This is a genomic window from Streptomyces sp. NPDC057623 (genome assembly GCF_042800355.1).
Lineage (GTDB): Bacteria > Actinomycetota > Actinomycetes > Streptomycetales > Streptomycetaceae > Streptomyces.
The window spans coordinates 26,211-81,608 of sequence record NZ_JBHVGZ010000002.1 but is presented as its reverse complement, the minus strand read 5'-3'; the positions used below and the strand labels follow the sequence as shown (position 1 = coordinate 81,608).

Annotated in this window: 50 protein-coding genes; 12 read left to right on the top strand and 38 right to left on the bottom strand. The window is 69.4% G+C overall.

The features are described 5' to 3' along the window. Positions 1-92: 92 nt before the first annotated feature. Complete coding sequence (locus tag ACFU95_RS02565; RefSeq protein WP_383820647.1) at positions 93-308, bottom strand: hypothetical protein; 216 nt, start codon at positions 306-308, stop codon at positions 93-95. Positions 309-587: 279 nt separating this feature from the next. Here ACFU95_RS02565 and ACFU95_RS02560 point away from each other — a divergent pair, with 279 nt between their 5' ends. Both ACFU95_RS02560 and ACFU95_RS02555 read left to right on the top strand, forming a co-directional pair. Next, positions 588-1,628, top strand: a complete 1,041-nt coding sequence (locus ACFU95_RS02560) for an amidohydrolase family protein (RefSeq protein WP_383820644.1) — start codon at positions 588-590, stop codon at positions 1,626-1,628. 62 nt (positions 1,629-1,690) lie between these two features. Next, positions 1,691-2,452, top strand: coding sequence for a class I SAM-dependent methyltransferase (locus ACFU95_RS02555; protein WP_383820641.1), 762 nt, complete (start codon positions 1,691-1,693; stop codon positions 2,450-2,452). Here the strand turns inward: ACFU95_RS02555 and ACFU95_RS02550 are convergent. The 7 genes from ACFU95_RS02550 to ACFU95_RS02520 all read right to left on the bottom strand — a co-directional run bounded on the left by ACFU95_RS02550 (position 2,449) and on the right by ACFU95_RS02520 (position 13,670). Beyond that, positions 2,449-3,579 (bottom strand): ABC transporter ATP-binding protein, encoded by a 1,131-nt coding sequence (locus ACFU95_RS02550; protein WP_383820638.1) that lies wholly within the window; start codon positions 3,577-3,579, stop codon positions 2,449-2,451. The genes ACFU95_RS02555 and ACFU95_RS02550 overlap by 4 nt on opposite strands. Positions 3,580-3,615: 36 nt before the next feature. Further along, positions 3,616-4,677, bottom strand: coding sequence for an ABC transporter ATP-binding protein (locus ACFU95_RS02545; RefSeq protein ID WP_383820636.1), 1,062 nt, complete (start codon positions 4,675-4,677; stop codon positions 3,616-3,618). A gap of 49 nt (positions 4,678-4,726) precedes the next feature. Then, entirely contained in the window at positions 4,727-5,707 is a 981-nt protein-coding gene (locus ACFU95_RS02540) for an ABC transporter permease (protein ID WP_383820633.1), read from the bottom strand. A gap of 110 nt (positions 5,708-5,817) precedes the next feature. Beyond that, positions 5,818-7,626: an ABC transporter substrate-binding protein gene (locus ACFU95_RS02535; protein ID WP_383820630.1), complete on the bottom strand. Its 1,809-nt coding sequence runs from the start codon at positions 7,624-7,626 to the stop codon at positions 5,818-5,820. Positions 7,627-7,707: 81 nt separating this feature from the next. After that, complete coding sequence (locus ACFU95_RS02530) at positions 7,708-8,742, bottom strand: ABC transporter permease (RefSeq protein WP_383820628.1); 1,035 nt, start codon at positions 8,740-8,742, stop codon at positions 7,708-7,710. A 439-nt stretch (positions 8,743-9,181) separates the two neighbouring features. Next, positions 9,182-11,089, bottom strand: coding sequence for a translational GTPase TypA (typA, locus tag ACFU95_RS02525; RefSeq protein ID WP_383820625.1), 1,908 nt, complete (start codon positions 11,087-11,089; stop codon positions 9,182-9,184). 331 nt (positions 11,090-11,420) lie between these two features. After that, on the bottom strand, positions 11,421-13,670 hold the full coding sequence (locus tag ACFU95_RS02520) for an ABC transporter family substrate-binding protein (protein ID WP_383820622.1): 2,250 nt from the start codon (positions 13,668-13,670) through the stop codon (positions 11,421-11,423). A gap of 366 nt (positions 13,671-14,036) precedes the next feature. Between ACFU95_RS02520 and ACFU95_RS02515 the strand changes: the two genes are divergently transcribed. Genes ACFU95_RS02515 through ACFU95_RS02500 form a run of 4 tightly spaced genes read left to right on the top strand, consistent with a single transcriptional unit; the run spans position 14,037 to position 17,918 of the window. After that, positions 14,037-14,327, top strand: coding sequence for a hypothetical protein (locus ACFU95_RS02515; RefSeq protein ID WP_062718301.1), 291 nt, complete (start codon positions 14,037-14,039; stop codon positions 14,325-14,327). A 31-nt stretch (positions 14,328-14,358) separates the two neighbouring features. Next, on the top strand, positions 14,359-15,180 hold the full coding sequence (locus ACFU95_RS02510) for a hypothetical protein (RefSeq protein WP_383820620.1): 822 nt from the start codon (positions 14,359-14,361) through the stop codon (positions 15,178-15,180). Between the two features lie 21 nt (positions 15,181-15,201). Beyond that, on the top strand, positions 15,202-17,145 hold the full coding sequence (locus ACFU95_RS02505; RefSeq protein ID WP_383820617.1) for a fumarate reductase/succinate dehydrogenase flavoprotein subunit: 1,944 nt from the start codon (positions 15,202-15,204) through the stop codon (positions 17,143-17,145). Continuing rightward, the gene (locus ACFU95_RS02500) at positions 17,142-17,918 is read left to right on the top strand and encodes a succinate dehydrogenase/fumarate reductase iron-sulfur subunit (RefSeq protein WP_383820614.1); all 777 of its coding nucleotides are present in this window, start codon (positions 17,142-17,144) and stop codon (positions 17,916-17,918) included. Before ACFU95_RS02505 ends, ACFU95_RS02500 begins: the two co-directional genes overlap by 4 nt. A gap of 42 nt (positions 17,919-17,960) precedes the next feature. On the opposite strand, the gene ACFU95_RS02495 is transcribed toward ACFU95_RS02500, so the two are convergent. Next, positions 17,961-18,980 (bottom strand): phosphotransferase family protein, encoded by a 1,020-nt coding sequence (locus ACFU95_RS02495; RefSeq protein ID WP_383820612.1) that lies wholly within the window; start codon positions 18,978-18,980, stop codon positions 17,961-17,963. A gap of 186 nt (positions 18,981-19,166) precedes the next feature. Between ACFU95_RS02495 and ACFU95_RS02490 the strand changes: the two genes are divergently transcribed. Beyond that, on the top strand, positions 19,167-20,840 hold the full coding sequence (locus ACFU95_RS02490) for a hypothetical protein (protein WP_383820609.1): 1,674 nt from the start codon (positions 19,167-19,169) through the stop codon (positions 20,838-20,840). Positions 20,841-20,864: 24 nt separating this feature from the next. Here ACFU95_RS02490 and ACFU95_RS02485 read toward each other — a convergent pair whose 3' ends face one another. The 6 genes from ACFU95_RS02485 to ACFU95_RS02460 form a co-directional block, all read right to left on the bottom strand. Then, complete coding sequence (locus ACFU95_RS02485; protein WP_383820607.1) at positions 20,865-23,606, bottom strand: SpoIIE family protein phosphatase; 2,742 nt, start codon at positions 23,604-23,606, stop codon at positions 20,865-20,867. 253 nt (positions 23,607-23,859) lie between these two features. After that, complete coding sequence (locus ACFU95_RS02480; protein WP_383820604.1) at positions 23,860-24,291, bottom strand: ATP-binding protein; 432 nt, start codon at positions 24,289-24,291, stop codon at positions 23,860-23,862. 140 nt (positions 24,292-24,431) lie between these two features. After that, positions 24,432-24,851, bottom strand: a complete 420-nt coding sequence (locus ACFU95_RS02475) for a (deoxy)nucleoside triphosphate pyrophosphohydrolase (RefSeq protein ID WP_383820602.1) — start codon at positions 24,849-24,851, stop codon at positions 24,432-24,434. Between the two features lie 30 nt (positions 24,852-24,881). Further along, positions 24,882-25,073: an SPOR domain-containing protein gene (locus ACFU95_RS02470; protein WP_383820599.1), complete on the bottom strand. Its 192-nt coding sequence runs from the start codon at positions 25,071-25,073 to the stop codon at positions 24,882-24,884. Positions 25,074-25,463: 390 nt separating this feature from the next. Beyond that, positions 25,464-26,216, bottom strand: a complete 753-nt coding sequence (locus ACFU95_RS02465) for a GntR family transcriptional regulator (protein ID WP_383820596.1) — start codon at positions 26,214-26,216, stop codon at positions 25,464-25,466. A 159-nt stretch (positions 26,217-26,375) separates the two neighbouring features. Beyond that, positions 26,376-27,548, bottom strand: coding sequence for a DUF4190 domain-containing protein (locus ACFU95_RS02460; protein ID WP_383820593.1), 1,173 nt, complete (start codon positions 27,546-27,548; stop codon positions 26,376-26,378). Positions 27,549-27,641: 93 nt separating this feature from the next. Between ACFU95_RS02460 and ACFU95_RS02455 the strand changes: the two genes are divergently transcribed. Then, a complete protein-coding gene (locus tag ACFU95_RS02455) occupies positions 27,642-28,859 on the top strand; it encodes a serpin family protein (protein WP_383820591.1) in 1,218 nt (405 codons plus the stop codon). 7 nt (positions 28,860-28,866) lie between these two features. On the opposite strand, the gene ACFU95_RS02450 is transcribed toward ACFU95_RS02455, so the two are convergent. Beyond that, the gene (locus tag ACFU95_RS02450; RefSeq protein WP_383820588.1) at positions 28,867-30,444 is read right to left on the bottom strand and encodes a S8 family serine peptidase; all 1,578 of its coding nucleotides are present in this window, start codon (positions 30,442-30,444) and stop codon (positions 28,867-28,869) included. A 245-nt stretch (positions 30,445-30,689) separates the two neighbouring features. Next, a complete protein-coding gene (locus ACFU95_RS02445; RefSeq protein ID WP_383820585.1) occupies positions 30,690-31,520 on the bottom strand; it encodes an oxidoreductase in 831 nt (276 codons plus the stop codon). 88 nt (positions 31,521-31,608) lie between these two features. Between ACFU95_RS02445 and ACFU95_RS02440 the strand changes: the two genes are divergently transcribed. Beyond that, positions 31,609-32,514 carry a LysR family transcriptional regulator gene (locus tag ACFU95_RS02440; protein WP_383820583.1) on the top strand — a complete coding sequence of 302 codons (906 nt, stop codon included), beginning with the start codon at positions 31,609-31,611 and terminating at the stop codon, positions 32,512-32,514. Positions 32,515-32,520: 6 nt separating this feature from the next. Here ACFU95_RS02440 and ACFU95_RS02435 read toward each other — a convergent pair whose 3' ends face one another. The 5 genes from ACFU95_RS02435 to ACFU95_RS02415 all read right to left on the bottom strand — a co-directional run bounded on the left by ACFU95_RS02435 (position 32,521) and on the right by ACFU95_RS02415 (position 37,905). After that, a complete protein-coding gene (locus tag ACFU95_RS02435; RefSeq protein ID WP_383820580.1) occupies positions 32,521-34,743 on the bottom strand; it encodes a DEAD/DEAH box helicase in 2,223 nt (740 codons plus the stop codon). 141 nt (positions 34,744-34,884) lie between these two features. Further along, positions 34,885-35,256, bottom strand: coding sequence for a hypothetical protein (locus tag ACFU95_RS02430; RefSeq protein ID WP_383820577.1), 372 nt, complete (start codon positions 35,254-35,256; stop codon positions 34,885-34,887). Between the two features lie 540 nt (positions 35,257-35,796). Then, positions 35,797-37,011, bottom strand: a complete 1,215-nt coding sequence (locus tag ACFU95_RS02425; protein WP_383820575.1) for a tyrosine-type recombinase/integrase — start codon at positions 37,009-37,011, stop codon at positions 35,797-35,799. A 38-nt stretch (positions 37,012-37,049) separates the two neighbouring features. Beyond that, positions 37,050-37,232 carry a helix-turn-helix domain-containing protein gene (locus ACFU95_RS02420; protein WP_383820572.1) on the bottom strand — a complete coding sequence of 61 codons (183 nt, stop codon included), beginning with the start codon at positions 37,230-37,232 and terminating at the stop codon, positions 37,050-37,052. A gap of 367 nt (positions 37,233-37,599) precedes the next feature. Continuing rightward, positions 37,600-37,905, bottom strand: coding sequence for a winged helix-turn-helix domain-containing protein (locus ACFU95_RS02415; RefSeq protein WP_383820570.1), 306 nt, complete (start codon positions 37,903-37,905; stop codon positions 37,600-37,602). A gap of 601 nt (positions 37,906-38,506) precedes the next feature. Here ACFU95_RS02415 and ACFU95_RS02410 point away from each other — a divergent pair. Continuing rightward, positions 38,507-39,013 (top strand): ATP-binding protein, encoded by a 507-nt coding sequence (locus ACFU95_RS02410; RefSeq protein WP_383820567.1) that lies wholly within the window; start codon positions 38,507-38,509, stop codon positions 39,011-39,013. A gap of 110 nt (positions 39,014-39,123) precedes the next feature. Here the strand turns inward: ACFU95_RS02410 and ACFU95_RS02405 are convergent, their stop codons facing one another. The 7 genes from ACFU95_RS02405 to ACFU95_RS02375 all read right to left on the bottom strand — a co-directional run bounded on the left by ACFU95_RS02405 (position 39,124) and on the right by ACFU95_RS02375 (position 43,755). Then, the gene (locus tag ACFU95_RS02405) at positions 39,124-39,678 is read right to left on the bottom strand and encodes a flavoprotein (protein WP_383820565.1); all 555 of its coding nucleotides are present in this window, start codon (positions 39,676-39,678) and stop codon (positions 39,124-39,126) included. A gap of 5 nt (positions 39,679-39,683) precedes the next feature. Then, positions 39,684-39,977, bottom strand: a complete 294-nt coding sequence (locus ACFU95_RS02400; RefSeq protein WP_383820562.1) for a hypothetical protein — start codon at positions 39,975-39,977, stop codon at positions 39,684-39,686. Between the two features lie 57 nt (positions 39,978-40,034). Further along, complete coding sequence (locus ACFU95_RS02395) at positions 40,035-40,304, bottom strand: hypothetical protein (protein WP_383820560.1); 270 nt, start codon at positions 40,302-40,304, stop codon at positions 40,035-40,037. Between the two features lie 457 nt (positions 40,305-40,761). Beyond that, positions 40,762-41,595, bottom strand: a complete 834-nt coding sequence (locus ACFU95_RS02390; protein ID WP_383820557.1) for an aminoglycoside phosphotransferase — start codon at positions 41,593-41,595, stop codon at positions 40,762-40,764. Next, positions 41,595-42,428, bottom strand: coding sequence for an aldo/keto reductase (locus tag ACFU95_RS02385; protein ID WP_383820554.1), 834 nt, complete (start codon positions 42,426-42,428; stop codon positions 41,595-41,597). The genes ACFU95_RS02390 and ACFU95_RS02385 overlap by 1 nt, the downstream gene beginning before the upstream one ends. Next, positions 42,362-43,552 carry a JmjC domain-containing protein gene (locus ACFU95_RS02380; protein WP_383820551.1) on the bottom strand — a complete coding sequence of 397 codons (1,191 nt, stop codon included), beginning with the start codon at positions 43,550-43,552 and terminating at the stop codon, positions 42,362-42,364. The genes ACFU95_RS02385 and ACFU95_RS02380 overlap by 67 nt, the downstream gene beginning before the upstream one ends. Positions 43,553-43,560: 8 nt before the next feature. After that, positions 43,561-43,755 (bottom strand): hypothetical protein, encoded by a 195-nt coding sequence (locus tag ACFU95_RS02375; protein WP_383820548.1) that lies wholly within the window; start codon positions 43,753-43,755, stop codon positions 43,561-43,563. Between the two features lie 1,221 nt (positions 43,756-44,976). On the opposite strand from ACFU95_RS02375, the gene ACFU95_RS02370 reads away from it, so the two are divergent. After that, a complete protein-coding gene (locus ACFU95_RS02370) occupies positions 44,977-46,332 on the top strand; it encodes a tetratricopeptide repeat protein (protein ID WP_383820546.1) in 1,356 nt (451 codons plus the stop codon). Positions 46,333-46,368: 36 nt separating this feature from the next. Then, positions 46,369-46,866, top strand: coding sequence for an NUDIX domain-containing protein (locus ACFU95_RS02365; RefSeq protein WP_383820544.1), 498 nt, complete (start codon positions 46,369-46,371; stop codon positions 46,864-46,866). Between the two features lie 9 nt (positions 46,867-46,875). Here ACFU95_RS02365 and ACFU95_RS02360 read toward each other — a convergent pair whose 3' ends face one another. The 9 genes from ACFU95_RS02360 to ACFU95_RS02320 form a co-directional block, all read right to left on the bottom strand. Next, positions 46,876-48,120, bottom strand: a complete 1,245-nt coding sequence (locus ACFU95_RS02360; protein ID WP_383820542.1) for a serine hydrolase domain-containing protein — start codon at positions 48,118-48,120, stop codon at positions 46,876-46,878. A 101-nt stretch (positions 48,121-48,221) separates the two neighbouring features. Further along, positions 48,222-49,145: an aKG-HExxH-type peptide beta-hydroxylase gene (locus tag ACFU95_RS02355; RefSeq protein ID WP_383820539.1), complete on the bottom strand. Its 924-nt coding sequence runs from the start codon at positions 49,143-49,145 to the stop codon at positions 48,222-48,224. 101 nt (positions 49,146-49,246) lie between these two features. Then, positions 49,247-49,393 carry a hypothetical protein gene (locus ACFU95_RS02350; protein WP_383820536.1) on the bottom strand — a complete coding sequence of 49 codons (147 nt, stop codon included), beginning with the start codon at positions 49,391-49,393 and terminating at the stop codon, positions 49,247-49,249. 113 nt (positions 49,394-49,506) lie between these two features. Then, the gene (locus ACFU95_RS02345) at positions 49,507-50,403 is read right to left on the bottom strand and encodes a protein kinase (protein WP_383820533.1); all 897 of its coding nucleotides are present in this window, start codon (positions 50,401-50,403) and stop codon (positions 49,507-49,509) included. A gap of 11 nt (positions 50,404-50,414) precedes the next feature. Then, positions 50,415-51,050, bottom strand: a complete 636-nt coding sequence (locus ACFU95_RS02340) for a hypothetical protein (protein ID WP_383820531.1) — start codon at positions 51,048-51,050, stop codon at positions 50,415-50,417. A gap of 6 nt (positions 51,051-51,056) precedes the next feature. Further along, positions 51,057-51,788, bottom strand: a complete 732-nt coding sequence (locus ACFU95_RS02335; RefSeq protein WP_383820529.1) for a hypothetical protein — start codon at positions 51,786-51,788, stop codon at positions 51,057-51,059. Then, positions 51,785-52,408: a hypothetical protein gene (locus ACFU95_RS02330; protein WP_383820526.1), complete on the bottom strand. Its 624-nt coding sequence runs from the start codon at positions 52,406-52,408 to the stop codon at positions 51,785-51,787. The genes ACFU95_RS02335 and ACFU95_RS02330 overlap by 4 nt, the downstream gene beginning before the upstream one ends. Beyond that, on the bottom strand, positions 52,405-54,294 hold the full coding sequence (locus tag ACFU95_RS02325) for a radical SAM protein (protein ID WP_383820525.1): 1,890 nt from the start codon (positions 54,292-54,294) through the stop codon (positions 52,405-52,407). Before ACFU95_RS02325 ends, ACFU95_RS02330 begins: the two co-directional genes overlap by 4 nt. Before the next feature lie 35 nt (positions 54,295-54,329). Then, positions 54,330-54,764, bottom strand: a complete 435-nt coding sequence (locus ACFU95_RS02320) for an NUDIX domain-containing protein (RefSeq protein ID WP_383820522.1) — start codon at positions 54,762-54,764, stop codon at positions 54,330-54,332. Positions 54,765-55,398: the final 634 nt, after the last annotated feature.

The following is a 55,398-nucleotide window of genomic DNA, read 5'->3' as shown; positions in this document are numbered from 1 at the left end:
TTCTGGTTCCTCCCCCCTGTTGAGTCTTTTTTTTGTAGAGCGCCGCCTCTCTGCGGGGGCAGGGGCCGACACTCCCCCCCCCACTGCCTTCATCAGACGTTGGCGACGTTCGCCACGTTGGCGACGTTCGCCACGTTCGCAACGTTGGCGACATTGGCAACGTTCGCGACGTTGGCCACGTTCGCGATATTGGCAACGTTGGCTACGTTGGCAACATTCGCCACGTTGGCGACGTTGGCGGCGTTCTCCTCGTTCGAGTCGAACTCGACGATGTCCTCGTCGACCTCGATCACGGCCAGGTTCTCCATGAGACACCTCCTCACAGGGGATCAACTCTCCTATGTGCGGCACGCCACGACCTGCGCCAGCAAGGTCGGGCAGCCACCGCCCCGCTGGTACCAGCGGGCCGGCGAATGGATTGGAGCACGGCGCGTGGGGGCCTGCCCACGGATTCGCATCTCACCGAACACGGGGTCACGCAGCGGGACTTGACTCGCCTTCAGCAGACGACGAACCGCCGCCGTCCGGCGTCGCCCCGTGACGCGCGACTTGCCGCCGCCGGGTCCGGGTGGTGAGACTTCCTGGTCATGGCCCTTCACCTACGCGGCACCGCCCTCCCCCACGGCGTCACCCGCGACCTCTGGATCCTCGGCGACCGCATCACCTTCGACCGCCCGTCGATCGAGGCGGAGACGGTGGCAGACGGCGGCTACCTGCTCCCGGGGCTGGTCGACGTGCACACGCACCCGGGATCCCCGTCCGGGAGCGAACCCGTCTTCGACCCCGACGCGTTCGCCGAGCAGATCGCCGCCCACCGGGACGCCGGGACGACCGCCTTGCGGTTCCCGGGGCTGCTGGGCGAGATCCCGGAGGCGATGCGCGAGGCGCCGGACGCGCCCCGCATGATCACGGCCGGGCGCTGGCTGGCGTGGGCGGGTCTGTCGAAGAGCGCGGACTTCCACGCCGTCACCGACGACCTCGTGACCGCGGCCGTCGCTGAGGCCAAGGCCCACGACGGCTGGTGCAAGCTCATGGGGGACTGGGACTTCGAGGCCGATCCGGTGCCGTACGACATCCTGCGCGCCGTCACCGACGCGGTGCACGCGGCCGGGGGGCGGGTCGCCGCGCACTGCCAGTCGGCGCGGGGAGTGCTCAACGCGGCGCGTGCCGGGATCGACTCGATCGAGCACGGGATGGGGATGCCCGAGGAGTGCGTGGAGCTGATGGCCGCGCACTCCACCGCCTACGTCCCCACGCTCACCGCCTTCGCCCGCAGCGCGCCCCGCATCGAGGACAACCCTCGCGGCCGCCTCTGGCACGAAGGCCACGGCATCATGATCCGCCGGGTCCGCGAGGCGCATGACGCCGGCGTGACCGTCCTCGCCGGCACCGACTCCGCCCCCTTCGGCAACGTCGCCGCCGAGGTCGAGCACCTCATCGCCGCCGGCCTGCCCACCGGCGTCGCGGTGGGCGCGGCGAGCTGGACGGCACGGGACTTCCTGGACCTGCCGGGCCTGGTCGAGGGCGGGCTCGCCGACGTCACCGTGTACGACGTGGACCCCCGCCGGGAGCCGGGGGTGCTACGGCATCCTCGCCGCATTGTCCTGCGGGGCCGCGTCCTGCGCTGAAGGACACCGAAGCGCGCCCGAAACCGGTCTGGGGCAGGGGCTGTTGTGGCACACTGCCGCGAATGGTCGATCGTTCGTTCGCGGATCTGTCGCTCGCCGCGTGGTACGACGCCCTCAACCCGTGGGGGCCGGGTGACGACTTCTGTCTCGGGTACGTGATGTCCGCGAGCGCCGTGCTCGACGTCGGCTGCGGGACCGGGCGGCTGCTCGGGCGGGCGCGGGCCGCGGGGCAGCCCGGGCGGCTCGTGGGGCTTGATCCGGCCGCCGCGATGCTCGTGCAGGCACGGCGGCACGAGCCCGGTGTCGAGTGGGTGCTCGGGGATCTGCTCGCGACGGACTGGCGGCACGCCTTCGATCTGGTCGTGATGACCGGGCACGCCTTCCAGGTGCTCCTCCGCGACGAGGACGTACGCCGTTCGCTGCGTGCCGTGCGTGCCGCGCTCGCCGAGGGCGGGCGGTTCGTGTTCGAGACGCGGAACCCGGGAGCGCGGGCCTGGGAGGCGTGGACGCCTGAGCGGGTGCGGGAGGCCGGCGACGGGACCGGCCGTGTCGTGCGGGTGTGGCACCACGTCGAGGGACCCGTCGTCGGGGATCGCGTGACCTTCGCCGAGACGTTCGCCTGCGACGACTGGCAGGCCCCCGTCGTCAGCCGCACCACCCTCCGCTTCCTCGCCCCCGACGTCCTGGACGCCTTCCTCCACGAGGCCGGCCTCACCGTCGTCGAGCGGTACGGCGACTGGGCCCGGGGACCGCTCACTCCCACCAGCCCCGAAATCATCACCGTGGCCACCCCGGCCGACCTGAGTGGAAACGACCGGCCCTAACCCTCCGCGTCCTCCTCCAGCGCCGCCAGCGCCGGGTCCAGGACGATGTCCTCGTCGCGCGCCTCGGTCGTCGGCTCCTCCGGGAAGTGGCAGGCCGTGAGATGGCCCGTGTGGTTGCCGGAAAGCTGGATCAGGGGCGGTTCCTCGGCCGCGCACTTGTCCGTCGCCTTCCAGCAGCGGGTGCGGAAACGGCAGCCGGAGGGCGGGGAGATCGGGGACGGCACATCACCGGCCAGGCGGATCCGCTCCCGCCGCGGAACGTCCTCGTCGTCCTCGGCGCCCACGTTCACCTCGGGCACGGCGGACAGCAGGGCGTGGGTATAGGGGTGCCGGGGACGGTTGTAGATGGAGTCGCGGTCGCCGACCTCGATCACCTTGCCGAGGTACATCACCGCCACGCGCTGCGAGAAGTGCCGTACGACGGCCAGGTCGTGGGCGATGAACAGGAACGCGATGCCGAGTTCCTGCTGGACCTTCTGGAGCAGGTTCACCACCTGCGCCTGGATCGAGACGTCCAGCGCCGAGACCGGCTCGTCCGCCACGATCAGCTTGGGTTCGAGCGCCAACGCCCGTGCCACGCCGATCCGTTGACGCTGGCCGCCGGAGAACTCGTGCGGGAAGCGGTTGTAGTGCTCGGGGTTGAGGCCGACGATCTCCAGCAGCTCACGGACACGCTTCTCCCGGCCGCCCTCCGGCTCGATCCCGTTGATCTCCATCGGACCCGAGATGATCTTGCCGACCGTCTGGCGCGGGTTCAGCGAGGAGTACGGATCCTGGAAGATCATCTGGATCTCGGAGCGGATCGGCGCCAGCTGGCGGCGCGTGGCGTGGGTGATGTCCTTGCCCCGGTACGCGATCCTGCCGCGCGTCGGCTCCAGCAGCTTGGTGATCAGGCGTCCGGTCGTCGACTTGCCGCAGCCCGACTCCCCCACCAGCCCGAAGCTCTCGCCGACATGGACCGTCAGGTCGATGCCGTCGACCGCCTGCACCTGGCCGATCGTGCGGCGGATCGGGAAGCCGCCCTTGACCGGGAAGTGCTTCACCAGCCCCTCCACCTCCAGCAGCGGTTCGCCGGACGCGTCGGCGGTGGCCTCGCGGGGTGCGGGGAGGACGAGGTCCTCTGTCATAGCCGTAGTCCTCCTCGGACGGGACCGGTCGGGGTGTCAGCGCAGTCGGGGCTTGATCTCTTCGATGAAGACGGTCCGCTTCTGGTCCGCCGTCAGATGGCAGGCCGAGGAGCGGTCCGGGCCGAGCAACGGGACCTCGGTGACACAGCGGGTGCCGCCGACCCGGTCCTGGAAGGTGCAGCGCGGGTGGAAGCGGCAGCCGGAGGGCGGGTGGAGCAGGGACGGCGGCGAGCCGGGGATGGGCGCCAGCGGGGCATGCGGGTCCGAGTCCAGACGCGGCATGGAGTTCAACAGGCCCCAGGTGTACGGGTGTTGGGGCGCCCTCAGTACCTCGTGCACGGTGCCGCGCTCCACCGCGCCGCCCGCGTACATCACCATGATGTCGTCGGCCATGTCGGCGATGACCCCGAGGTCGTGCGTGATGAAGATGATCGCCGAGCCGAACTCCTGCTGGAGATCCTTCAGCAGGTCCAGGATCTGCGCCTGGACCGTGACGTCCAGGGCGGTGGTCGGCTCGTCGGCGATGAGCAGGTCCGGGTCGCAGACCAGCGCCATGGCGATCATCGCGCGCTGGCGCATACCGCCGGAGAACTGGTGCGGGTAGTCCTTCGCCCGCTGCCCGGGGTTGGGGATGCCGACCTTGCCCAGCATCTCCACCGCCCGCTCCCAGGCCGCCTTCTTGGAGGCGCGCATGTGCTTCATGTAGGGCTCGGCGATCTGCCGGCCCACCGTGTAGTACGGCGACAGCGCGGTGAGCGGGTCCTGGAAGATCATGGCGACCTTGTTGCCGCGCAGCCTCTCCAGCTCGGACTCGCGGGCGGTGGTCAGTTCCTGGCCCTCCAGGAGGATCTCGCCCTCGACGGTGGTGAACATCGGGTTGTGCAGCCCGAGGATCGTCAGGTTCGTCACCGACTTCCCCGAGCCCGACTCGCCCACGATCCCCAGCGTGCTGCCGCGCTCCAGGTCGAAGGAGAGCCCGTCCACGGCCCGTACGACGCCGTCCTCGGTCCTGAAACTGACGTGCAGGTCCCGCACCGAGAGGAACGCGTCCGCGTCGGCCGGGACCGGGGCGCCGGCTTCCTTGGTCAGAGTGGTCACGTCAGTGCTCCTCAAACAGGTCCTGGAGGAAAGGGTTCCCCGCTGCGGCCTAGGCCAGCCGCACCCGCGGGTCGATGAAGGCGTACGCGGCGTCGACGACGATGTTGCAGAGCAGGATCATGGTGGCGGAGAACAGCATCACGCCCAGCAGAAGCGGCAGATCGCTGAAGAACACCGACTCCACCGCCAGCCGGCCGAGCCCCGGAAGGCCGAAGGTGTACTCCGTGATGATGGCGCCGCCGAGCAGCGAGCCGAGGTCGATGCCGAAGATGGTGACGATGGGGATCAGCGAGCCGCGCCAGGCGTAGCGGAAGAAGACGTACCGCCGGGACATGCCCTTGGCGCGGGCGGTGCGGACGTGTTCCTCCTGGAGTTGCTCGATCATCGACGAGCGGGACATACGGGTGTACTGCGAGGCGAAGATGGTGGACAGCACCACCCACGGGATGACCAGTCCCCCGAACCAGGCGGCCGGGTTCGCGGTGAAGTCGTTGTAGGCGGGCTTGTCGAAGATCTGGGTCTGGTAGACGAGGATCGCCAGGGCCAGCGGGCCGAGGAAGTAGATCTGCATCGAGCTGATCACCATGGCGCCGGCCGTGAAGGTCTTGTCGACGAGCGTGCCGCGCTTCCACGCGGCGATCAGTCCGGTGCCGAGGCCGATGACCAGGAAGCAGACGGCCCCGCCGAGGGTGAGCGAGACGGTGGTGGGCAGGCGGTCCATCAGGGTGGCCCAGACCTGCTCGTTGGAGTGGTACGAGTAGCCGAAGCAGGGGGCCGGGCAGGGGCCCTGGGCGAAGTCGTCGCTGCCCGAGACGAGGTTGGTCAGGAAGATCCAGTACTGCTCGGGGATGGGCTTGTCGAGCCCGAGCACCCGGTGCAGGTTCTCCAGGTTGGCCGGGGTGCACGTCTTGCCGCACATCAGGAGGGCCGGGTCGCGCGGCATTCCGAAGAACAGCAGGAACGTGACGATGCTCAGCAGGAAGAGGATGACGACGGCGCCGAGGGACCGGCGGACCAAAAAGCGCAGCATGGCAGGCAGCTCTCAGACGTCGGCGGGCCCAGGGCATGTCCGGCGGAAGGCCCTGGCGGCATCCGGCGCCCCTCGCACGGGCGTGGGCACCGGATGCCGGGCTGGCGGGGTTACTTGACGAACAGGCGGCGCGGGTCGACACCGTGGATCTGGTCGTCGTAGACGAGGCCGCCGATCTTGGAACCGGCGATCTGGACCTGCTTGTAGTAGCCGGTCGGCACGACGTTCACCACCTCGGTGAGCAGGTACTTGTCGAGCTTCTCCCACTCCGTCGCGGCCTTGACCGGGTCGGTGATCTTGCTGATCCGGTCGATCTCGCTGTTGACCTTGGCGTCGTTGACCTGCGAGTAGTTCTGCGCGCCCTCGGCGATCACGCGGCCGTCGTACAGCGGCGGGATCACGGTCGAGGCGGACGACCAGTCGGCACCCCACGCGGTGTGGAAGATGTCGTAGTTGTTGTTCAGCTTGCTGACCTGGTCGTAGTAGGTCTCGGCCGGGATCTCCTGGCGCTGGACGTCGAAGCCGGCCTTCTCCAGGCCCGCCGCCATGGCGGTGGAGTACTGCTGGCCCTCGGGCGTGTTGATGTAGCCGAAGGTCAGTTTCAGGCCGACCTTGCCGGCCTCTTCCAGGAGCTTCTTGGCCTTGGCCGCGTCACCTGCGGGCTTCTTCTTCTTGCCGAACGGGTCGAACGAGGCGTCGTAGCCGCTCACGGTCGGGCTGAGGATGCCGCCCGCGACCTCCATCGCCTCGGTGCCGCCGTAGGCCCGGACGAACGGCGTGGACGGCAGGGCGAAGGCGATGGCCTGACGGACCTTGAGGTCCTTCATCTCCGGGTGGCTCATGTTGATGTTCATCTGCCCGACGTAGGGCTGGTAGCCGCTGACCGTACGGGACTTCAGCTTCGGGTCGCCCAGGACCTTGGAGAGGTTGCCCGCGTCGACCTGGTTGCTGAAGCTGACGCCGGTGCGGTCACTGCCGCTGTCGGCGAGGATCGCCTTGGTGGAGTCCTCGTACTGCTGGTTGAAGGTGATGTTGAACCGGTCGGCGAACTGGTGCCGCAGCGGGTCCGTGGCCGGGTCCCAGTTCTCGTTCCTGACGAGCACCATCGACTTGCCGGACTTGAACTCCTGGATCTTGTACGGCCCGGTCACCACCGGGTTCTTGTCGTACTTCTCCTTGGTGTCGCCCTTCTCGGAGACGACGGCGTAGCCGGCCATGGCCAGGGCGTACGGCAGGTCGGGGTGCGCCTTCCTGAACTTGAGGACAACCGTCTTCTCGTCCGGCGTCTCAAGGACGCTGTCGGGCAGGTGCTTGCCCTTGTACGGTCCGTCCGGCAGCAGCTTGCGGTAGTCGGCGCCCGGGGTGTCGGCCAGCCACTGCTGGACGTACGGCGGGCCCTGGTTGATGAAGGCGGCGAACTGCCGCTCGAAGGTGTGGCGGACGTCGGCCGAGGTGATCGCCGAACCGTCCTGGAACTTGATGCCGTCCTTGAGCGTGTACTTCCAGGTCTTGCCGCCGTCCGTGGTGGTGCCGGAGTCGGTGGCGAGGTCACCGACGACCTCGTGCTTGCTGCCGTCGGCGCTGATCGACTTGTAGCCGGTCAGCCCTCTGTGCAGCAGCTGGGAGACCGCCATCTCGTCCTGGACGTAGATCTGGGCCGGGTCCAGGTGGGCGTAACTGTCGCGGGCCAGCACCGAGATGGTGCCGCCGCTCCTGCCTCCGGGGACCTCGGCCGCGGGCCCCTTGGAGGCGGCCGCGTCCCCGAACTCGATCGCCGACTGCTGCCGTTCGGCGTTCTCCTGCTGTTCCTTGTCGTTGCCGCTGCCCTTGCTGCCGCCCTCGCTGCAACCGGTCAGCACGAGTGCGCCGGCCGCGAGCACGGAGATTGCGGCGTATGCGTGGCGTCCGCCCCTACTCATCACTCAGTTTCCACCCATCTGTGTGTCACCAGTGCGTGCGAAGGAAGTGCCATGTGCCGAGTGCCAGAACCGACCAGTGCGTCAGCGCGCCGTCTTGGGGTCGAAGGCGTCCCTGACGGAGTCCCCGAGCAGGTTGAACGCGACGATGAAGATGATCATCGAGATGCCGGGGAAGAACATGTAGGTGATGTCGTTCTGCATCACGAGCTCGGTGGACGCCTTGGAGAACATCTGCCCCCAGTCCGGCGTGGGTTCGACGATTCCCACGCCCAGAAAGCTCAGACCGGCCTCCGCGGTCACGAAGTTGGGGAGCATGTACGTGCCCTGCACGAGGATCGGCGTGACCACGTTCGGCAGGATCTCCTTGCGGATGATCCGCCCCGGCGGAGCCCCGCTGACCTTGGCGGCCTCGATGAACTCCCGTTCCCTCAGGGCGAGTGTGGTCCCTCTGAGGATCCGCCCGAGGCTCATCCAGCCCAGGAACCACATCACCAGGATGAGGGCGACGACCCGGACGTAGACGGGTGTCTCGTCGCGCGGGCTGACGAACAGGGAGACCACGACCGGCATGCTGGCGATGAAGAACAGCTGGGCCGGGAAGGCGAGGAGGAAGTCGATGACCCGGCTGATCCAGTAGTCCGTCCTGCCGCCGAGATAGCCGGCCGTGACACCGAGGACGATGCCGGTGAGCACGGTGGCGAGGGTGACCGCGACCGAGATCCCCAGCGAGGTCCGGATGCCGTAGAGCAGCTTGGTGAAGACGTCGTAGCCGTTCCCCGGTTCGAGGCCGAACCAGAACTCGCCGCTGATCCCGCCGTTGGGCTGCACCGGCACACCCGCGCTGTCGAACAGCTCGGGGCGTTCGTCGGCGTACACCGTGTACGGGTCCTTGCCGTACAGCCGGGAGATCACCGGGGCGAGCAGGCCGATCAGGAAGAAGAAGATGACGACGTACGCCGAGATCACACCGGTGCGGTCGCGTTTGAAGCGGATCCACATCAGCTGGCCGGGCGAGCGCCCGATGAGCTGCTCGTCCTCGCTCTTCGCGTTCGGCGGAGGTTCACCGTCCGCGATGACCGAGGTGCCGCCACCCTCAATACCGATAGGACTTGTCACGTTTCGCCCGTTTCGCTGGTATGGGTATGCCAAAGCGAGGCGTACGGAACTCCGCAGCCGGACGCGCGTAGGAGGTGTGCGCCCTCTTCCTCCGACACCCCTGACGGAGGATCAGGCAACCGCCTGTTGCTCGTGAATCGGGCACTGTCCCCACAGTGCGAGACCCATTGACCCGAGCGCTGCGGCTAACTATCTGCCATGAGCCAACTACCGACCACAGTCAGTAAATCTCAATTCAGTCACAGCTGACGCGTAGACCTTCCAAAATCCGGACAAAGTGTTGGGTCGAAGAACGTCGCGAAACGGACGTGTTGCCTGGGTATCGGGCGCGGATCTCCGTATTCCGGACACAACACCGGTACTCGGCCCCCGGAAAACGGCTTGCAAAAAAGCCCGGACTCCCCCATCACGGGGGAGCCCGGGCTCAAGTGTCCGATACTCAGCCGTGCTTGGCGCGGCTGGCGGCGCGGGCGCGCTCGCGGGCGTCCAGGTTCACCTTGCGGATGCGCACGGCCTCCGGGGTGACCTCGACGCACTCGTCGTCGCGGCAGAACTCCAGGGACTGCTCCAGGGAGAGCTTGCGCGGCGGCACGATCGCCTCGAACGAGTCGGCCGAGGAGGACCGCATGTTCGTGAGCTTCTTCTCCTTGGTGATGTTCACGTCCATGTCGTCGGAGCGCGAGTTCTCGCCGACGATCATGCCCTCGTACACCTCGGTACCCGGGTCCGTGAACAGCACGCCGCGCTCCTGGAGGTTGGTCATCGCGAACGCGGTGACGGCACCGGAGCGGTCGGCGACCAGCGAGCCGTTGTTACGGGTCTGCAGGGCGCCGAACCAGGGCTCGAAGCCCTCGTGGATGGAGTGGCCGATGCCGGTGCCGCGGGTCTGGGTCAGGAACTCGGTCCGGAACCCGATGAGACCGCGCGAGGGCACGACGAACTCCATGCGCACCCAGCCCGAGCCGTGGTTGGACATGTTGTCCATCCGGCCCTTGCGGACGCCCATGAGCTGCGTGACCGCGCCCATGTGCTCCTCGGGGACGTCGATCGTCATGCGCTCGACGGGCTCGTACGTCTTGCCGTCGACGTCCTTGGTGACGACCTGGGGCTTGCCGATGGTCAGCTCGAAGCCCTCGCGGCGCATCTGCTCGACCAGGATGGCCAGCGCCAGCTCACCGCGGCCCTGCACCTCCCAGGCGTCCGGACGCTCGGTGTCGATGACGCGCAGCGAGACGTTACCGATCAGCTCGCGGTCGAGGCGGTCCTTGACCTGGCGGGCGGTGACCTTGCGGTCCTTGACGGCCGCCTTGTTGTCGGCGCCCTTGCCGGTGCCGCCACGGCCGACCAGCGGCGAGGTGTTGGTGCCGATGGTCATGGAGATCGCGGGCTCGTCGACCGTGATCAGCGGCAGCGGAACCGGGTTCTCGGTGTCGGCGAGGGTCTCGCCGATCATGATGTCCGCGATACCGGCGACGGCACAGATGTCACCGGGGCCGGCCTTCTCGGCGGGCTTGCGGGTCAGCGCCTCGGTCATCATCAGCTCGCTGATGCGGACGTTGCTGACGGTGCCGTCGCGCTTGATCCAGGCGACGGTCTGGCCCTTGCGCAGCTCGCCCTGCTCGACGCGGAGCAGCGCGATACGGCCGAGGAAGTTGTCCGCGTCCAGGTTGGTGACGTGCGCCTGGAGCGGGGCCTCCTCGTCGTAGGTCGGGGCCGGGATGTGCTGGAGGATCGTGGAGAAGAACGGCTCCAGGCTGGTGGAGTCCGCCGGGACCGTGCCGTTCTCCGGCTTGGTCAGCGAGGCGATGCCGTCACGGCCGCAGGCGTAGACGATCGGGAACTCGATCTGCTCCTCGTCGGCGTCCAGGTCGAGGAAGAGGTCGTAGGTCTCGTTGACGACCTCGTCGATCCGGGAGTCCGGACGGTCCGTCTTGTTGATGCACAGGATGACGGGCAGGCGCTGCTGGAGCGCCTTGCGCAGCACGAAGCGGGTCTGCGGCAGCGGGCCCTCGGAGGCGTCGACGAGCAGGACGACACCGTCGACCATCGACAGACCGCGCTCCACCTCGCCACCGAAGTCGGCGTGGCCGGGGGTGTCGATGATGTTGATGGTGATGACGTCCCCCCCGTCCTTCGGGTGGTACTTCACCGCCGTGTTCTTGGCCAGGATCGTGATGCCCTTCTCACGCTCCAGGTCGTTCGAGTCCATCATGCGGTCGTCGACGCCTTCGAGCTGGTGCGCGGCGAAGGCGCCGGCCTGCTTCAGCATTCCGTCGACGATGGTGGTCTTGCCGTGGTCGACGTGGGCGACGATGGCGACGTTGCGGATGTCGTGGCGCGTGGCCATATTGCGGCGTACTCCCGGAGTGTGAGGACGGCTCTCGCGTACGTCTGTGTTACGCGGGCCCTGCCGGGCTTGACACGCCACGGCCTTACCCCATGGTACGTGGCCGTTGCCACTGGGGCTCGCCGGGATACGTTTGCGCAGGTGGGAGTCGGTTTTAGGGCCCGGAGACGGGTGCGAACCCCGGTTCCCGCCCCGCTTCTCAGACGCCGGAGGGGCTGAGTATTTCAGCCCGTCCGGCGTTTGAGGACGAGGCCCGAAGGGCCGACAGCGGGGGTCCGGGGGCGGCAGCTCCCAGGGATGGGACGGGTAGGGGCGGCGGGGGCGAGGAAGGTCAGTTGGTGGACGCGCTCGGGGACGGCTGCGCGCCCTTCTTCAGGAAACCCATGTCCTCGTACACCGGCGTACCGAAGCCGAAGGCACCGGCATTGGCGACATTCGCCCGCGCCGCCGTCAGCTGGGGCCGCTGGAAGAGCGGGATCGACCCGGCCGCGGCCCAGATCCGGGAGTCGGCCTTACGGATCAGGGAGCGCGACTCGGACTCGTCGAGCGTGCCGATCGCCTGGTCGAAGAGCTGATCCACCTGGTCGGTGCCCACCCGCGTGTAGTTCTGCTCGACGTTCAGAGAGCCGTCGGCGGCGGGAACCGGCTTGGCGTAGATGGGGCGGGCGTCCGTGGCGGGGAACGCCGAGGCGGGCCAGGAGTAGAGGGCGAGATCGTACTGACCGGAGGCGATGTGGTCCTTGAAGTAGCTCTCGTCCGAGACCTTGGTGATCTCGGTACGGATCCCGACCCGCTCCAGCATCAGCCCGATCCGGTCCGCCACCGTCCGCAACGTCTGTGAGCCCGCCCCCTCCGGCACCACGAACCGCAAGGTCAGCGCCTTGCCGTCCTTGGCCAGCGGCCGCGCCGCCGCGCCCGCCGGCGCCGGGGTGCCCTGCGGGGCGTAGGCGCCGGGCGCCCCGCCCTGCGTCAGCTGCTTGTTGCCGTCCTGGGCGAGGTGCCGCCCGCCTTCCTTGTCGGACTCCTCCCCCTTGTTGTCCTCCCCGACGATGTACGTCCCGTCGTCCTCGGAGCCGGACTCGGACGCGGACTCGGACGCGGACGCGGACTCGGACTCGGAACGCGACCTGGCCTTGGACTCGGAGTCCTTGTCGGCCCGCTGCTCCTTGTCGGCCTTCTCGCCCTTCCCGGCCTTCTCGCCCTTCTCCGCCTTCTCGGACTTCTCCGCCTTCTTCCCCTCGCTCCCCGCCGCCTTCTCCCCCTTCTCCTTGTCCGACCCCTTCTTGACCGGCCCGCCCGGCACCCACCCCGCGTCCGCGAGCAGCGCCTCTGCCTCCGCCGTGTCCTGGCCGCCGATCGCCCCGCTGTTGTCGGCGTACGCGGGCTGGCCGGACAGTGCGAGATGGCTGCCGACCGGCTTGGCGGGGAGCCCGAGCGGGGACAGGACCAGCTTGGCCAGTTCCTCACGGTCGAGCGCGCGTGCCACGCCCCGCCGGACCCGCTCGTCGGCGAGCGGCCCCTCGGCGCCGTTGAGGGCGAGCTGGGTGTACGCCGGTTCCAGGGACTTGCGTACCTCGAAGCCCCGGAACTTCGCCTTGTCCCGCCGCTGCGCCGCGGTGAGGGTACGCCGGTCGGGTCCCATCAGCGGCGTACCGCCGGCGCCGGCACTGGCCGACGGTGCCTTCGGACGCGGCGCGGCGATCGCGATGCGCCGGGCGGCGGCGGGGTCGATCTCGGCCAGGTCGAGATCCCCGGCGGCCAGCGCGGCCGCCCGCTGGTCGCGCGGCACGGTCCGCAGGACGATCTCGTTCAGCTTGGCCGGCTCCCCCCACCAGCGGGGGTTGCGGGTGAGCGTGACCTCGTCGGCCTTGCGGTCGATCTTCTGCACGGTGAACGGCCCGGCGGTGACCTTGAGCCTTCGCCGCGCCCCGTCGTTGAACGAGTCCGGCGTGCCCATGACCTCCTTCGGGTACAGCGGCGAGAACAGCGACCGCCAGTCGGCGTACGTCCGCGCGAAGGTGACCCGGACCTCCAGGTCGTTGTCGCCGCGCTCGATCTTCTCGATGCGGTCGTAGCCGGCGTTGCGGGCGGTCCAGTACGCGCTGTCCTTGCCGGACAGGGCCCGCCACTGGGCCGCGAAGTCGGCGGCGCCGATCTCCCGGCCGTCGCTCCAGACGGCCTGCTGGTCGAGCTTGTACAGGACGACCTGCTTGGGCTCGGTCTCGACGACCTTGGCCGACTCCAGGTAGGCCGGATTGCGCTGCGCCCGCCCGGTCGCGTCGAGCCGGAACATCGACGGCAGTGTGGCCTGCGCGATCCGGGTCGTGGTGGCGTCGGCGTCCGACTGGAAGGTGTTCAGCGTCTCCGGTACGGCGTCCACGGCCCATCGCAACGTGCCGCCGTCGGCGATCTGGGCCCGGCCCGCCGGTGCGATGTCCTGCCCGGCCAGCGGCTTGCCGGCCGGGTCCGGGTCGCTGCAACCGGCGAGCGCGGGCACCGCGAGCGCGCCCGCGATGAGGAAGGTGGCCGAGCGCATGACCGCGCTGCGGCCAGGCCTGGGTCCGACGCCGACGTGGGACATCTCAGGTACCTCCGGGGAGCGGCTCTCGCCGGTGACAATAAGTGCGTTTTGATCACGTTTGGCGGTATTTTGGAGCTGATCTGATCTAAGGCACCCACTGAAGAGGAAAGGGTTCGCCAGGCGGAGACGACACGGCGGCGAGGGCGCGCAAGGACACCCGTGCGGAGCAACGCGCTCCGCACGACGCACTCCTCGCAACCTTTCGGCTCCCCGGCGTACACAGAGCGCGTGCGGGCGTGCAATGGAGGCGCGCAATCCGCCAATCGCTGCACATCCCTTCACAGCGATAGGTGTGACGCGCAACACTCGCAGGCGCATGAACGTTGCCACCCAGGGCCGTAGGGCCCACGGAAGTGAGGTCACGTCATGTCCGTTCAAGACGACCTGACAGCTGTCCAGCGCTGCCTCGACGACCTGGCCCGGTCGGTGGGCCGGCTGGAGAAGCAGCTGGGCACCGGCGGAATCGAGATGCGCCGCGTCCGCACCGACGCCAACCATCTGCGCGAGAGCGTCGCGCTGCTGCGGGACGCCGCCGCGTCCCCCGCCACACAGCGCAAACCGGAGCTCGTCACCATCCCCGACACGCCGTACGACGACTCTCTGTGGATCGACACGGATGACGAGGGTCTCGGCGCCCGGGACCGCCGCGCACCCTGATCCCACCCCCTGACCCGACCGGAGTCATGCATTGGCCACTGGTACGGAACCCCATCTGAACAGCGGCGGCGTACGCACCGGTACGCGCGCCGCGATCTCCGCCCCGCACCTGCGGACCGACCGCTGGTGGCTGGCTCCGGCCGCCACCGCGGCCGGTCTGCTGGCGTTCATCGTCTACTCGACCTGGCGGGCCTTCGCAGGCGCGGACTACTACGCGGCGCCCTATGTCTCCCCGTTCTACTCGCCCTGTCTGGCGGAGAACTGCGAGCCCATGCGCGCCGGGCCGAACTGGGACCTCTTCGGGAGCTGGTGGGGCATCTCCCCCGCCGTCATCATCCTGATCTTCCCGCTCGGCTTCCGCCTGACCTGCTACTACTACCGCAAGGCCTACTACCGCGGCTTCTGGATGTCGCCCCCGGCCTGCGCGGTGGCGGAGCCGCACACGAAGTACGCCGGTGAGACCCGCTTCCCGCTGATCCTGCAGAACATCCACCGGTACTTCTTCTACGCCGCGCTCCTGGTCGCCGGAATCCTGACGTACGACACGGTCCTCGCCTTCCGCGACGAGCACTACGCGTGGGGCCACATGGGCCTCGGCACCCTCGTGTTCCTGCTCAACATCGTGCTGATCTGGGCATACACCCTCTCCTGTCACTCCTGCCGGCACATCGTCGGCGGCAAGCTCAAGCACTTCTCCAAACACCCGGTGCGCTACCGGATGTGGCAGTGGATCGGGAAGCTCAACGCCCGCCACATGCAGCTGGCGTGGGCGTCGCTGGTGAGCGTGGCGCTCGCCGACTTCTACGTCTATCTCGTCGCGTCCGGGGTCTTCGACGATCCGCGCTTCTTCTAGATTGAGTGGGGACTGAAACCAATGTCCGTGGTCGAACGGCAGGAGTGGGACGTCGTCGTGGTCGGCGCCGGGGGCGCGGGTCTGCGTGCGGCGATCGAGGCGCGTGAGCGGGGTGCCCGTACGGCCGTGATCTGCAAGTCGCTGTTCGGCAAGGCGCACACCGTGATGGCCGAGGGCGGCATCGCGGCGGCCATGGCCAACGCCAACGAGCACGACAACTGGCAGGTCCACTTCCGCGACACCATGCGCGGCGGCAAGTTCCTCAACCAGTGGCGGATGGCCGAGCTGCACGCGCGGGAGGCGCCGGACCGGGTGTGGGAGCTGGAGACCTGGGGGGCGCTCTTCGACCGTACGAAGGACGGCCGTATCTCCCAGCGCAACTTCGGCGGCCATGAGTACCCGCGCCTCGCGCACGTCGGCGACCGGACCGGCCTGGAGCTGATCCGCACACTCCAGCAGAAGATCGTCTCGCTCCAGCAGCAGGACAAGAAGGAGACCGGCGACTACGAGTCCCGTCTGCGGATCTACCAGGAGTGCACGGTCACCCGGATCCTCAAAGACGGCAGCCGGGTGTCGGGGGTCTTCGCCTACGAGCGCGAGACCGGCCGCTTCTTCGTCCTGGACGCCCCCTCCGTGGTGATCGCCACGGGCGGGATCGGCAAGTCCTTCAAGGTGACGTCGAACTCGTGGGAGTACACCGGCGACGGCCACGCGCTGGCGCTGCTGGCGGGCGCGCCGCTGCTCAACATGGAGTTCGTGCAGTTCCACCCGACGGGCATGGTCTGGCCGCCGTCGGTGAAGGGCATCCTGGTCACGGAGTCGGTGCGCGGCGACGGAGGGGTGCTGCGCAACTCCGAGGGCAAGCGGTTCATGTTCGACTACATCCCCGACGTCTTCAAGGAGAAGTACGCCCAGTCGGAGGACGAGGGCGACCGCTGGTACGAGGACCCGGACAACAACCGGCGGCCCCCGGAGCTGCTCCCGCGTGACGAGGTGGCGCGGGCGATCAACGCCGAGGTGAAGGCGGGGCGCGGCTCCCCGCACGGCGGGGTCTTCCTGGACGTGTCCACCCGGATGCCGGCGGAGGTCATCCGCCGCCGGCTGCCCTCCATGTACCACCAGTTCAAGGAGCTGGCGGATGTGGACATCACGGCGGAGGCCATGGAGGTCGGGCCGACCTGTCACTACGTCATGGGCGGTATCGCGGTCGAGTCGGACACGGCTGCGGCGCGTGGGGTGCCGGGCCTGTACGCGGCCGGTGAGGTGGCCGGCGGGATGCACGGCTCGAACCGGCTCGGCGGGAACTCGCTGTCCGACCTGCTGGTGTTCGGCCGCCGGGCGGGCTGGCACGCCGCCGAGTACGCGGCCGCGCGGGCCTTCGAACGCCCCGAGGTCAACGACATGCAGGTCGACACGGCGGCCGCCGAGGCGCTGCGTCCCTTCTCCGCGGAGGGGCCCGCGGGGAGCGAGGACGACGGACGCCCGCCGGAGAACCCGTACACCCTCCACCAGGAACTCCAGCAGACCATGAACGATCTCGTCGGCATCATCCGCCGCGAGGCGGAGATGGAACAGGCGCTGGAGAAGCTGGCGGAACTGCGCGTACGTGCCCGCCGGGCCGGCGTCGAGGGGCATCGTCAGTTCAATCCCGGCTGGCACCTCGCGCTCGACCTGCGCAACATGCTGCTGGTCAGCGAGTGCGTGGCGCGGGCGGCGCTGGAGCGCACGGAGTCGCGCGGCGGGCACACCCGCGAGGACCATCCGACGATGGACCGCAAGTGGCGCGACATCAACCTGCTGTGCCAACTGGCCGACCCCTCGGCCGGACTCGCCGCCCCCGACCCCGAACGCGGCCAGATCACGCTGCTGCGCGAGACCACCGACCCCGTCCGTCAGGACCTGCTGGCTCTCTTCGACAAGGAAGAGCTGGTCAAGTACCTCCCCGAAGAGGAGCTCTACCAGTGAGCAGCTATGAGGCCCGCTTCAAGGTGTGGCGGGGCGATGTGCGGGGCGGCGGCCTGGAGGACTTCGAGGTCGAGGTCAACGACGGCGAGGTGGTGCTGGACATCGTCCACCGCCTCCAGGCCACCCAGGCCCCGGACCTGGCCGTCCGCTGGAACTGCAAGGCGGGCAAGTGCGGTTCGTGCTCCGCGGAGATCAACGGGCGGCCGCGGCTGATGTGCATGACGCGGATGTCGGTGTTCACCCGGGAGGAGACGATCACGGTGACGCCGCTGCGGGCGTTCCCGGTGATCCGGGATCTCGTCACGGACGTGAACTTCAACTACGCCAAGGCGCGCGAGGTCCCGTCCTTCGTGCCGCCGGAGGGTGTGGGCCCCGGCGAGTACCGGATGATGCAGGAGGACGTGGACCGCTCGCAGGAGTTCCGCAAGTGCATCGAGTGCTTCCTGTGCCAGGACACCTGCCATGTCGTCCGCGACCACGAGGAGAACAAGCCGGCCTTCGCGGGCCCGCGCTTCCTGATGCGGGTCGCGGAGCTGGACATGCACCCGCTGGACGCCGCCGCGGAGACGGGCCTGGACCGCAAGGCCACGGCCCAGGACGAACACGGCCTCGGCTACTGCAACATCACCAAGTGCTGCACGGAGGTCTGCCCCGAGGGCATCAAGATCACGGACAATGCGCTGATCCCCTTGAAGGAGCGGGCGGTCGACCGCAAGTACGACCCGCTGGTGTGGCTGGGGAACAAGATCATGCGGCGGACGTCGTCGGGCTGAGCTCGTCCCGGCGACGGCCACGGCAGGTCGGCCGCGGGATGTTCACGTCGTGGACAGCAGGTCTCGTCGGCCGACCAGTTCCAGCGCCTCGCGCAGGTTGTGCTCGGCGATGCCCCGCATGAACTCCGGGTCGGGGAAGTCGCCGTCCAGCAGCCGCAGCGGGCCGGACACCAGGGACAGCCGCATGGCCAGGCGGTACAGACGCAGCCGGTCCTCGTCCAGGCCGGGGGCGCGCAGGACGTCGTAGGCGTCGTGGAAGCGCAGTTCCAGGAACACGTGCTCCCACTCCACGTCGAAGTACATCAGCCCTTCGATGTCGATCAGGGCGGGGGTGCCCTCGGCGTCCAACAGGACGTGGTCGGGGCCGAGTTCGCCGTGGATGAGGGTGTGGCGGGTGCGGGGGCGGACCGCGGCGGACAGTTCGCGCACGGCCGCGTGAAGGTCCTCGCGCGCGGCGGCGATCCTTTCGTCCCGTACGGCGGTCGCGGCGATGTCGCGCAGAGCGCCCTCGGTGACGCGCTGCTCGCAGGAAGGGGAGGACGGGGCACCGCCGTTGTCGACGAGGGCGACCTTGCCGAAGGCCGGCCCCTGGTGCGTGTGCAGGGTGGCGAGCTGGTCGGCGAGTCGTTCCAGGGCGACGCGGCCGGCGACCGGGTCCCGTTCCATCGCCTCCTCCAGGCTCCCTCCCCGGAGGTCCTCGACGATCGCCGCGTCCGCCGGGAGGTGGGTGCGCGTGGCGTCGGCGTACAGGAGGCGCGGCGTGCGGACACCGGCGGCGGTCAGGCGGTCGTGCGCCGCGGTGAGCAGGTCCAGGCCGCCGCTTCCGTGGAAGGGGTCGCGGGGGTCGACGGGGTCGACGGGCGGGGCGTCCCAGTAGTCCTCGTCCGGCGACCAGACGTAGGCGACGGCGGTCGTGTCGTCGTCGAAGGCCAACCGGTAGACACCCTTCTTGGAACCACCGCGCAGCCGGGTGACGCCGGCCAGGGCGCGGTGCGGGCCGGTCGCCGCCCGGGCGAGGGGGGCCAGGTCGTCGCGGGTGAGGTGCTTGCGGGTGGCGGGCACGGGGGTGGGCTCCTCGCTGGTCGGCGGTGCGTGCACGGATGAGGGTGCGCGCCGGCGCGGCGGCGCACGAACCTCCGATCCTCGCACCGCCGCCCGTCGGACCACAGCTGGTTTCCCACGTCGCATGCGGCCACCCCGGACGCATCCCGGTCGCGCCCGAGCATTCCTGCTCATACGCTCCGAAATGTGACGCCATCCTTGATACGGGGCCGCCCGCGGCGGAGCAGCTCGCACCTGTCGGTGCGGGTACTGCACGCGCTGGTGGGCGGGCTGGTCGGGGTGGTGTGGCTGGTGTTGCCCGCGATAACCGTCGGGGGTGCGGTCGCGGGCGGGGCGGACCGGCCCGTCGCCGGTGCGGCGGCGCAGGGGGAGAACGAGGGGACCTCGGACGTCGATCTGGTGATGCCGGCGCTGGCTGTCGTCGCGGCGACGGTGCTCGCGGGATACGGGTTCATCCGGCGCAGGCGGCGGGCACGGGGGCGTACGACACCTGGTGGGGCACCGGTGCAGGCCGCCGAGCCGCCGGCCGGGCAAGTCGACGAGCAGGCCCGGGCTCTGCTGGCCGAGGCGGACGACTGGGTGCGGGTCAGCGGGGAGGAGCTCGGCTTCGTCGAGGGGAGGTTCGAGTGGGCGGACCTCGCGCGCGTCGAGAAGGCCGAGGCGGTCGGCCACGGCGAAGTGGTCGAGCCGTTCACCCGGGCCCTGCGGGACGCCGCGGCCGAGTTGGCGGTCGCGTTCCGGATGCGGTGGCAGTACGAGGGCGGGGTGCCGCAGGAGGGCGCGGCCAGGCGGCACGCGCTCGCCGGGATCGTCGGGCGGTGCCAGGAGGCGGGTCGGCTGCTGGATGCCCGGGCCGCCGCGTTCGACCAGGTGCGGGGGTTGGAGCAGGGCCTGGGCGGGGGTCTGGGCCATGCCCTGGTCGTCGCGGAGGGCCGGTTCCGGGAGCTGGCGGGGCGGACCGGGGGTGCCGGCGCGGCTCTGAGCGAGCTGGGCGAGCGGTACGCCCCCTCCGCCACCGCCGCCGTCGCCGGCCATGTCGAGCAGGCCAAGGACCGGCTGGTGTTCGCCACCACACGCCTCAACCACGCCCGTCAGTCCGCCGACTCGGGCGACAACGAGCGGGCGGCGGGCCGGTTGCGGGCCGCCGAGGGGGCCATCGCCCAGGCCGCCGTCTTCATCGAGGGAGTAGAGAGGCTCTCCGGTGACCTCGCCACGGCCTCGGCGCTGGTGCCGGCCGCGCTGACCGGGGGCGAGGTGGAGATCGCCGGGGCACGGCAGTCGCTGACGGGGGTGGGAGACCCGTACCCGGACGTACCCCCCGGCGAGCTGCGCGCCCGCGTCACGCACGCCGACCTCACGCTGGCCGGTGTACGGGAGGAGCTGACCTCGGGGCGGCCGTACGACCCCCTCGACCTGTTGCGGCGGATCGTGCAGGCCGTCGGGCCCGTCGCCGCGGGGCGGGCCGGGGTGATCGCGGCCGCCGCGCTGCTCTGCGCACGCGGTGCGGTGCGGGGTGGGGACGACGTCGTCGCGACGCACCGGGCAGCGGTGGGGAGCGAGGCGCGCACCCGCCTGGCGGAGGCCCGGCGCCTGCTCGCTCGCCCGGCAGCCGCGCCGGGTCCGCACCTCGCCGACCTCCTCGCGGCCGACATGCTGGCCCGGCAGGCCCATGACCTGGCCGAACAGGACATCCGCGTCCACGGCCACCCCGTCGACGGCCCCACCGAGGACATCAGCGGCCTCGCCGGGGCCCTTCTCGGCGGCATCCTGTCGGGCGGGGGCCCGGACGGCGGCGCACCCGCCGCCTTCGGCGGACCGCGCACCCGGGGCCGACGCACCGGCGGCGCGCCGGGCGCGTGAGCGCGTTCAGGGGCGGGCCGGCACTCAGAACAGGCTCAGCAACGCCTCCGCCGGGTCCGCCAGCCCGTTCTCACCGTCCGGCAGCGGCAGTTCGAACCACACCGTCTTCCCGCGCGGCGTCCGCCGGGAGCCCCAGGCGGCGCTGAGCAGGCCGACCAGTTGCAGCCCGCGCCCGCCCTCGTCCGTGTCCCGGGCGCGGCGGCGGCGCGGCTGGACCAGGCCGGAGTCCCAGACCTCGCACACCAGCGTGCGGTCCAGCAGCAGCCTGAGTCTGATCTCGCCCTCGCCGTAGCGAAGGGCGTTCGTGACCAGTTCGCTGACCAGTAGCTCCGTGGTGTCGACCAGGGGCTCCAGGTCCCACGACAGGAGCTGGCCGCGGGCGTATTCGCGTGCGCGGCCCACACTGCGCGGCTCGCGCGGCAGGGTCCAGTCGCCGACCGACTCGGCGGGCAGCCCCTGGACACGTGCCATCAGCAGGGCGATGTCGTCCTCGCCGTGGTGGCTGTCGAGGGTGTTGAGGACGTGGTCGCAGACGTCCTCCAGCGGGCGGGTCGGGTCGGTGAGCGCGCCGACGAAGGCTTGCAGGCCCTCGTCCAGGGGGTGGTCGCGGGACTCGACCAGGCCGTCCGTGTAGAGGGCCAGCAGCGCGCCCTCCGGGAGTTCGACCTCCACCTCCTCGAACGGCTCCCCGCCCACGCCCAGCGGCATGCCCGGCGGCACGTCGAGCATCAGCGCGGCCTCGCCGGGTTCGACGAGGACCGGCGGCAGATGACCGGCGTTCGCGAAGGTGCAGCGGCGCGTGACGGAGTCGTAGACCGCGTACACACAGGTCGCGAGGTACACCTCGGACAGGTCCGCCTCGCGGGGCCGGCGGGCCGCGCGGGTGGCCTGCTGAACCCCGCCGGGGGCGCCGAGGCCGCGCGCGATCTCGTCCAGCGCCGAGAGGACCTCGGCCGGTTCGAGGTCCAGCAACGCCAGCGTTCGTACGGCCGAACGGAGTTCGCCCATGGCCACGGCCGCACGGAGCCCTCGGCCCATGACGTCCCCGACGACCAACGCCGTGCGGTGACCGGGGAGTTCTATGACGTCGAACCAGTCGCCGCCCACCTCGCTGGGCCGGTCGGCTGAGGAGTTGCCCGGCAGATAGCGGCAGGCGATGTCCAGGCCGGAGGCGACCGGGTCCCCCGGCGGCAGCAGGGACCGTTGCAGTATCAGCGCGCGCTCGTGCTCGCGCCGGTACAGGCGGGCGTTGTCGATGCACACCGCCGCCCGTGCCGCCAGCTCCACCGCGAGGTCGCGGTCCCGGTCGCCGAACGGCTCGCTGCCCTTCGTGCGGGCGAACTGCGCCAGTCCCACGACCGTGTCGTGGGCGACCATCGGCACGGCCAGCGTGGACTGCACGAGGCCGCCCTCCTCGCCGGGCACATGCTGCGGCCGGGCGGTGCGCAGGGCGTCCGCGCAGGGCGAGTTGAACGGGTAGTGGTGGACGGCGCCGACCGCGACGGGCGCGCCGCCGCCGACGAAGGGCGCGTCGGAGACGGCGCTGGAGAAGGCGACGCGGCGCAGTTCGGCGCTGCCGTCGGCGAGACCGGGCGGGGTCTCGTCGCCGGCCAGCAGCCCCTGGTAGAGGTCGACGGTGGCCAGGTCGCAGAAGCCGGGAACCACCACGTCGAGGAGTTCGCGGGCCGTGGTCTCCAGGTCGAGGGAGTTGCCTATGCGGGCACCGGCCTCGTTCAGCAGGGCGAGATTGCGCCGGGCTGCGGCCGCCTCACGGGCGGCGGCACGGCGGGCCGTGATGTCGATTCCGAGCCAGGCGATGCCGATGGGGCGGCCGCTGCCGCTGTGCACCCGGTAGAGGTTGACGGACCAGTGGCGGCGTTCGTCGGAGCCGGGCAGAAAGCCGGTGACGTGCATGTCCGTGATGGAGTTGCCGCTGTCCAGGACACGCTGCAGGGTCGCCGCGACGCGGTCGGCCTCGGGACGCGGCAGATAGTCGTGGACGCCCCGGCCGCGATGGTCGTCGGGGGTCCCGCCGAAGAGGGAGGCGAAGCGCTGGTTGACGCGGCGCACCCGCAGCTCGGGGTCGATCAGCAGGAAGCCGAACGGAGATTGACTGAATATCGCCTGCGAGGCGGCGAGGTCGGTCTCCATCCGCCGGAGCGTGCGGACGTCGACGACGATGCAGACGGCGGCCTTCTCCCCGTCCTCGGTCCGCGTCGGCATGACGTACACCTCGGCGAGGCCGTCCTGACCGCGTCGCCCGTCCGCGCCGTCCGGCGTCCGGAACGGGACGACTCCGGTCCACTCCCGTCCGTCCAGGATCTCGGCCATCTTGCGCTGGCCCTGCTCGCGCAGGTCCGGGTCGACGAACGCCTCGATGGGGTCCATGCCGACGGCACGCTCGGCCTGGATGCCGAAGATCTGCTCGGCGCGCAGGCTCCACTGGTCGACCAGGCCGTCGGGGCCGATCGAGAAGGACGCGACCTTGATGTAGTCGTAGATCGAGCCGGGCGGACTGCTCTGCCACATCGGATCGCCGGGCCGGGGCTCGTCGAGGGCGAAGCCGGCATCGCGCGGGGCCTGGGCGGGTGTGTCGTCCCGGGAGGCTTGCGAGGCCCGTGTGTCATGGGAGGCGCGTGTGGCGCGTGTGCCGTGGGAATCGCCGCGGGAGGCCCGTGTGTCGTCGGCCCGCTCTCCCGCGGCCTTCGCCCTCGCGCCGTCCGACGGGTCCTCGGACTCCGTGGCCTTCGCTGGTATCTCGCTCACGCGAACCGTCCCCTCCAGCTCACCGCGTCCGGCACCGGTCACCGGCGGCGGCTGCCCGCAGTATCCAGCACTACGGCCCCGCACAACACGGTGTTCACGATCACAGCACGTTCCCGATGGTTTTCGGTCCCGGACGTGGAAACACTTCCAGTCTTCTAACCAGCTGACACGCAGTCGAATCACGCGTTTCGACAACTGCCACTGGCCTGAACCAGTCGCTCGACAGGGTGGGGGCGGGCGTACACCGCCACGTTCACTCCGGCACGGCGAGTTCGAACCACACCGTCTTCCCCGTGTTCCGGCCCGGCCGGGTACCCCATCGGCGCGACGAGTGCGCCACGAGCTGGAGGCCGCGACCGCTCTCGTCCTCGGGGTGGGCGACGCGTTCGCGAGGGGGGTCCGGGAGGGGGTCGGAGACCTCCACCAGGAGGACACCGTCGAGGTCGGCGGGGCGGACCAGGCGCACCCCGATGGGGCCCGTGGCGTGCCGCAGGGAGTTGGTGACCAGCTCGCTGACGAGCAGCGCCGCGAGATCGGCGAGGCTGTCGAGCTCCCAGTCACGCAGCCGGCCACGCACAGCGGCGCGTGCCGCGCGCACCGCGCCCGCCTCCGCGGGAAAGGTCCACTCGGCGTAGCCGCCATCGGTGTCGATCACGCCGATCACTTCCCAGGCCAGCGGGCTCACCCATGTCCGGTTTCATAGGGTTAATGAGCACATACCCTATATTCAATGGGCAGTACCGCAGGAGGGTCCGGACAGATCCAGGGGGCGGCAGCTCTCCACCGGGGCGGCAGCCCTCCACGGAAGTGAGAACCCACAGGCCGTCATACCGACGGCTCAGAACCCGCGCCCCCGAGCCGCACCGCGACCTCCCGGACCGCCGGCACATCCTGGTCCAGCCAGTCCACGTCCCAGAGTTCCCCGGCCTCCAGCCAGCGCAGCGCGTCATGGTCCTGGAGGGGCTCGGGCTCCCCGGAACCGGCGAGGAGCCGGGCCGTCCACACGTGCAGGACGTAGGGGGACCTCAGGGGCCACACCCCGGGCACGCGCTCGATCACCTCGGCGTCCACGCCGAGTTCCTCCCGCAGCTCCCGCACGAGCGCCGCCTCGGGCACCTCGCCGGGTTCGACCTTGCCTCCGGGCAACTCCCAGCGCCCGGCCAGTTCCTCGGGCGCGCTGCGGCGCGCCGCGAGCAGGCGGTCCCCGTCCAACAGCGCGGCGCCGACCACGATCCGTTCCGTCATGCGCCGGAGCCTACGGGAGCACGCCGATCGTCAGCGGTCCGCGCTGTCGCCGTTCTGCGCGAGCCGCTCGACCCAGTACAGCTGCTTGTGTCCGCGACCGTCGAGGCTGTCCGCGATCTTCTGGGCCTCCGCCCGTGTCGCGTACCGGCCCACGCGGTAGCGGTTGCCGTTGTCGTCCTGCCGAATCACGAGCCAAGGAAGCGTGATCGTGCTGTCGTTCATCGCGCCCCACCGCCCCTTCCCGCCCACGACCGCCCGAGTCCCTCCCCCAGCCTTCGGCCGGGAGAACCTCCATCCCGCTTCGCTCGCGGCCTGTGCCGTGCCCCACCCGCCAAGGAAACCGCAATCCGCATATGCCCGAGCCTACGCCTAACCTTTACGCTGCGAATACGGCTTTTCACAAAGAGGTACGCAACCAGCCAAGTCGTAGGGGGCGCACGGCATCGAATGCGCCGTGCGCGGACGTCGACGTATCCGGTCACGGGCATACCGCGGACGCCGGGGACGACCTGCGAAAACGGCCAGATTCGAACGGCCGTCGAAGGGACGGGAGTTGATGCTCGGCCGGAGGTAACGGCCGTGAAGGTGTGCGCTACTTCACGAGCGAGTGCGCTACTTCACCGGGAGGTGGTACGCGACCCGGTAGCGGTCCGCCGGAATCACCACGTCCGCGGTCTCCACCGGACGCCCGGACGCGTAGTACGTGCGCTGGATGACCACGACCACATGACCGGGGACGCCGCCCAGTGTCAGCAGTTCCTCCGCGAGGCCGGGGCGCGCGCCCACTTCCTCCGTCACGTTGTCCACGACGACGTCGATGGCCGCCATGCGCTCGACGACACCCATGCCGCCGAGCGGGCCCTCCTCGGGCAGCATCACGGGCGTACGGCCGGTGACGGCGAGCGGCTCCCAGGAGGTGGAGAGCATCATCGCCTCGCCCGCGTCCCGGAACAGGTACCTCGTGCACATGACGCGGTCCCCGGGGCGGATGCCGAGCCGCTCGGCGACGGCACCGCACGCCTCGGCCTGCGCGCTGTTGGACTCCCAGGTGCCGCGCGTCTCGCCGTCGGCCTGCTCCTGGCGGAAGGGCGTGGCACCGGTCGGCGGGCGGAAGCCGGAGCGGGAGATCCGGCGGGGCACGGGCCGCTCACGGACGTACGTCCCGGAGCCGGACCGGCCCTCGACCAGGCCCTCGGCCATCAGCACCTTGCGGGCCTCCAGCGCGACGGTGTCCGAGACGCCGTACTCCTCGCGGATCCTGGCCTGGGACGGGAGGCGGGTGTGCGGTGGCAGCGAGCCGTCGACGATCTTCTTGCGGAGATCACCCGCGACGCGCAGGTACGCCGGCTGCTCACCGAAAGTCACTGGCCGCTCCCATCAGCTTGTACAGACAGCAACAGCGTGGCAACCGTGGGTTGTCCGGTGCAAGCAAAGGCCAGAGAATCACTCGATGTGATGACTTGTGCCCGCCGAGGGCTTTACGCAGGCACTTTCTCCCCGCTATAGCCGCGCTCACACATCCGCTCACGCATCGAGGACGCCCGCGATCCCGCTCCCGCCGCCGTCGGAGTCGTCCTCGTAGGGCTTCGGCACCGTGGTGTCCAGGCCCAGAGCCTTGCGCGCGGTCACCGTCGTCGGGCCGTCGACGTACTCGTACCCGCTTTCGTAGTGCGTGAAGTACGTGTCCACGTCCCTCGCCGCGGCCGCCTGCGACCACTGCCTGCGGGCGTCCTCCATCTCCTCGATCAGATCGGCGACCGGCTTCTTCGCCCCGGCCCGCCAGCTGTGTCCGCGCAGCGCCTCGATCTGCTCGCCGAGTGCGGTGTGCACGTCCTTGGCCCAGTCCTGGCTGGCGGCCAGGTCGTCGTCGGGGTGCTCCTCGGGCTCCTTGTACAGGGCCGCGTCGACGGCGTTGGTCGCGGCGAGGAAGGCGGCCTGGTCGGCGTCGAGCGTCGTCGGGTCGGTGCGCAGCGAGCCGGTCAGCTCGCCGTCCTCGGCCGTGCTGCCGAGCAGGCAGGTGATCTCGCGGTCGCCGAGCCGCCAGCTCTCCCGGGACGGGACGAGGTAGTAGACGTCCACGTCGTCCGGTACGGCCCAGGTGTCCATGGTGTAGCCGTCCTGGAGCGCGTAGCACTTCTGGCTCGCGGCCAGGTCGATCTCGTCGTCGCCCGGGAACGAGCCGCCCGGCAGGGTGACGACGCCGAACACCTCGCCGTCGTGCCCGTCGGCGCAGGACACCTCGTCGACGTCGTAGGCGTCCCCCTCCAGATCGCCGGTCGGGGTGTCGAAGCAGTCGCCCTTGGCGAGCGCGTAGGCGGTGCCGTCGCCCCGTGCGGCGCCCTTGAAGCCGTCCCAGAAGTCGGCGGCGGAGCCCGTGGACAGCCCCAGCACCCACAGCGCCAGCCCGACGGAGGACAGCACACAACCGGCGATCGCCATGCCCTTGCCGCGCTCGCCCCGCTTCCTGATCTGCGCCAGCGCGATCAGCCCCAGCACCAGCCCCACGGCCGGCACGAAGCAGAGGATGCCGAGGACGAGGGCACCGATGGCCACGCCGTTGACGGGCACGGGCCGGCCGTACGGACCGTAGGGGTCGTGCGCGTACGGGTACGGGTACGGCCCCTGCGCGTACGGCCCTTGGGGCTGCTCCGGGGACCCTTGCGGGTGGTGGGGTCCGGGAGGCGGAGGTATGGACACGAGTACCGTGCTCCTGGTTTCGGGCGGCGGCGCCGGGAGGGGGAACGGGCGTACGACTGGGCGAATCGTAAGCGGGCGACGAGGGGGGATGTCATGCGAGTCACGAACGCGACGATCCGGGCGGTCAACGGGCTGACCGCCCGGTGGGCCGCGGCGGTGCGGAACTCGGAGCCGGGCGGGGGCAACACGGTCTTCTCGGCGGCGGGTGTATGGCCGCTGCTCGCGTTCCTGGCGGACGGGGCGGGCGGCGCCGCGCGCGCCGAACTGGCGGACGCGGTGGGGCTGCCGGCGGACCGGGCGGCGGGCGCGGCACGGGAGTTGCTGGCCTCGATGGGCTCGATGCGGGGCCTGGACTCCGCGCTCGGGCTGTGGACCAGGCGGACGCTGGAGCTGCGGGAGCGGTGGGAGGCGGGGCTGCCCGCGGAGGCACACGGGGTGCTGACGGGGAACGCGGAGGCCGACAAGGGGGCACTGGACGCCTGGGCGGTGAAGCGGACGGGTGGACTGATCGAGGAGATGCCCGTCCTGCCGGACGAGGACACCGAGTTGGTGCTGGCGACCGCGCTGGCGTTGCGGACCCAGTGGCTGCGCCCCTTCCACGAGTGGCCCCGGACAGCGGAGGTCGGGCCGTGGCACGGGCGGGAACTGAAGGGTCTGCGGCGCGCGAGCACGTTGCTGGACCGCGTCGGCGTGGCGGACACACCGCGGGGACACGTCACCGAGCTGAAGGTGCTGAGCGACAACGCGATCGACGTCCACCTGCTGCTGGGCGAGGAGGCGACGACACCCGGGCAGGTGCTGGCCGCGGGAGTGGACATCCTGGCCCGCAGGCAGCCGGTCGTGCCGGGTCCCCGGCTTCCCTACGGCGACGTGGGTCCCGGTCTGCGCGTCGTCAGGGAGCGCGGCGCGACGCCCCAGCCGCCGACGCTGGAGGTCCGGACCGTGGCGTACGAGGTGCGGGCGGACCATGATCTCCTCGACCACCACGAGGTGTTCGGGCTCACGACCGCGCGCGGGGAACAGGCCCCCGGCCACTTCCCCGGGATCAGCGGCTTTCCGCTGCACATCGGCGCGGCCCGGCAGTTCGCCATGGCCAGGTTCGGAGCCACCGGCTTCGAGGCCGCCGCGGTGACGGCCTTCGGCGCGGCCGGGGCGGGCGTCCCGCAGCTGCGCTGGGTGACCACCCGCGTTCGGGCCACCTTCGACCGCCCCTTCGGGTTCCTCGCCCTGCACCGCCATACGCGGCTCGTCCTCGCGGCCGGCTGGGTCGCGGACCCGGAGCCGTTCCGCGAGGACGAGGAGGACTACTGACCTGGGGCTAGAACTGGAGCGCCCAGGCGTCGATCCGCCCGGTGTCGTAGTTCGCGTTGTCGCTCACCCGCAGCTTCCACGTGCCGTTGGCCGCCTCCGAGGAGGCGTTCACCGAGTACGTGGTGTTGATGTTGTCCGAACTGCCGCCCGTGCCGTACGACTTCAGCGTGTACGCCGTGCCGTCGGGGGCGATCAGCTGGACCTGGAGGTCACCGATGTACGTGTGCACGATGTGGACCTCGACGGCCAGGGCGGAGGGCGCGTTGCCCGGGACGCCGGAGACCGTCACCGGTGACTCGGCCGTGGAGTTGTCGCTGATCGCGACGTCACCGGTGTTCTCGAAGCGCGGTCCGGGCGGGGTGGTCGTCCCGCCGCCGACGTGGAGCAGCCGGTTGGGCGAGTCCGTGCCGGGGCTGGTGACGACGCCGGTCGTGGCGGCGGCCGTCAGGGCAGCGGCGACCTGGGCCGGGGTGGCCGAGGGGTGGTCGGCGAGATGCAGCGCGGCCGCGCCCGCCACGTGCGGGGAAGCCATCGACGTACCGGAGATGGTGTTGGTGGCCGAGTCACCGGAGTTCCAGGCCGAGGTGATCGACGAGCCGGGCGCGAAGAGGTCCAGGACCGAACCGTAGTTGGAGTAGCTCGCGCGGGCGTCGCCGCTCGTGGTCGCGCCGACCGTGATGGCCTCGGTGACGCGTGCGGGCGACTTGGTGGAGGCGTTGGTCGACTCGTTGCCGGCCGCGACGGCGAAGGTGATGCCGGAGGCGATGGCGTTGCGTACGGCCGTGTCGAGGGCGGTGTCGGCGCCGCCGCCCAGGGACATGTTGGCGACGGCCGGCTTGACCGCGTTCTGGGCGACCCAGTCGATGCCGGCGACGACCTGGGCGGTCGTACCGGAACCGGAGTTGTTCAGCACGCGCACGCCGACGACCTTGGCCTTCTTGGCGACACCGTGGGCGTTGCCCGCGACCGTGCCCGCGACGTGCGTGCCGTGGCCGTGGCCGTCCTGGGCGGTGTTGTCGTTGTCGATGGCGTCGTAGCCGTAGGAGGCGCGGCCGCCGAAGTCACTGTGGGTGATGCGGACGCCGGTGTCGATGACGTACGCGGTCACGCCCTGCCCGGCCGAGTCCGGGTAGGTGTAGGAGCTGTTCAGCGGCAGGTTCTTCTGGTCGATGCGGTCCAGGCCCCAGGAGGGCGGGTTGGCCTGGGTCGCGTCGATGCCGAACGTCCGGTTCTGGACGACGGAGGCGACCGCGGGGTCGGCGGCGAGCCGCTTCGCCTCGGTCTCGGAGGCCGCGATCGCGTAGCCGTTGAGGGCCTTGCGGTACGTCCGCTCGATGCCGGCGCCGTACTTCTCGACGAGGGTGCGCCCGGCCGTGGAGCCCGAACGGGCGTGGTCCGTTTTGAGGGTCACGATGTAGCTGTCGGCGACGGCGCCCGCCGCGCCGGCGTACTGGATACGGCCCTCGGGGGCGGCCGCGGCGGGGAGAGCGGAGACGAGGCTCGCGGTGAGGGCCGCGGTGGCCGCCACGCCGAGGGCGGCCAGTCTTCGCCGGGTGTCTCCGCGGGAGTTACGCATCACTGCCATCTGAGGGGTCCTCCTCGATTGGTGGTGCGCTGGTGGGGGGTGGTGCAGGCACACCAGGACCCGATCAGATAGGCATGATCATGACAATCTTCAGGACGGCTTTGCCGACTCCGCCCGTCCCGGATCCTGTGCGAGAGCTGTGCGCCCGCCGAAAGATTGAGGCCTGCACAGGAATTGCACAAGGGCCCTGCACGGACGTAACAGGGCCGCGGTGCGGCGGCGGGGAGAAGGGCGCCGGCCCGCCGTCAGTCGTCGAACCCCGTCGCCCGCGTGCTCTTCTCCCACGCCGCGACGTCCTCCCGGACCTGGTCCAGATGGCCGAGCACGGCCGTGACCCCGTCGTCGCCCAGGGGCAGCCGCAGCGGGGTCCGGTCGGCCTCCAGCGCGGCCAGGATCAGGGCCGCCGCCTTGGCCGGGTCGCCCGGCTGGGTGCCGTCGCCGCCCGAGACGAAACCGCGGGTGTCGCTCACCTTGGCGTACAGGCCGCTGTCCGCGCTGGTCCCCGCCCGGCCGGCCTCGAACAGCGCCGTGCGGAAGGACCCCGGCTCGACGATCAGCACCTTGATGCCGTACTCGGCGGCCTCGTCCGCGAGGCCCTCGGACAGGCCCTCCAGGGCGAACTTCGTTCCGCTGTACGCCGAGAAGCCCGCGAAGGACATCTGCCCGCCCATGCTGCTCATCTGCACGATCGCCCCGGAACGCCGCTCGCGCATGTGCGGCAGCACGGCCCGGGTGAGCGCGGCCGGCCCGAAGACATGCACCTCGAACAGCTCGCGCAGCTCCCGCTCCGTCGTCTCCTCGAAGGCGCCGACGTGGGTGCGGCCCGCGTTGTTGACCAGGACGTCGATCCGGCCGTGCCGCGCCACCACATCCCGTACGGCGGCCTCGGCGGCCCCCGTCTCCGTGACGTCCAGGCGCAGCGCCTCCACCTGGTCGGGGTGCGCGGCCACCAGGTCGTCCAGCCCCTCGGGCCGCCGTGCCGCACCGACCACCACATCGCCCTCGGCGAGCGCCGCCTGAGCGATCGCCCGCCCGAAACCGCTGGTCGCGCCGGTGATCAGCCACACCTTGTTCATGACAGCTCCTTGTGGTCGCATCGCTCACCACCCAGAGTGCGGCCGGTACCGGTTGCCCGTCCAAGACCCACGCTGATAACCGATGGTTATGACCATGGACGTTCATGTGCGCGACCTGCGCTACTTCGTGACGGTGGCCGAGGAGCTGCACTTCACCCGCGCGGCCGAACGGCTGTACGTCTCCCAGCCCGCGCTGAGCAAGCAAGTGCGGGCGCTGGAGCGGCAACTGGGCGTCGAGCTGTTCCGCCGCGATCCACCGGGAGTGACCCTGACCGAGGCCGGTACGGCGCTGCTGCCGCACGCACGGCGGGTGCTGGACGCCTGGTCGCGGGGGTCGGCGGCGGTGGAGGCCGCCCGCGCGGCGGCACGCGGCACGCTGGTCGTCGGCATGAGCACGAGCCCGGGCCGTGGCGGCCTGCTCCCGGCGATCCGCTCCCGCTTCACCGCCGCCCACCCGGACACCGCCCTGCGCCTGCGCCAGGTGAGCTGGGAGGACCCGACAGCGGGCCTGGCCGACGGCGACGCCGACGTGGCCTTCGTCTGGCTGCCCCTCCCCGACGCCGGCCGCTACGCCTGGACGGTCCTCGCGCGGGAGCCCCGCCTGGTCGCCCTCCCGGACTCCCACCCGCTGGCGGCCCGTACGCAGGTCGACTTCACGGAACTGCTGGCCGAGCCGTTCCTCGCCCTGCCGCCGAGCGCGGGCCCGTTGCGCGACCACTGGCTCGCCCTGGACGAGCGGGACGGGCGGGCGCCGCGCGTCGGGGCGGAGATCGCGAGCACCGAGGAGACCTACGAGGCCCTGGTCGCGGGCCTCGGCGTCTGTCTCGTGGCGGCCGGCAACGCCCCGCTGATCACCCTGGGCGGGGTGGTCACCCGGCCGGTGCGCGGCCTCTCACCGAGCCGTTACGCGCTGGCCTGGCGTGCCGAGGACGGGCACCGTCCGCTCGTACGGGCCTACGCACAGGCGTGCCGGCAGGTGACAGGGCGGCCCTGACCCGGCTCACGCCTCTTCCGTCGCGGGCTCCGCCATCGTCGTGCTCAGGCTCAGCCGCGCCTGCTCCTCCTCGACGATGCGGCGGGCCAGGGCGAGGTCCGAGATGTCGACCGCGTCCGGTGTCGACTCGGCGACCGCGCTGCGGCGGGCGTACGCGTCGAACAGGCGGGACTTGTTCTCCAGCAGCCGCACCAGTCGCTCGTCCACCCCGCCCGTGCAGAGCAGACGGTGCACCTGGACCGAGCGGACCTGGCCCATCCGGTGGGCGCGGGCGACCGCCTGGTGTTCGACGGTCGGCTTGAGCTGCGGCTCGCAGAGGATGACGACGGAGGCGGCCTGCATGTTGAGGCCCACGCCGCCGGCCTCGATCTGCGCGAGCAGCACGGCATGGCCGGCGACGGCGGCGAAGTCGTCGACGAGCCGCTGCCGTCGGGCCGGGGGCACGCTGCCCGAAATCGGCCCGAAGACCCGTCCGTTCGCCGGATCCGCGCCCTCCCCCGCTTCCGCCCCCGGCGCGTGCGCGGCCGCCAGCGCCTCCCGCACTGCCGCCAGTACGTCGCGGAACCCGGAGAACACGACGACCTTCAGCCCGTTCTCGGCGGCCTCGGCGGCGATCTCGCGCAGTCGGTCCAACTTCGCCGACCGGTCCGGGCGGGCGTACGCCGCTCTGCGCATCGCCATGAAGTTGCCGGCCCGCACGGCCTCGCGGTAGGCCTCCTCGTCCGCCGCGCTGGGCTCCTCCCACTCGTCCGTGTGCTGGAGCGCGGGGAGTTCGGTGAGCACGTCCTGCTGGTTGCGGCGCAGATAGACCGGTGCGACCGCCTTCCGGAACGCCTTGGAACCCGCCACTCCGTCACGGTCGTCGACGGTCGCGGCCAGCTCCGGCTGGAGGATCCGCACCAGGCTGCGGAACTCCTCGACGCGGTTCTCCATCGGCGTGCCGGTCAGGAACAGCACACGGTCGCAGTGCTCGGCCCATGCGGAGACGGTCCTGGAGCGCAGAGCCTCGGGGTTCTTCACGAAGTGCGCCTCGTCGACGACCAGCATGCCCAGCTCGCCGCGGCCGGGCACCGGGAAGCCGCGCAGGGCGTCGAAGGTGGTGACCGCGACGCCGCCCCGCCCCTTCCAGTCGGCGAACGCCTCCTGCCGGTCGGGGCCGTGCAGCGGTGTCGCGCGCAACGCGCTGCGCTTCTCGATCTCCCGGGTCCAGTTGATCAGCACGCTGGCCGGGCAGACCACCATGAAGTGGCTCTGCCCGTCGGCGGTGAGATGCGCCAGCGCGGCGATGGCCTGGATCGTCTTGCCGAGCCCCATCTCGTCGCCGAGGATCGTCCGGCGCTGGGCGAGGGCGAAGCGGGTGCCGAAGGCCTGGTAGCCGCGCAGCGAGACCCGGCGCCGCGTGTCGTCGAGGGTCTGGGTCCTGACCCGCTCGGCCACCTCGTCCGGCAGGAACCCTTCGGCCGCCGCGGGGTCGGGCGCCCGGCCGGAGACCTCGGCGAGCAGGCTGTAGTACTCGGCGGAGCGCAGCTCGAAGTCGACCAGGGCGGCCAGTTCGGACTCCGGGCGGCGCAGCAAATCGACCGAGGTCTGGGCGAGCAGTTCGGGCACCGCGTCCCGGTCGGCCTGCTCGGTCAGGGAGCGGATCTCGGCCACGGCCGCCAGCGCCTGTTCCCGTCCGGCCTGCCCGGCGAACAGCATGCGCAGCCGCCCGGCCACCGGCCCGGCCTCGGCCAGCAGCGGGCCGAGCCGCTTGTTCAGCGCCGCGGCCGCGTCGACGGCCCGGCGCGCCTCGGGGCCCGCTTCCACCAGCACGCCCAGCGCCATGACCAGGGCGGTGGTCCGGGGTTCCGGCCGGTCCACGTCGATGTGTACGGCGATGGTGTCCCGCACGGCGTCGGCGATGCGCCGGGCCGCGGCCACCGTCTGGTCGGCGGTCTGCTGCCCGACCCCGGGCAGCTGGCGCAGGCGGTACGACCCGGCGTCGAGCACCTGCCCGACTGTCCGGAACCCGCCCTTCTCCACCTCGCCCAGGCGCAGCCTGCCCTCGGTGACGTCCTTGAGCCGGGCCACCGGGATGACGTCCAGCTCGCGCCGGGCCAGGTCGTCATGGATCGGCGCCAGGGCCTCCCGTACGCCCGCGACGGCTCGCTCGTGATCCCCGGCCACCGCCTGCGCCGCCTCGTACAGCCGCCCGCCCCGGGCCACCGCCTCCCGCTCACTCCGCCCCATCGCGCCCCGGCCCCTTCCCGCCCCTCCGCCGCGTCCCCGCATCCTGCCATCCGGGGCGGGGACGGGTCCGGCCGGTGGCCGGCGGGACCGCCCTGCCGAGGACCGGTGAGGGGCCCGCCGAGCAGCAAGAGCGCCGCCCGATCACGGAGTCGGTCTCTCGCCTCTCCGGTCCGGTGCCGCCGCCCAGCCGATGAGGGCGCCGCGCAGTGCGGCCACCAGGCGGGAGGCGGCCTCGTCCTCGGTGCGTCCGCTCTTGATGAGGTCGAGGATGTCGCGGGGGGTCGAACAGGGCGTTCCACAGGTACAGGGCCTCGTCGCCGAGGTCGCCGAGTCCGAGGTCCTCCGTGGTCTGCCGCAGCGGTTCGGTGAGCGCCTCGGCCTGGGGGCGAGGTAGCCGGTGTTCTCGCGCAGCCGTTCCAGATAGCCGCGGTGGGAGCGCATCTGCGCCATCGCTCCCCCGTGTTCGAGGACGAGCGACACCCAGTAGCGGGACACCGCCTCCAGGCGCTGCATGCCGCGGGTGGTCTGCGCCGCGCTGAAGTCGCGCAGTTCGGAGCCGACCTCCGGGGTGGGGAACGGTCACCATCACCGTCGAGCCCTTCGGGGGCCGAAGAGGTCGGCCGGACGATGCCTCCACGGGCGACCGCGCACTTGTGGCACGGGGCCATCGCCTGATCCGGCCGCTCCCGCTGCCGGCCAGACAGCTGGACCCGGCCCCCACACACACACCGGCGACCGGCGCCGCCCGAGGACGCACGCCCTCTCGCGGGAATCCGCCAGCGATCCAGCACGGGGACCTCACCGGCATCCCAGCACCATCCCAGCACGGGAAAAGACCAGGGGCCCGACGCCGAAGAGTCAGACCCCTGTTGACCTGCACGTTTACCAGATCAGCGATGTGGTGACGAGCTACCCGCTACACGTTGAAGCGGAATGTTTGGTGCAGAGCTCCCACCTGCGAAAACGCGGTTTCTGGGGTGCCCATCCCAGCACCATCCCAGCACGGTAGCCACGTCCCAGCACCATCCCAGCACGGCGGCGCGTCACCCACACCTACGCGGCGGGTTCGAACGCCGTCTGCATGATGGCACGGCACCGGTCCCACGCCTCCGGCACCAGGTGCCCGTAGATGTCGACCGTGGTTGTGATGGATTTGTGCCCGAGCCAACGGGAGACCTCGTGGATAGGTATGCCCGCGGCGAGCGCGGTTGAAGCGAAGAAGTGCCTCAGCGAGTGCGGGTGGTACTTCGGCTTCCCCTCCACATCGACAAGGCCGGCAGCGACGCACGCCTTCCTGAAGTGATACGAGTAGGTGTTCGCCGTGGGCATGGTGCCCTTGCCCCGCTCACGGGGAGCGAAAAAGACTTCGACCTGCCGCGCCTTCCCTGCCTTGTCTCGGAACGTGATCGGGATCGGCGCCCACAGCTTCTCGTGCTCGTCGATCTCCGTGCAGATGAAGGGCGCGACCGGCACGTCGCGGTACTCGCCCTCCTCGCGGTGCTTGAGCGGGACGAGCCGTGTCCGGCAATCGTCACGGTGCGCCTTCGCGCTGATCTGCCAGCGGATCCGGATCATGTCGTTTCGCAGGCATCCGACATGGAAGGCCAGGGCCTCGCTCACTCGCATGCCGACCCCGGCCTGGAGCCAGACAGTGAGCTTGTACTGGGGCGACATGTGCTTGTGCAGCAGCCGCACCTCGTCGAGGGACGGGATTTCGTCCTCGTCGACGGCGCGCGACCCAGGGGCGTTCTTGACGTCCTTGGTCGGATCTTCCTGGATCCGCTTTTCTTCCTTCGCGGACCAGAAGATGTGCTTCACCATCTTCATGCGGTCGTACACCGTGCTCGCGGCCAGCTCTTTACTGATGGCCGCCTTGAAGTGCTCGATATCCCGCTTGGTCACCCCGGCGAGGGTTTTCCGACCTAGCCGGGGGACGAGATGGTTGTCGATGAAGCCCTTGTAATTGTTATAGGTTCCGTCGCCGATTATTCGACGTTCGAGCCAGTCTTCGACATAGACACGGACGGTGATCTTGCCAGCATCGGGGTCAATGTAGACCATCATCCCCTTGTCGGTCTCGACCTTGGCAGCAAAGGCATCCGCGCCGTCCGGACCGGTCTTCTTCGCGAACGTCTTTTCGCGCTGCCGCGCCGTTCGACCGCCAGGCTCCCGATAGCGGACCGTCCAAGAATGCCCACAGCGCGGCTTATCGCACGGGTATGTGGTGACCTTGGGATCGGACTTGCATCGCTGGTATACGGTTGCCAACTGACACCCTTCATGTGCGAGGAATGGCCGAGCGGCCGTTATCCGTAGTTGTCTTCGAGATAGGCGATGATGTCGCGCTCGCGGAATCGCAGAAGGCGTCCGACTTTCTGCGCCTTAAGCCCCCACGCTCGATATTTGTTCTTCACGGTGATCTCGCTCACCTGTAGCCAGGAAGCCACTTCTTCCGGAGTGAGGAGCCTGTTGCTTCCGCCGGCGGTCACGGCGCCACCTGCTTGGCAGCAGAAGAGACTTGCCGTTCAGCGCCGCCGTGGAGGCAGCTACCTGAGCGAAAATGGGCAGGGGGTATCACGGATCGGCGCACGTTTGGGTTCCTTGCTGGGGCGCGGGGGCGATTGGGCAATGCCGACAGCACTACCCATGCCATGAGGGGCTTGGAGCGGAAGCCGACAGCTACAGGAATGCAGCGGACGGGCCGGGTACTACCTCTCTCTTTGCTAGGCCCTGTCTGTTAGCCCGCTCCGACTCCACCGCCAAGCACAGTCGGGTGCGAACTCCCTCAATGGTCTGCACGATCCCCGGTTTCGGTAACCGGGGATCGTGGGCTATATTCCGCCCCGCAACCGAGGGCTACGAAGTAAGCCGGTAGGACCTGAGCGCGGGGTGTACGTCGTCGTCGACCAGGACCACGAGTCCGTTCTCGGTGAGTCGGCTGAGGTTGCGAGCCACGACGCGTTCGGGGGTGCCGACGGCTCGGGCGATACCTCGGGCCTCAGCACCCGGGTGAGCCGCGACGTGCGCGAGCACCATCAGGTCTTGGCGATGCCCGCGCTGCACCAGGTCCTCACCGAAAAGGCCAGCGGCGCAGACGCAGAGGCACAGGGCTGTGGAGAGGGCCGCGTAGTCGGCTTTCGTCTGGGCGGTCCATGCGTTCATGGCGCCGAGCGCCAGAAGGATCGGAGCAGTAACGCGGGTCGATCGAAGTGCGGCTTTCGGCAGGTGGGCCTCCTTGCTAAGGACCAGGGCGCGAGACGCCAGACGGAGGCCAGCGCGGCCCTCTGGCACCAGCACCGCTGGAAGCGTCTCTGACCTGGTGTTTTCCGGGGAGGTTGTACGTTGACATGGTCTCCGGGGGTGGTTCCAGTCCCCCGGGGCTCTTTCTCGTCTGCCGTGGGCGAAACGAATCCGTCCTCGGGCCTGTGATGAAGCCGTCGGTGAGCGCTGTCTGTCGCGACGGGAGGAGGGGGCCTGCACCCTCGTCACGGAGCATCTGCGCCACTGGAGTATTCCAACTGGCCACTGGCTACCTCTGAGTGAATGGGTCGCCCAGTCTCGAATGACATTGCGCCGGTGATATCACCTCAGCGATAGGAAGCCACGCTCCTTGTGGTCCATGGTGGTCGTCCGCCGCCTGCTGGGCTGCTGACAGATTCGTTGGATCAGCTGTGGACGCGCCCGGTGAAGTCGGCAAGCGATCCATTCACTTGTGGGAGATCGCGTTGACGCCATAGCTCCCGCCCTGCGAGAGGTCACAGCCATGCCCCGCCCGTTCGGAGACTCGCCCTACGCGTTCACTGTTCCACCCTCGGTTGCAGCAGTGCCAGCCGCACGAGACCGCGTTGTCCAGCGTGCACAGCGACTCGGGCTGGTCCTGGATGAGGAGCTGACCAGCGACTTGCGGTTGCTCACGGGAGAAGTAGTCACGAACTCAATTACGCACACGCAGGCTGCATGCGTGGTGTCCGTGCGCTATTTCGGCGATCGGCTTCGCGTGGAAGTCACCGACGTTGACCCCACCTTGGTACGCCCCTCCCAGGCCGAGGCGATGGACGAGAGTGGGCGGGGACTATTTCTTGTTGCCGCCTTGGCAACCAAGTGGGGCTCACAGCCTTGCGTAGCGGGGAAGAAGACGTGGTTCGAACTGGCGGTCCCCGCTTCCGTGGTGGGCACCACAGCTGTAATCGCTTCCCAGGCCGATGGTTCCGCAGTGGAGTCGGTGTCAATAACCCGTGCACACTTACGAATGGAGCATCAGGCAGCCTGACCCGCGCACCAGGCCGGCATCGCCAATCAGAGCGGCGCCAGTCGAGATGAAGGCCCCGGCAGACCGCTTCGGGCTCAATCCCGATATTTCTTAGGCTTATTGATGGAATGTCAGGTAATTTCCCTGCCGGCCTCGCCTAGTACGGCTTCCCACGGGTACCGGCGCCCCGGCGCCCCAGCCCGCGGCTCGGCGAGCGGCCATACCTCGTCTCCATAGATCAGCCGCACGCCTGAATCGTGAAGGGCTTTAATGTGCCTTTCCCATGCGGGGTGGCGAGCGTGCGCGGCGTTCACACGGGGCCAGACGACCACCGGGAGGTCCAGTGTTCCGATGGCTTCGTTGACCTGTGTCAACGCCTGGTTGTCTGAGATCCCCAGGGCGAGCTTGGCGACGGTGTTGGCGCTTGCCGGGGCCACGACGTAGCAGTCCACAGGCGGATGTGGCCGGGAGTCACCCGGCAGACGTGATTCGGACCGTACGGGAAGGCCGGTCAGCCCCTCAAGCTCGGCCGTCTCCCCGCTGGTGCGGAGCCACTGATCTGCGGTCGGTGTGAGCGTGACCGCAACCGTCCAGCCCCGTTCGAGTGCTGGGACCACGAGCCCTGTACGCAGTTCCTCAATCCCGCCGGCGCTCGATCCGACGACGCCCAGCACCTTGCCCTGCATCGAACTCACTGCACCGCCCTGCGTCGTTGGGCCATGGCCAGCAGCCCGGCCGAATGACTGCCGCCCGTGACCGGGGGCTGCTTCCTCAGGTCGCGAAAGGTCTCGCGTACGCGTGGATTGTTCCGCACGAGCTGGGGCGAGGCGCGTTCGGTCTCCCGCAGTTCCCTGAAGGACTCTTCGACGCGCCCCCTGGGGCAGAGGTCGCGGGCGTAGTCGATGCAATGAGACACGGCGCCTTCCGCCGGCATGCGGGACACGTCGATGCCGCCATACTCGACGACGTACGGGAGGCTCTCCAAGCCAAGCTCGATCGACAGGCGGTGCAGCTCGACGTTCGTCGGACCGAAGCAGGTCTGTCAGTGGTTCTCGTCGGAACCCAGCCGGTCGGCGAGCCGCTTCGCCTTCTCCAACAGAGAGTTGGCGGTGTGCCGGTCCTGGTGCTGTGCAGCGGCCACAGCAGCTCGCAGATGAATCATGCCAAGCAGGCTAGGGGCGGCCGGGGCGTCGTCGCGAACCTGACTTGCGAGCCAGGCCGCCGCGGTGTCGCCCAGTTCGAGGGTGTCCTCGTATCGCCCGTTGGCCAGCAGCGCGTGCGTACCGGAGCGGGGGACGGAGACCAGCGACAACGGGGTCCTCGGATTCGTCCCCGGCCCGCATGGCGCGCTCGGCCGGGAGCCACGACAAGTCGGACTCACCGACCTTGGCGAGAGTAGACGCTGCGGTGTCGCAGTTCCCGTTGGCAGTGGCGGGCTTGGCTAATCAGCGGGAGCGCCTTAGGGAAGGTGAGCATCCTGGTAGTGGTCCAGCCGGGGCCCGGTCCCAATGGTTAACCATCTCGTCGACTGCGGGGAACGCGTCCCAGTCGTGTGCCGAGATGACGCGGGGGTCAGCGGGATCGGCTGGGGGCACAAGGCGCGCGGGTCGAGCGCGAGCGTCATCCAGTCTCCCCCTCGTAGATGGCCGGGCAGACCATCGCGGCAGATGACGTGATAGTGCCCTGCCCTTCGGCTACGGGGGGGGGACCGAAGGACAGGGCGGCTCGTGATCAGAACCCGGCAGTGTCGCACCCAGGCTCTGACGGGTCTATCGCAATTCGCGCAAGAGCGACTCGGCGATCGCGGCCATAGACTCAGTCAACGGGGCCTTCTTGCCTGTCCGTCGGTAGGCGCGCTCGACATTGGCGCACAGCAACAGTCGTGACAGCCTGCCGCTGCGCGTGGACAGGACGTCCGCGAACAGGGACTGCACTCGCTCCGCGAGAGCCGGCACGGTCAGGGACGCGGACCACAGGCAGGCCGCATCCCATCCCACCGGTCCCATTCCCCAGCTCTCCCAGTCGATGAGCGAAAGGCGGGGGCCACAGAGGTTGGCGTACCCAAGGTCGCCGTGGGCACACGCCCAGTCGGTGATCGTCGTGTCGATGTCCGCGCCGTAGACCTCGTGGATCCGTCGGGACAGGTGGGTTTGGCCCATGGACACCCGGTCAGTGGAGTGCTCTGCGAGGTTGGTGAGAGCAGTACGCAGGTCGGTCCACCAGTGCTCGGGAAGTCCGGGATCCGCAGTGATGTCGCCTGTGGCTGAGAGGGCTCCGTTTTCCACGAGCATCATCTCGTCTGCGCGCCACACCACGCCACGTGCCTCGTCGGTCCAGACGGCTGCGGCCGACCATTCAGGACGCGGTACTCCTGCGATGGCGGCTGCAGCCTCGAAGCCCGTCCAAGCCTGAGCATCGATCTCGCCTGTACGGCGCCAGGCGAGCCGGACCCAGGTGCCTTCGTCAGTTCGGAATCCGGCAGTGCCGTTGAATTTGCTGAAGTGGCCGTCCTGCCGCTTGAGCTGACGACCGAGCCGTCGCTCGATGCCGTCGAGGACGTCGTCGAGCTGAACGGTAGAGAGGTCATCCAAGGTGGCTTGCACTATCGGTCCTTCCAGGACGGGGCTCCAGCCCTCACGGTAGCCCTCTCGTGCAGCAACTTCCGATACGCCGTCACTGTCTCGCTGTTGACCTCAAGTCGCGAGCCCTCGACAACCTCGGTGAGGTGGTCGACGTGGGAGGTGCCGACCGCGAGGCGGGTCACCTCGGGGATAGCGAACGCTGCGGCGACACCTGCCTGGAGCGCGTTGCCGTGCTGGCCCGACGCGAGGAACGTGGAGGTGTCCACGGTCTGCCATATCGGGTCAGCGGCGTCCCCGGCGAAGGGGGCCATGCCCCACATTTCGGTGATCTGTATGCGGTCGACGAGTTCGTCCAACGCGGTGAGGATCCCCGCGGAGACCATGAGGCCGGCACGCACCATGGCCACGTCCGGACGCGGGATCTCCCAGCTGGCCTCGAGGAGAGATCGGGGATCCCAGGAGGAGATCCCCCAGCTCTTGCAGAATCCCGCCTCGCGCATCTCCAGCAGCGCGGCGCACGCGTTGGCGAGATCCGCGACCGAAGACTCGGGGTTGTGCAGGAGCACTGTGTCCGGAGTACGGCCGAGTTCAATCGCCGACTGCTCGACCGCAGCGCGAAGCCGCGCAGGGTCGAGGTCGTGGCCGTCGGGGAAGTAGCCGACCTTCGTGGAGATGGTGAAGGCGGAAAGCAGGTCGCCGGCGATCGCCGCGAGGGTCCGGTGAGAGGCGAACTGGTGATAGTTGAACGCGGTGTCGAGGTCCGTGACACCCAACTCCAGGGCGCCCTCTAGAAGGTGTCGGGTGTGACCAGTCCGGTATAGGCCGAGAGCGATTCGGCGGTCAGCGGTGCGCACAGCCCCTCCTGGATCAAGTGCTCGGCGAGCGTGGTGAGGTCTTGGTCGTCGTCGGTGAGGCGCACCGGGTGCCCGGACAGAAGGCTGCGGAGGGCGGGTTCGGCGCGGCTGTGGAAGGTGAGGCGCTTGCCGCCGCCAACCACCTGGACTGTGCCGCCGGAGGGCGTGATGACCGGCTCGAACTCAGTGACCGTTGCGACGTATTCGAGCGGGCCGAACACTGGAACGTGGGGCATGTGTCGAGCGGGCGGGGTGTTCGCCCGCAGTTCCGCGAGGTATCGCTTGGGGTCGTACTCGCGGGCGAGATCGGTCAGCTTCGCGGCGAGCACGTCGCCGTCGACGGTGCCGTCGCTGCGCTCCAGGTCCGTACGGAAGGCGTCGTCCGCGCGCGCCGCGTCGGACAGGAAGTTGGCCCAGGTCACGCCGGTGCGCTTGGTGAGGCCGAAGGTCACGTGGAGGGAGTGGCCGTTGTCGCCGGAGCCGATCCTCGTTGCGGTGTGCCAGAAGCCGCGGGGTATGTGCATGACGTCGCCGGCCTGCATGGTGCCCTTCCAGAGCACCTCCTCCGACGGAGTGAGGTTGCGTTCGGCATCGCGGTACATGGGCGCTGGGCGGGAGGGACCTCGGACCTCCCAGGACTTCTCGCCGGAGAGCTGGACGGCGATCACGTCGTGGTCGTCCCAGTGCAGGTTGAAGCCGTCCGTGTCGCCGACCGCAAGGTAGGCGTTGGCGGAGGTGAGCTCGCCGGACCACCAGCCCAGAGCGCGGCAGGCGACTTCCAGCGTCGGGTCGAAGAAGTCGACGTGGTCCAGGACAACGGTTCCGCCGCCGTTGAGGATCCGGCCGAGGGCCGCCATGTCGGCTTGGCTGACGGCCTGCCTGCGTCGGTTGACGTTGGTGGACAGAAAGAGCGAGGGATGTACCTCGTCTCCCTCGGCGTAGCAGCGCAGCTGAGGGTTGGCGAGGTGGCGGTGCCGGATCGTCTCCAGCAGCCGGTTCGGGGTCATCAGCCGAGTGATCAGTTCCGGGTCGGCTAGGTGTCCGCGAGCGAACGCGGTGCCTACGGGCCCCGGCCCGCCCCAGCCGAGCGCCTTCTCGATACCTGTGACGAGCCGGTGCTCCATGGTTCCTCCTATTCCTTGGGAAGGTTCAGGCCGTCGCGGTTGTCGCCGTCATCGCCCGCGCTGTTCTGAGAGCTGGTGATGTCTGACCGCTCCGCTTCGCTGCGGTCGTGGGCCACGGCGAGCAGCTCGACGGCGACCAGCAAGCTGACGCTGGTCCCGCCTCCCTCCTTCTTGGCCTTCGTGCTCTTTGTGGTCGTGGTCACTCGGCACTCCTCTCATCGGGGCCTCTCGACAAGCGAGTGGCCTGGGGATCCTGCGGCTGCACAAGACGCAACCGCTGAGTGATGGTGCAACCTGGCGCGTACGCGCCAGAACCGCCTCCGGCGTCCGTGGTGCTTCAGATGGAGGTGAGGCGGGGCCTGTCGACGGCGCCCGCAGTTGCGGGTGTACCGGCGCTTCGGGAACGATGCGCTCCTGACGTTCCCCGATTCTCACGGACTGCTTGTCCGTCGTGTTAACCCTGCTTCTGACAACGGGACTTCGCACATCACTGCCGTGATATCACCAGGGTGATCGGATGGTGATCGTCATTAGCTACAGAGGGAGTTGCTCGAAGACCACGGTGTTCCTCTGCTCTCAGTACCAATTTGTCAGCAAGCCGTACGAGGAGCGACGAGGATACCGACGTCAGACATACACCTGATTTCAGTAGCCCGCGGGCAGTTGAGCAGAATTCTTGCCAACCGACGGTTGGAGCATCGGGCAGGTCAGCTCGGCGGGCACCGAGAGTCCGTCTAGGAGCACAACGATTCTATCGATGTTCGTGAGACGCCGCTGACCTGCCTCCAGCATTGACAAGAAAGCTTGACTCAATCCGGTCAGCCTGGACATGTCCTCTTGACGGAGCGAACCGATCTCACGAATCAGCCGGCAGAGCCTACCGAAGTCCCGGCAGGATAAGGCATCCCGTATAAGTTCGGAGTGCCACACGTGCGGTGGGACAACGGGGCGTGCGGGCGGATCCTCGCGCAGATGACGGGTGCATCCGCTGCAATAGGCCGTGCTGTTGTATCTACTTAGGCGGCATCCACAACGGCCGCAGCGAGGTGCACCTTCTGCGATCAGTGGTACGTCAGCGGTCTGGATCGCCGGCACGTTCATCCACTCCTTGATGGGCGGAACAGCGCCTGAGCCAGGGCGACGGTCGCCGTCCCGATGTGGGCCTGTGCTCCAAGCAGATAGCTCAAGGCGTGCCGATGGTCGCGGCGATGGTCACTGGAGCATGTCTTTGTCCCGGAGAAGCCAATTGCCGCATGAGAGTTCCTCAACTCGACATATGGCACACGCAACTTCACGGCAGAGGTCTGTTCGCAATCAGGGTTGACTAGAACTGGTGCCTAGTGAACTCGCCTTGACGCAGAATGGGTATGGTGAGACGTGGTTGAAGCGGTATACGCGGTTTACAGCCGGAGCGGGAGGCGATCGTGGCAATGCAGAGAGATCCCAACCCCCGCCTGCGTGACGCCATCGATGCGTCCGGCTGCACGTACGAGGCGCTAGCGAAGGACGTCCGGCGCATCGCGGCCGAGAACGGCGAGACCCTCCAGACGAACAAGTCGGCTGTCTCGCACTGGGTGAACGGCACACGCCAGCCCACCGGCCAGACCGGCCAGTATCTCGCCGAGGCCCTATCCCGCCGGTCAGGCCGCACCATCACTCAGACCGAAATCGGACTGCGCGCACCAGACTCCGAGGCGTCGGACGAACTGGATCCCGTCCTAGCGGCCACCGACCTGGGTCGCGCGGACGTCGAACGGCGCCGCTTTCTTGCGGTGGCCGCCTTCACCACTGCCGGCGTTGCCATGCCGCTCGCCCACGATCACGAGGCCACAGCCCGAATGCTTCGCGCCCGCACTGGTAGGTCAATGGTCGGGGCAGAGGAGGTGGATGTCGTACGCCAAATCACAGCAGCCTTCAGCTCGGCCGACGAGCGTCTAGGTGGCGGCCACGGCCTAACAACCGTAACCGCATACTTCGCCGACACTGCCGCTCCGATGCTCCGTGCACGTTTTCCCTCAGAGGGGTTACGCCGTTCAGCCTTTGGTGCAGTCGCTGAACTTGCCTACCTGGCAGGCTGGAAGCATCACGACCTTGGTCAAGAGGGCGCCGCCCAGCGTTACTACCAAGTTGGCTACCAGCTCGCCTGCGAAGCCGACCCTCACGGCCACGCTGCCTGGATGATGCGCGCCCTCGCCCACCAGGCCCTCAGCCTCAAACAGCCCCACCACTGCGTCGACCTGGTCGAAGGCGCTCTCGCTCGCGGCCTTGGTCACGTGGACGGGCAGACCGAAGCCCTGCTCCACATCACCCTCGCCCGCGCATACGCCGCCGTCAGTGAGAATCCAGCAGCGGCCCGGGCACTACTCGCCGCGGAAGACGCTCTACTGCACGACGACGGCCCCCAGCCCAGCTATTCCCGCGTGAGCGGCCCCGCTGCCGGCACAGTGGCCAGCCATACCGCCCGCACGCTCACCGACCTTGCCGACCACATAGGCACCGAGCAGCAGCACCGCGACGCCCTGATCCGCTGGGACCCCGAGAAGTACAAGCGCGTCCACGCCCTCACCCACGCCGACCTCGGCGACAGCCTGGCCGCGCAAGCGCGCGCCGACGAGGCCGTAGCCGCTTGGTCTCAGGCTCTAACCCTCATGGAAGGCATGACCTCTGACCGCACCCGCAAAGCGATCACCTCCCTCCGCTCCACCCTCTCCATCTACCAGCGCCGCAAAGTACCCGGAGCCGCCGAACTCGCCCGCCGCGCACGCGAAGCGCTGGCCTAAGCTGCCCACCAACCGGCCGACGAAGGGACACCAGCCGTGGTTCAGCGGACAACCGACGACCAGCCCAAAGCCCTCCCGCCCGCTCTCGAATCCATGACCCTGCTGGTCGCCGCCGTCATCGTCCACGACCAGGCCACCAACCGCGTCGTCCTCCTCCAGCGCAGCCAGAACGCCAAGTTCGCACGAGGCATGTGGGACCTCCCCGTTGGCAAGAGTGAACCCGGCGAGCCCATCACCGAGACCGCCGTACGCGAGCTGCACGAGGAGACCGGCCTCATCGTGAAGCCGGATGCCCTGAAGGTCGCCCACATCATCCACAGCGCCTGGGGCGTCGAAGCCCCCAATGGCTTCCTCACCGTCGTCTTCGCCGCCCACGAATGGACCGGCGAACCCGAAAACCGTGAACCCCGCAAGCACGCCCAGGTCCGCTGGGTCGACGCCAACGCCGTGCCTAAGGACTTCGTCGACACCACCGCCAGCGCCCTCCGCTGTTATCTCGGGGACGGCCCGCAGGTATCCCTTGACGGCTGGTGACAAATTGACTCAGTTCGCGCGTCGTTGGTAGCGCAGCCCAGGCGCGCGGTCAAGGTCGAGGCAGAAGCCCTCTGGTGGCCTGTCGTCCGCCGGATTCGTAGGAAGTGTGAGCGTGAAGCCGTCCGCCGTGTACTTCGCAGGCCCAGTACGACTGAGACGGGCTGGGGTACCTCGACGCCACAGGTACAGCGACTCTTCGTTGCGGGTCAGGCGGAGGGTTCCGGGCACGTCTTCGCATGCATACGTGCCGAGCGGCGTGTGGTGGGTGTGCGTGCCTGGGTGGTTCTCCGGAATGTGCGGTGTTGCGGGTTGGCGCTGAAGGGACCGGGACAGGACTTCGCCCAGATCGGCTTCGGGGTGCTGGTTGAGGTCGGTGACGGCGGCAGCAGCGACGTGGTCGGCGACGATTCCGGTGTGGTTGGACAGACAGATGACGCGGAGCCCCGAGTTGGTGAGGTGCACTGCGGCGGAGAACCCCTGTTCGTGGCCGTAGTGGAAGACGGCAGTTCGGCCGGGTCGGGCATCGGCATACAGGCCAGCTCCGTAGGTGAACGGGTGGTGGTCACTTGGCTGGTAGGCGAGGTGCTGCTCGAACGGGAGTGGATTGCCGGCGGCGGGTTGCCATTCGTGCCACAGGTGGTCGAGCCAGCGGTCCAGGTCGGTGACGGTGCACCACAGAGAGCCGGGGCCGGGCAGGGCGACCGGCTGCTGCTGGTGGAGCCAGCCGGCAGCGGTGAGCTGGTAACTGGCGGCGGCGCCGGGAACGACCTCGCGTGGGTCGCTCTTGAACCGGGCTGAGGTCATGCCGAGCGGGGTGAAGATCTGTCCGTCGGCAACTGTCTGGAGGGAAGCGTCGTGGACGCGTTTGAGGACTTCGCCGAGGAGGAGGTAGCCGGTGTTGCTGTACAGGAAGTGGCCGGGTTCAACGGCACGGTGGCGCTGTCGGTAGGCCAGTTGCAGCAGGTCGTCGGCGGTGTAGTGGTCGAGGTCGCGGAAGCCGGCTAAGGAGAGCAGGGACTCGGCGTCACGGATTCCGCCGCGGTGCTGTATCAGCTCGGCGACGGTGACGCCGGGGATCCGGAAGCGCGGCAAGATGTCGCCGACGTGCCAGTCCAGATCGAGGAGGCCGTCGGAGGCGGCTCGCAAGCACAGGTACGCGGTGATCTGCTTGGCCACGGAGCCGACGTTGAAGGTGGTGTTCTCCTCGATCGGTGCACCGAGTTCGAGGCTGGCAGCTCCGGTGTGTGCCTGCACGGGAGGTTCGTCGACTGCATGGGCGCGAAGGATCAGGCCCGGCTCCTGCGCTCGCACCTCCCTACGGACAGCCGGTGCGGTGGTGGAGGTGTCCGTATAGTTCACAGGCTGAGGGCCTCGTGGTGAACGCCATGCAGACGCTGGCGCAGGCCCGTGTCGGGTACGAGGGCGAGCGCACGGGCGTGATCGTCTGCGGTCCTGGCGAGCAGATCGCGCTGCTGGGCCAGGTAGGCGGTCAGGAACTGGTGCACGGTGCCTGTGGTCTCGGGAAGGACGCGAGCGGTGTAGACCATGGTGAGCGGGAAGGCCCAGCAGGCGTGCAGGAAGCCGAAGGCGGGGCGCATTGTCTGCTTCCACGGGGAGTAGAACTGCGCTTCGTCGCTGATCTTGGTAGCGGTAGCAGTCAGTGCGTCATTGAGCCAGTTGTGGCCGGCTTCGTGGATGAGGTCGCGGGCCAGGACAGCGGGCTCATCGATGTGATCGCAGAAGACGGTGCCTGGCAGGCGGGTGATAGTCCAGCTGTCGAGGGTGTCGCCGAGTTGCTTGTGCCGTAGCAGAACCACGACGACGGCGTGAGCTGCAAGTAGGTCGGCGAATCCGTTCTTTGCACCGGTGGCGAAGGCGGCTGCAGCAAGCTCCTGCAGGCCAGGGCTGGCCGTGATGCTCTCGGGGCTCAGCACGTAGTACGGGGTCTCGGAGATCGCCGAGCGGGGCAGGCGGTCAAGCCCAGGGGCGACCACGATACGTGCTCCGACGGCGGTGGGAGTGGACAGTGGCGCCGCGTTCGCGTCGGCATGGGCGGTGTACCAGTCGAACGTGGTGGTGTCGCCAGCGCGGGCGGCGGTCTCGGCGCCCTCGAGGGCATGGTGGGCCAGGCAGTACTCGGCAGCCGCCGTTGCCGGGGATGCAGCGGTGTCGGCCAGTTCCGGGGTGGCGGGCTGGATGACGGCACGGATCCGTTGGGTGCGGTCGAAGTGCAGCGTCTGGGCGGGGGTGAATGAGAAGGAAATCGCGGGCGTGTCCACTGGGCAGATCCTTCCGACAGGGCTCGGCCTGGGGCCGGCCGTGAAGGTCCGGCCCCAGGAAATACTCACCGGCGATCTGCCGCCGGTGTGGTGCGTGGAGGTCAGGCGGTGGTGTCCGTGGTGACCTCGGCCGTCGGCCAGCCCTCGGCGGAGACGCTGGATGTGTGGGCGGTGCTGCGGACGGTCTCGTCGTCGCCGCGCAGTTCGTCCACGGCGGTGAGGAAGTCGCTGATGCGGTCGGTGTCCATAAGCGTGCTCATCCTTTCCGTAATGAGGTGTTGAGGCCGTGCACCTGCTGGAGCCAGTGATGGGGCGGCGGGCGGGCGGTGTTCACCGCAGTCCTCCCTTCGGGAGTGGTGGTTCAGTGACCGCGCTGGGTCAGCGCGGCGGCTGGGGTGGCGGCTTGGCGCAGAGCGCCGCAGAGTTCACTCATCTCGGGCCGGTCCTGCGGCTCGGGAGCGAGGGCTGCGGAGATCACCGGGCGGAGTCGGGCAGGTGCCGCGTCGAGCCGCGAGTGGCCGTGGCGGGGAATGTCCGCGCACAGGAAGCGGTAGGCCAGGACGGCGAGGCTGAAGGCGTCGGCGGCCGGGGTCGCTCTGTCGTAGGAAGTCGCGTACTCCGGGGGCCAGTGCACCTCGGGGCCTCGGGCGGCTGGGCCGCGTGGGGTGTCGGTGCGGCGGGCCGCGCCGAGGTCGGTGATGAGCCCCCGTCCGTCGCGGATGAGGATGTTCTCCTGGTAGACGTCGCGGTGCACGATTCCGCGCTGGTGCAGCGCGCGCAGGCCCTCGGCGACGTCGGCAAGGATGCCTAGCCCGGCCGTAGCCTGATCGCGGTCACCAGCGGTCGCAGCTGCCAGGAAGGGACTGAAGTTGCCTCCCGGGCAGTACGGCATGGTGTACCAGTCAAACCGGTCGGTGCTTCCTTCCTCCAGCACGGGCACGACCTGATCGGCTCCCGCGGCGGTGCGACTGATGGCGATCTCGTGGCGGAAGTCCTCGCGGGTCAGGGCCCGTTCGGCGTCGGTCATCTCCGCGTACCAGTAGAAGCCGTAAGAAGCCCTGCGGGTGTCGTCGTCGAGCTCGGCCAGGACGTGGTTGCTGCCGAAGCCGGCCTTGAGGACGACCGGGGAAGCTTCCTCGCGGCTGGCGAGGACCAGGGTGCTTGCACGTGTGAAGGCGAGCAGGTCGTGTACGCGCCAGCCAGTGTCACGGACCTGGTCCAGGACCCAGGCGGCCGGGTGGAGGGGGTGCAGGTGCATGGTGCGGCTCCTCACTTTCGTGCTGCCTGGCGAGGGACGGCACGCAATTGGTCCAGGCAGGCGGCGGCTAGCAGGTCGAGGTCGGGCTCGGCGGTGCATGGGTGCCGCAGCACGGGCAGACCGGTCGTCTCGGTCCAGGCGGTGGCGGCCTGCTCGTACAGGTCTGCGAGCCGGGTAGCGGTCGGCGGGTCCTCTCCGAAGCGGCGCGATGTGGTCCTGCGGGAGAGCCGGGTGTGGCACAGCTCGGGCGAGGTGGTCAGCAAGACGGTCAGCTCCGCCCGCGCGGCCGTCACCTCGGCCAATTGGCGGACGTAGTCGGCAACAGGTTGGTCGTGCAGCAGCGCGAGCAGACAGGCGGTCGACAGAGTGAGCCGGTCGGCAACCACCGCACCCATGGACAGGGCGGGGGCGAGGTTGTGATGGGCGTGGAGTTCCAGATCGCGGCGGGCGGCGGCCATCGCCGTCTCACCGCTGTCTGCCGGACGGCCGGCCCGCAAGCCGATGATGGTGCGGGTGGCTCGGAGCGACAGCCACGAGAACTGGCCGATGTGTCCGAGATGGATGTCGTCGGCCGCGGCTGCGGCCAGCAGTCGATCGCGTGCCGTGCTCTTCCCGGCTCCGGCGATTCCCTCCAAGGCCAGCAGCATGCCGCCTCATCCCTCTGGCTTCTCGGCGATCAGCCAGCTGATGAACTTCGCGCCCCGGCCGCGCAGTACGGGCTCGGTGCCGTGGGTGAGCTGAGATCCGTACAGCAGGGCGGTGCCCGGGGCAGGGCTGACGCTCCACCGGGTGCGGGGCATCTGCGCGAACCAGTCGGCGGAGTAGTCGGCACCGTCGTGGGCCAGCCACATACCGTCCGCGTAGCCATCCCTGGTGGCATCGTCCAAGCGGGTGTTCCACAGGCGGTCGCTGGAGGAGCTCTCGACGTAGAAAACTCCACCGGCGTCCGCCTCGCTGATCACCACGCTGATTCCGGCGATCTGCCTCGGCCAGGCGAGCGGGTCGGGGGCGATGCTGTCGAGGTGGCCGGTGATGTGCTGGCCGGGACCGTACTCGACGTAGGTCCACTGCCGGCAGGCCGTGATCGACGGCATGACGCGGGAAAGGGCCGGTCGCGCGCGGTCGAAGGCGCGCTGCAGCACTTGCTCGGCCTCGTCGGGGATCTTGGGTATCTCCACCCGTCCTGCCGGCTCGTACACGGACATCGCCTGCTCGTGGGAGTGACCGGGGATCTCGTGGATGGAGGTGGTGCGGTGCGTGCCGAAGCGGGCGCGTTCCTCCTCGGTGAGAAAGTCGTTCATCACGGTGGCGAGTCGGGTCTGTTCCGTGGTGTCCAGGAATCCTTCGACGCTGCCCATCGTGACGGTCTCGGCGATGTGGATCACGATTCGGTCCTCCTCGTTTCGAGCACGCGGCGGACGTCGTCCAGGCCGGTGCAGTGGTTGAGCCAACTGGCCACGGGTTGGCGGGCGGTGGCGGTCGGGTCGGCCCACAGAGCCAGCAGCTCGCCAGTCAGCGGCAGTTCCTGCACGTCGGGCAGCGGCTCCGGCACGGTGAGCTGGTCCAGCGCCAGGCACGGGGCGGTGTGCTGGGCGGCGAAGACCCGCCCGAGGCGCGCCGCCGCCGCCCGTCCACACGTTTGGAGGAGCGTTTCGGCGGGGTCGTCCTGCCGGTAGCCGCGGCACTCGGTCTCCGCCCACCCCGCCGCTACCGCTGCGGCTGCGGCAGAGACGCAGCAGGTGGCGCAGCACGAGCCAGCGGCCTTCGGGCATGGCTGGTGGTGGGCCGGGATGGTTGTGGCTACCTCGACGAGAGCCGCCCACGCCGAGTCGTGCAGTAGCTCGTCGGCGGTGCGGCGGCCAAGGGACGCGCCATGGTTGCAGCACGCAGGGCCCGCGCCAGGCGGAGGGCTGGGCCGGTGCGCGGGTTCGATGAACAGGGCGTGGAAGTACACGATCCGCCCAAGTAACTGGTGGATCGTCAGTGCGTCTGCCGCGCTACTCACGCTGATGCTCCCCCAGACACGAGGGCGGCTGCGTGCGGCACCGGGCAGGAGCAACCGCCGCCCGTAGAGGGCCGTTGACCGCGCAGCGTGTCTGCGATGACCTCTGTGGCTTCGCCTAAGTTCTCGAAGTACGCCGACCAGCTGTGACCGGGGGCTGGCTGTAGCGCGAGGTCGAGTACGGGCATCGTGCGGCCGCTGGCCTCACAGGTCAGTTCCGCACGACCGAGGGTCACCTGCACGGTCATGGGCAGGTCGGTGGCCGCTGCAGTAACGGCACGGCACATGGCGGCAGCCGTCTGGGCGTACTCGTCAGGGTCGCGGGGGAGGATGCCGACCCGTCGTTCGGTGGGCTCCAGGTCGAGGCCGGTGTAGGGGTGGCCCTGGCAGCTGTCGTACGTGACCAGTCCCCATTCGCGGGTGATGACGTCGACGAGAGGTCGGACTCCGGACTCAATCGCCTCGTCCCACTGGGGATGGATCGGGTCCAGGTCGTCGGCCTCGTGGACGCCGGGCAGGCCGACGGTGTTGATGTTGCCGTGTGTGCTGGTGTTCAGCCGCAGGGGCGTGCGTGGTTCGTCGGCGCTGTTCCAGCGGGCGAGGAAGGCGGCGACGTCACCCATGCTGTTGGGCGTACGGGGGCGCCAGCGCAATGTCTGGCACCAAGCACCGTCAGGATGGGCAGGCTGGGCGAGGAGGGCGGCGATACCGTCGATCATCCGTATTCGGTAGTCGCAGTAGGCGTCCTGGTCACCCGCCTTGTCATAGCGCCAGCGGGTGGCTACGCAGCCGCCGCCGCACGAGGACCGGTACGCGCAGGTCGTGCACCGCTCCATCAGGGCTTTGCCCTGGTTCAGCAGCGGCAGCCGCCGCTGGCCCGCGACGACCTCGGCCTGATCGGCTACCTGGCCGAGGCGGGTGAGCTGGGCCTGGGGCCAGGGCAGTTCGTCGCAGCTGCCGAGCCGACCGTCCGGGTAGAGCGTGAAGACGTGGTCGCACTTGAGGTTGGAGAAGTGGCAGAAGCCGGTGTCCAGCCCGCGGAGCCGGCGGATGGTGGACACGGCCGGTTCCAGCTTCAGACGGGCGAAGTGCCCGGCGCGAATCCATCGGACGGTGGCAGCGAGAACGAATTCGGCGTACTCGGATGGCCGGATAGACCATGCGGGACCGTCGAGGCCACGTACGGCAGCGCCCTGGAGCCGTCGGCTTTCCGGAAGACGGCGTCCCTGGGCAGCCGTGGACCGCTGGACAGATGTGTCGAAGCAGGGCACGAAGCTGACAGCGTTGACCGCCTCGAACCCGGCCAGGTGATCTAGGACCGCCGTGGCGCGGCCGAGCACAGACGGGGTGACTGCGGCGATCACCCCTGCCTTGCGTCCCCGGGCGGCCAGCAGTCGCAGCGCGGCGGCGACGCGCGGGTAGGTCGGCTGGCCGTCGTAGCCGACCCGCCAGGCGTTGCCCGCCGGGTCCCCGTCCAGGGAGATGCCTATCTTGAGGCGTGGGTACAGGGCGTCGAACAGGTCCAGCCACTCGTCGTCCAGCAGGACGCCGTTGGTCTGGAGCGAGACCCGGATCACGCTGGGTTGGGCAGCGAGTTCGCGGAGGACGTCGGCCACGTGGTCGCGGCCGGCGGTCAGTGGTTCGCCACCGTGGAGTTCGACGGCGAGCGGACGCCCTTGGAAGAGCTCGGCGAGCTGGCGGACCTGGCTGGCGTCGATCCGGGCTCCTCCTGGGGCCTCCTTGCGCTTCTCGTAGCAGTAGAGGCAGTCGATGTCGCACGTCTCACCGCGTAACTTCAAGATCACCGATACGGCGCTGCTGGTGTCCTCGGTTTCCAGGCCGCGGTATATATCGGCGATCGGGTCGTGCTGTTCAGTGGTGCGGTGCATCGGCTGCCTCCCTGGGGGCCGTGACCGGACGAGGATCAGTCGTACAGACGTCCCAGAAGGGCACCTTGGCCGGACTGGAGGATGTGGGCGGCTTCCAGCGGGATCCAGAAGCACTCGAAGTGCGTGGGCTCCTGTTCCCCGTCGTGGTCTTCCTGGCTCATCCACCGCTCAGGGGTGGGTTCGGTCAGTTCCAGGTGGAAGACGTGGCGGCGCTGGATTTCGAACCGGTACGGGCTGATGTCGTACTCGGTCTCGCCGAGCTTCCGGACGAGCTTGAAGTCCTTCAAGCCCGTCTCTTCACGAGCCTCTCGCAGCGCCGCTGCCTCCGGCGTCTCTCCTTCGCGAATGCTGCCGGCCGGGACCTGGATGCCGACCTCTTCGTAGCTGTAGTCGGTGTGCCGGAATACCAGCAGCTTTCCGTCGCGCACGACGTAGCAGAGCACCTTGTCCTTGGTGACCTTCTCGGGCACGGGAACACCCCTCTTCGTTCATCGGAACTGGGCAGACACCGGCGCCGCCCGCGGCCAGGGCAGACACCCGCATGCACTCCTATGGCAGCGAACGGTCTACGCCGGATAAACGATCTCGAGTCTAGGTGGCCTGACGGGGCGTCATGGCGCCAGCAGGAACGTTCGAACTCGTTTGCGCGATACGGGAGATGGAGCAAGTTGAGGCTCTTGGCGCGTTGGTCACGCTCGCTTTCTCGCCTCGCCTGTTGGCTGCCCTGGACAGGTGGGCGCCCGAATTTGCTGCAGCCATTGGGCATCCGGTTGCCCCCGAGGTTCTGTTCGCCGGTGAGCCCATCAGGCTGCCGCAAACCCGCCGGTCGGGCACATCTCACCGGTGATATCACAAGAGTGATATTCCCCTGGCGTAGCGTCGGGTCGAGAGCCTTCGAGTGCACGCCTGGCTGGGGCTAGGTCGGGCAGACACGGCCGGGGCATGACAGCAGAGCGGAAGATCGTCATCATCGGTGCCGGCGTGGCCGGGTTCCCCCCCCAAAACCCCCCCCCCCCCCCCCACCACCCCCCCCCCCCCCCCCCCCCTCCCCCCCCCCCCCCCCCCCCCCCCCCCCCCCCCCCCCCCCCCCCCCCCCCCCCCCCC

Excerpts from the sequence above, each read along its gene's own strand:
- ACFU95_RS02565 (WP_383820647.1), bottom strand. The coding sequence starts at position 308 with ATGGAGAACCTGGCCGTGATCGAGGTCGACGAGGACATCGTCGAGTTC.
- ACFU95_RS02560 (WP_383820644.1), top strand. The coding sequence starts at position 588 with ATGGCCCTTCACCTACGCGGCACCGCCCTCCCCCACGGCGTCACCCGC.
- ACFU95_RS02555 (WP_383820641.1), top strand. The coding sequence starts at position 1,691 with ATGGTCGATCGTTCGTTCGCGGATCTGTCGCTCGCCGCGTGGTACGAC.
- ACFU95_RS02550 (WP_383820638.1), bottom strand. The coding sequence starts at position 3,579 with ATGACAGAGGACCTCGTCCTCCCCGCACCCCGCGAGGCCACCGCCGAC.
- ACFU95_RS02540 (WP_383820633.1), bottom strand. The coding sequence starts at position 5,707 with ATGCTGCGCTTTTTGGTCCGCCGGTCCCTCGGCGCCGTCGTCATCCTC.
- ACFU95_RS02535 (WP_383820630.1), bottom strand. The coding sequence starts at position 7,626 with ATGAGTAGGGGCGGACGCCACGCATACGCCGCAATCTCCGTGCTCGCG.
- typA (WP_383820625.1), bottom strand. The coding sequence starts at position 11,089 with ATGGCCACGCGCCACGACATCCGCAACGTCGCCATCGTCGCCCACGTC.
- ACFU95_RS02520 (WP_383820622.1), bottom strand. The coding sequence starts at position 13,670 with ATGTCCCACGTCGGCGTCGGACCCAGGCCTGGCCGCAGCGCGGTCATG.
- ACFU95_RS02515 (WP_062718301.1), top strand. The coding sequence starts at position 14,037 with ATGTCCGTTCAAGACGACCTGACAGCTGTCCAGCGCTGCCTCGACGAC.
- ACFU95_RS02505 (WP_383820617.1), top strand. The coding sequence starts at position 15,202 with ATGTCCGTGGTCGAACGGCAGGAGTGGGACGTCGTCGTGGTCGGCGCC.
- ACFU95_RS02475 (WP_383820602.1), bottom strand. The coding sequence starts at position 24,851 with ATGACGGAACGGATCGTGGTCGGCGCCGCGCTGTTGGACGGGGACCGC.
- ACFU95_RS02470 (WP_383820599.1), bottom strand. The coding sequence starts at position 25,073 with ATGAACGACAGCACGATCACGCTTCCTTGGCTCGTGATTCGGCAGGAC.
- ACFU95_RS02455 (WP_383820591.1), top strand. The coding sequence starts at position 27,642 with ATGCGAGTCACGAACGCGACGATCCGGGCGGTCAACGGGCTGACCGCC.
- ACFU95_RS02450 (WP_383820588.1), bottom strand. The coding sequence starts at position 30,444 with ATGGCAGTGATGCGTAACTCCCGCGGAGACACCCGGCGAAGACTGGCC.
- ACFU95_RS02445 (WP_383820585.1), bottom strand. The coding sequence starts at position 31,520 with ATGAACAAGGTGTGGCTGATCACCGGCGCGACCAGCGGTTTCGGGCGG.
- ACFU95_RS02440 (WP_383820583.1), top strand. The coding sequence starts at position 31,609 with ATGACCATGGACGTTCATGTGCGCGACCTGCGCTACTTCGTGACGGTG.
- ACFU95_RS02435 (WP_383820580.1), bottom strand. The coding sequence starts at position 34,743 with ATGGGGCGGAGTGAGCGGGAGGCGGTGGCCCGGGGCGGGCGGCTGTAC.
- ACFU95_RS02430 (WP_383820577.1), bottom strand. The coding sequence starts at position 35,256 with ATGCAGCGCCTGGAGGCGGTGTCCCGCTACTGGGTGTCGCTCGTCCTC.
- ACFU95_RS02415 (WP_383820570.1), bottom strand. The coding sequence starts at position 37,905 with ATGAACGCATGGACCGCCCAGACGAAAGCCGACTACGCGGCCCTCTCC.
- ACFU95_RS02410 (WP_383820567.1), top strand. The coding sequence starts at position 38,507 with ATGCCCCGCCCGTTCGGAGACTCGCCCTACGCGTTCACTGTTCCACCC.
- ACFU95_RS02405 (WP_383820565.1), bottom strand. The coding sequence starts at position 39,678 with ATGCAGGGCAAGGTGCTGGGCGTCGTCGGATCGAGCGCCGGCGGGATT.
- ACFU95_RS02380 (WP_383820551.1), bottom strand. The coding sequence starts at position 43,552 with ATGGAGCACCGGCTCGTCACAGGTATCGAGAAGGCGCTCGGCTGGGGC.
- ACFU95_RS02350 (WP_383820536.1), bottom strand. The coding sequence starts at position 49,393 with ATGGACACCGACCGCATCAGCGACTTCCTCACCGCCGTGGACGAACTG.
- ACFU95_RS02345 (WP_383820533.1), bottom strand. The coding sequence starts at position 50,403 with ATGCACCTGCACCCCCTCCACCCGGCCGCCTGGGTCCTGGACCAGGTC.
- ACFU95_RS02340 (WP_383820531.1), bottom strand. The coding sequence starts at position 51,050 with ATGCTGCTGGCCTTGGAGGGAATCGCCGGAGCCGGGAAGAGCACGGCA.
- ACFU95_RS02325 (WP_383820525.1), bottom strand. The coding sequence starts at position 54,294 with ATGCACCGCACCACTGAACAGCACGACCCGATCGCCGATATATACCGC.